Below are 57,247 nucleotides of genomic sequence, written 5' to 3' on the forward strand. Positions count from 1 at the left end.
CCTCGACTGACCGCCGCGTTTTCTCCCGAATTTCGAGACTTACCGACCGGTAGCACCGCTCGTCGCCGACGCGCTTCTCTCGTCGCCTTCGACGCGCTCGACCAGCGCGACCGCCTCGTCGAACAACTCGCTCGCGCGGTCGTCGGTCTCGGCCTCGGCGGTCACCCTGACGAGCGGTTGGGTCCCGCTCGCGCGAACGAGGAGCCACCCGTCTTCGACCTCGACGCGAACCCCGTCGCGGGTGTCCAACTCGTCGTGTCGGTCGGCGAGCGCGTCGGCGACGCCCGCCATCGTCCCGCGCTTGTCGTCGGTCCGGACGCTGGTGCGCTTTGTCGGGTAGGTCGCCACCGTCTCGACCAGTTCCGAGAGCGGCCCCTCCTCGGCGACGAGTTCGGCGAGTCGGCAGGCCGCCAGCGGGCCGTCGGGACAGTGCGCCTCGTCGGGCCATATCCACGCGCCGCTGGGTTCGCCGCCGAAGACGACGCCCTCGTCCCGGAGTCGGTCGGCGACGTAGCCGTCCCCGACTCGCGTCCGGGTGAGCGAGGCACCGACCGATTCGAGCGCGTCGTCCACCGCGAGACTCGTGTTGAGCGGCGCGGCGACTCGCGTTCCCTCCTCGGCGTAACGCCGCCCGAACAGCGCCAACAGCACGTCCCCCGCGACGAACTCGCCGTCTTCCGTGACGGCCATCGTTCGGTCGGCGTCGCCGTCGTGAGCGACGCCGAAGTCGGCGTCTCCTCGGGCGACGATGGCCCGCAAGTCCGCGCAGTGGTCGGCGGTCGGTTCGCTGGGTCGCCCCGAGAGGCGGCCGTCGCGCTCGCCGTTCAGCGTCGTCACCGAACAGCCGAGGTCCCGGAGCGCGTCGGCGGTCAGGACGCCCGGCCCGTTGCCCGCGTCCACGACGACCGACAGGTTCGCGCCGTCGCGGCCCTCCTCGCCGTCGAGACCGTCCCCGTCTCCGAGACCGTCCGCGCCGCCGAGGTCGGTCGCCTCGCGGAGGGCGTCGCGGTGGTTCGCTTCGAGGTCGGGCGCGGCAATCTCGCTCCCCAACTCGCTGGACGACCGAGGAGTGAACCGTCCGTCGCCCACTCGGTCGGCGACGGCGTCGAGTTTCGGCCGGTCGAACGCTCGGGAGGTCACGTCCCACAGTTTCAGCCCGTTGTCCGTCGGCGGGTTGTGGCTCGCGGTCACTTCGACCCCCGCGTCGCAATCGACCTGCCAGACGCTCCGCGCGAGGGTGGGCGTGGCGACGACGCCCGCCCGCACCGCGTCGGCACCGCAGTCCCGGAGGCCCGCGCTCACCGCGTCGGCGAGCAACTGGCCGCTCTCGCGGGCGTCCCTGCCGACGACGACGCGCTCGTAACCCTCGGAGGCCAAGGCCCGGCCCACGTCGAAGGCCAACTGCGCAGTCACTTTTCCGCCGACTTCGCCGCGAACGCCGCTGGTTCCGAACATGGATAGCTCGTCGCGGGCGGGGACACTGAGTATGCGCCGGATAAATCTGTTAGTCGGCCGAGTGCATCGCGCTCCCCGAGTCGTTCACCGTAGTCCCGCGCTCACCGCAGTCTCGCATTCACCGCAGTCGCCGACAGTTTCCGCAAGGCGAGAGGCCGCGGTCTTTCGCCCGGCCGAGGGTCACCGTGTCGAGTTCGTCGGCGTCCGCGTTGCGGTGACATCCGCACCGGGGTTTCCCGTTCGTGAGGTCGTGGTAGGCGTAGGTGTTGGTGCCGTTCCGCGTGAACACCCCGACCACGGTGTCATCTCCTCGCGTGTCCGCGCGAGCGCGTCGGTCGCGCTCGGCCCGGTTCGGCGGGCTCTCGGCCGGTTCGTCGCCGCCGCACCGGTGGTTCCCGGTCCGCGCGAGGTAGCGACCGCAGTCCGGGCACTGTTCGAACTCGTCGGACTCCTCGACGAGTTGCAATATCGGTTTGTCCCCCATACCGACCCGTCGTCGCCCGAGGCTTTCATTATGCGCCTGCTACCGATTGTCCCGCGAGCGAGCCGCGGCGACGGACCGCGTTTCGAAATCGGGACGGCGTTAGCAGGTGTCTAGCCCGCGATTATCGCCCGTATAGGTAGGTGGGTAGGAGCCGTCGTCTCGGACGGAGCGTCTTTCACCGAGCGCTCCCGAGGAGGGACGACCACGCGGCCGGACTCCGGACCATCTCCTCGACGGGCGGAGTCGGGATACCGTCGCGCCCCTGCCACCGGGCGTGACGCGCGAGGTCGGCGACTCTTCACGGGGCGACCTCACCGCCCGTCGATTGGCGTCTCGCCGCGTCGTTCTCTCCGTTTTCCGCGACTCGCGCCCGACAGCGACCGGTCCGAGGAGTAACGTTTATTCCGCCCCGCCACCGTCTGTCGGGAAATGCCCGCCACTCGACGCCGCTTTCTCGCCGGGAGTTCGACCGCCGTCGGTCTCCTCGGCGGTTGCGCTGGTCTCGGCGGCCAGTCGGGGAGAGTCGAGGAGTTGACCATCGAACTCGGAAACGGGACCGACGAGCGCCACGCGTTCCGCTTCGCGGTCGAGACCGCCGAGGGACTCGGCGAGTGGGAGTCGCACGAGGTCCCGCCGGGGACGAAGGAGTCGGTCGTGAGAGACCCGGCCGCGGGCGAATCCCCGGTCGCGGTCCGCGGTACCGTCGATGGAAAGTCGGCGCGGGGGCGACTCCTCGGGGTCGAGAACGCGGACCGCGACCTCTGTCCTCGCCTCCTCTTCGAGTACGGCCGTACCGACGAACCGGTGTTTCTCCAGTACTCTGACGCGGAGTGTGACGAATCGTAGAGACGGAGAAGAAAGAAGCCCGGATGCAGGGCGGCGAGCGCGAGAGCGCGCGGCAGTTCCCGGCGTCGGCCGCGCTACTCGTCGGGGCTGTCGATTATGCTACTCCTCGCGGCGGAACTTCCCCGCGACCCCGGCCGCGACCAGCGCGACGGCCGTCACCGCAGCGATGGCGACGCTCACCCCGAGGGGAACCGGGGAACCGGGGACCATCGCCCCGAGGAGCGCCGCGAGCGCGAGTCCGAAGCCCGCGCCGCCGAGCGCGAGTCCGAAGCCCGCGCCGCCGAGCGCGAGCGGCGACCACGCGTGGTCGTCGGCTCCGGTGTCCTGTGCCCCCTCGTCGCGCTCGGCGTCGGCCGGTTGAGGCTCGGTCGCGTCGTCGTCGCGCATCGAAGGCTCCTCGTCGAGGTAGCGGTCGAAGGCGTCGGTGCGCTCGGTGCGTTCCACGATGCCGCGATTTTGCTGGTACTGGATGATGCCCTCCTCGTCCAGTTTCGGGAGGTGGGACTGGTAGAGCGCGATGTAGACGCGCTGGCGTTCTTGGGACTTGAGCGCCGCGACCGTGGTGTCGTGTTCGACGGCCGCTATCTTCTCGGTGATGTCGGTCATCTTTACCGGCGTGTCGTGTTCCTGTAGGTACTTCAGGACGAGACGACGGCGGCGACACTGGAGAACGTGGAAGATGTCGTCGCGCGTGAGTTCGTCGGTCTCGTCGGTCTCGGTCGCGTCGTCGGCTATCTCGGTCGTGTCGGTCGATTCGACGGGGTCCTTGCTTGCAGACATGGACGGTCTGATTCACCATTACCAGTCGGGGGATTAATACCGGGGAGACCGTTACCACTGTTATGGGGAGTTGGAGCGTTGTTTCGGCCATTTCCCGCCTCTTCCGTATCGTTCACCCACGTATGAACTATGTTCTGTAGTGGTTCAGAGTATTTTATCTACACTTCGTAACCGATGGTTCGGGTCGAAATCAGCCGGGTGGCGCTGTGGTGGTTCGGGCCTCGTCCCCGGCGTCAGTGTCGGTGCGCTCGCTCTCCCGCGTCGTTCGGAGCGAGTGCCGAGGAGCCACGACCTGCGGGACGCTCGGAACCGACAGTCGGTCGAATCGGGGGACCAGACGCACCGAAACAGTCGCTCGAAGCGGTGAAACAGAGTTTCGAGTCCTCGAAACAGTGGGCGACCGAGCCGAAACGGACCTCGGGCGTCTAAATCCACTTTCGGTCGAAAGTAGGCCGCGGCTCTCGACCGCGTTCGACTCGGCCCCCGCGCTCGCGTGCGGTCGTCGGCGAACGGACCGGGGCGAGCAGGACCGTTCGCTGGCCCGGTAGGCGGCGTGGTCGCCCGCCGGATTGCTCGCCGACCGAGCTACCGGCTGTCGGCTCCGACCGAATCGGCCGGGTTGGACTGCCGACCGGCCGGGTTGGACTGCCGACCGGTCGGTCCGGACTGCCGGTCAGCTAGTCCGGGCTACCGGTCAGTTGGTCCGGGCTACCGGTCAGTTGGTCCGGACTACCGACCGGTCGGCGTCGCGGTCCATCCGCCGGGCTTGCCCGACGGCGGAACGTCTCTGGGCATGGCGGGGTCGGGTACCGCGTCCTCCAGACAGATGAGGTTCTCGCGGCCGATTTGGACCTTCGTGAGTTCGTCGTCGTCGGCCATCGCGGAGAGTCGCCTGCTGACCTTCGCCTTCGACCATCCGGTCGCATCCACGATTTCGCTCTGGCGCATCCGGCCGGACTCGGCGCGGAGCATCCGCTGGACGAGTTCCGCGTCCGAGACGAGTTCGACCTCCGCGGCCTCGACCACGTCGGCGGCGGTCCGCTCGTCGGGGTCGATTCGGTCGGCGGCGAGCGTGCCGGAGGCGTCGGCGCTCGCGCTACCGACAGCGTTTCGGGTGCCGTCGCTGTCCCCATACCCGAACTCGGCGGGTCGAGCGGACTCGCCAGTTTCGAGTGACTCGGCGACTTCGACTGCGGACCCGGACGCCCCGGAACCCGTCGGCGATTTCACGCGGTCGTGCAGTTTCGCGCGATTGCACCGCTCCGTGGGACCGCTTCGCTCCGTGGCACCGTCGCGTTTCGCGCGACCGTCGCGCTGGCCCGAACGGTCCGACTGAAAGCGATTCGGCACGGCACGAGCGATGCGGGGACCGAGCGAGGCCCAGTCCCAGCGAGTCAGGAAGACGGTGAGTCCGACACCAGCCCAGAACCCGAGGACGCCCCCGGTAATCCACGCCGGAGAGAGCGAGTCGTGGGGACTGACGCCCAAATCGACCTCGGTCTTGTCACTCAGGAAGTCCCCGTCCGTGTCGGTCGCGAGGGGGTCCGTACCGAGGCGTTCGACCTCGACTTGGTCGTTCAGCCCGTCGCCGTCGGTGTCGGCGACGACCGGATTCGTGCCGACGGTGCGCTCCTCGCCGTCGAGGAGACCGTCGCCGTCGGTGTCGGCGGCGGTCGGGTCGGTGTTACCCTGCAACTCCGCGTCGTCGGCGACGCCGTCGCTGTCGGTGTCGGTCGAAAGCGGGTCGCTGCCCGCTTGGACTTCGGTGTAGTCCGAGAGGCCGTCGCCGTCGGTGTCCACGGCGGTCGGGTCCGTGCCGCGCTCGCGCTCGTCGTCGTCGGGCAGTCTGTCGCCGTCGGTGTCCACCATCGTCGGGTCGGTGCCCGCCTCGACTTCGGTCCGGTCGTCGATGCCGTCGCCGTCGGTGTCCACGGCGGTCGGGTCAGTCGAGTAGGTGGCGACCTCCTCGCCGTCTCCGAGCCCGTCGCCGTCGGTGTCGGCCGCGGTCGGGTCGGTGTTCGACTCGACTTCGGCGGAGTCCGTGAGTCCGTCGCCGTCGCTGTCGGTCGCGCCGACATCGGTCCCGAGGTCGAGTTCGCGCCGGTTGGTCAGTCCGTCGCCGTCGATGTCACCGGACTTCACCGCGAGGCCGACCGTGAAGGTGTCGAGCGTCGCGTTCGTCGTCGCGTTCCGGAGGGCGAGCGTCGCCCGCGTCGCGTCCCCCGAGAAACTCCCGTTGGGCGCGACCGAGACGACGGTGTCGTTCGTGCCGACGACCGTCACGTTCGAGGAGTCGGTGGCGTTCACCGCGAAGCGTTGGCACGTCGCCGCGGTTCGATTCGCGTCGGAGTCCGTAGAGAGACAGAGAGAGTAGACGCCGGACTCCTCGAACGCGAGGTCCGCGGCGAACTGCCGGACGCTCGACCGCCAGACGTAGGGCGTCCCGTTCACCGACGCGAACTGCTCGCCGGATATCGCGACGTTCGTCACGTTGGGTGCCGACGCCGTCGTGGTGATGGGCGTCGTGTCCCGAGAGACGGTGTCTTTCGCCGAGTGGGCGGACACTACCGTTCCGCTCGCCGCCGCGACGTGGGGGAGCAGCCCCACCGAGAGGAGAAGTAGCACGGCACCGACAACTCCTCCTTTGGTAATTTTCTTACTCATGGCTAGTTGTCGTGAGTGTCTCCATCCCACGAGTATATAGCTTACGACCGATTAATCAGACATTCGTCTAACTATATCACCTTATTTAATACCTCTCGAATTTTATGATAGTGGGAGACGAGATTCGACTTTCATCGTGCAAGAGTCAGACGTAGTTCGTTTTGCTTTCATAATGCTACGTACGGGTTTAGGGGCCTGCTAAATTCAGTCTCGTAGTCGTGAGCTTCTGAATACCTAATTTTGGACGTGCGTCTAATTTTATCCCGGTCGGGTAACCGAGGCGATTCTTTCTCTCACGAACCGGACATTAAACGGTTGCTAAGGCCTCAAGCCATCGTTTTGGACTCGGCATCGACACCCGTTTTCCCGGCGTCGGCAAGAGTGGCCGACCGTTGCGCTGGTGCTACAGTATCACTTCTCCGACATCAGTCGCCATCTGTCTGAAAACGGACCCCGACACGTCGAGGAGTGGACGTGACAACCGGCAGGGACTGACGCCGCGCCGACCTCGGCTCAGGCGTTCACCATCGCGTCGAACAGCGCCGGATACTCGCGGAGTTTCGCGCGGCCGACCAGCGCGTAGCAGTACGCCTTCAACTGCTCGCGCCAGTGGGGTCGCTGGTCGAGTCCGCCGAACCCGACCACCGCGACTTGGAGGTCCTCGACCGCGCGCGAAACCTGTCTGGTGAGCAAGGGCGGCGGGTCCGACCCCACGACCGACCGATAGGTGGACCGCGCGCGACGCTTCGCCGCGAGCGTGTGTCCCGAGTCGAAGGTTCGGTCGCCGGGTTCGACGACGAGGTTGTCTACTACGAAGTCGTGGGCGCGACGCTGTGCGAGTCCCGTCGAGAACTCGACGGCGCGATACACCGGCAGGTCCGACGCTTCGTCCACTCCGAACCGGTAGTCGTAGTCGTAGCACCACCGCAGGAGACGCGACCGGGCGAACTCGTAGGGCTGGCTGGGACCGTCGTCCCCGCTCGCCTCGACTTTCGCTTGGAACTCCGACCGGACCTCCTCGCGGGAGGGGAACGAGTCGATGCCCGCACGGAACTCGTCGGCGACGCTCCGGAGGTGGTCGGCGTACGGAGCGGTGGCACCGTCGAGTTTCCCGCCGAGGAGGTCGCGGTATCGCTCGGCGGTCCGGACGTGGAGCCTCGCCTGCAGGAGGTTCGCCGTGATGGCACCGAAGTCGTCGGCGTCGTACTCTCGGGAGTCGGAAGCGTCCTCGCCCGCACCGTCGCTCTCGTCGGCCAACGCGTCGTACTCGTCGTGGAACCGGGCCATCACGAGGTGGCGCTCGACGGCGTAGTACCACGCCAAGTCGCGGCCGGGGGCGACGGTCGGGTACGGCTTCAGGTCGTCGGCGACGCGCCCGCTCCGGTCGCGGAGTCGTCGGCTCCGGTCGGCGAGCGACTGGAGGTCAGTCTTACCAAGCTTGGCGCGCGCGAACCCCAACTCCTCGCCAGCGAACTGGAGGCCGTAGCCCGCGTCGAACAGCGCCTCGTGGTAGTTTCCGTTTCCGAGGGCCTCGCGTGCGTTCTCCAACCACCCGCCAGCACCGGTGAAATGCTCGTCCGTCTCGATTCGCTTCCGGAGTCGTTTCCCTTCCGATACCGTTTCCGCCAAGAGTTCGACTGCTTCGCGGGCGTGGGCCTCTGTCACGGTCGGTTGCCACAGCTCGCGGACTTCGGGCGGCGTCGGATACACCTCGGTCGCCCAGTCGGTCAGCACGTCCGGGAGGGCGGTCGGGGTCGTCGCGCCGACGGCGAGGGTGGTACCGCCAGCGGCTCCGGCGAGACCGCCGAGGAGCCGTCGTCTGGTGAGAGAGAGGTCGGGAACCATCTGAACGGCAGACACGTTCCGACCGACCGGGGAAAAGTCGTCCGATAGCGCCACTGCGACCTCGGGGTCCCGTGACGGCCTGTCGGCGGACGCCCGAGACTGGCCGCAAACCGTCGGTCAGTTCGACCCGGTGATGATGTCGGCGAGTTCGTCGCGGTCGAACAACTGCTCTTCTTCGGGAACGTCGGGGAGTCGGTCGTCGGTCACGTCGCCCGGCCACTCGCCGAACTGGTCGGGGTAGAGTTGCTTGCCGAGCATCTCCGTCTGGAAGAGGTTGATGATCGGCCCCTGATAGGGCGTGCCACCGATGTAGAGGTTATCTTCCTGAACGGCCGTGAGTTCCTGCCCCAGCGGGCTGTCTCGCAACCCCTCGACGGTCGCTTGGGTGGCGTCCTTCCCGTTCCAGTCGCGGTAGTTGACGCCGAAGTGGAAGATGAGTATCTCCGGGTCCGCCTCCAAGAGAGCCTCGTAATCGACTTGTATGCTCGTCTGACCGCCGTACTCCCCGTCGAACGCGTCGAGGATTTCCATGTCGCGGTAGTGTTTCTTGCCGTACGTGTTCTCCAGACCCGTGTCGGGGTCGTAGACGGTGAAGCCACCGTCGGTCTCGGGGTTGTTTCTCGCGTTCAGCACGTCGACCGTCGGTTGCTCGGACTTCGACGGGACCCGCGAGCGCATCTCCTCCATGGCCGTTCGATAGAACTCGTTGAGCGCCGCGGCCCGCTCGGACACCTGAAACAGGTCGCCGTAGCGGCTGACGAACTCCGGGATGGAGTAGTACGGGTACGACTGCCCGTCGGGCCAGTTGGGCCACTCGCCGCCGCGCTTCCGGCGACTCACGTTTCCGAAGAACGGAGCGATGTTGTCGTGAAGCTCCTCGATTTCGGTCTCGTCGCTCCCGTAGTACGAGATGAACCGGTTCGGGTCGGTGGCGAGCAGGTCGGGGTCGAGTTCGTACAGGAACTCCTTTTTCACCGCCCAGTCCTCGGTCAGCACGCGGTCGAGCGAGTCCGGGTCGGGCGCGGAAACGCCGGGAAGCTTGTCGTAGAACCCGGTGAACCAAAACTGGGGACCCTCGGCCGCGACGATTTTGTCGCTCTGGCCGAGCGCGGTCATAACGTCGGCCTCGAAGCCCCAGCCGCCGACGAAGCTCTCCGGGACGGATTCGAGTTCGACCCGTCCGACCGGTTCCATCGTCGCCGTGTCGGTCGACTCCTCGGTCGTGGTCTCGGTCTCAGTCTCGGCTCTCTCCTCGGTCTCGGTCGTCGTTTCGGCGCTCGTCTCCGCCGTAGTCGTCGCCGACTCGGAGTCGCCGCCCGCCGAACAACCGGCCAGCAAACTCCCACCGATAACTGCCCCGCCGTACTTCACGTAGTCCCGCCGCGTCGGTGCCTCACGTTTCTCGTCGTCGCCTGCCATATGTTTTAGGCTAGCCTAAACATTGATAATACTTTTGTTTCTAGACCAGTCAGCCTACAACCCAATTATCAATTCGGGGTGTAGAACGAGAAATTAAACGGGAACTCCACTATCATCGGTCGGTCACGCGATGGTCGGGACAGCAGAATACCGACCACCGACCGACGCGCTCCGCGTTACCCCGAGTGGGTCGATATCGTCACGAATCGGGAAACCGACGCTTCTTCGAGACTGCATCGGTCGATAAATTTGCTATAGCGATTTACAATTTACCATGTAATTGTCCTTTCGGAGGGCGATTCGTTGGTATTTACACAGACTCTCACAGTCAGTACAAACACCGGAAATGTACGTGAGGAGTAAGAAGTTCTCTCCTGTACGGAAATGGCCGATTCAGAACTACCCTTCCCCGAGGTATCCGACTCACGGCCGCGCTACCACCCGTTCGGCAGTGTGCGGTACACCACGTGGCGTATCCCAAACGGTTATACCCTCTCGTCTCGTAGGTCGCCACATGTCGAGTGACCGCGACGAAGGACGATTCACCGAGCGAATCTCGCTAGAAGACGTACTCGGCGTGTTCGACCGCGTGAAGGGCCCCGTCGTCACTTCCAGCGACGTGGCCGACCGACTCGACTGCTCCGGCGAGACCGCGCGCCGGAAACTCCGGGAGTTGGCGGAGACGGGTCGCGTCGAGAGTCGCAAGACCGCGGGGCGCGTCGTCTGGTGGCGCACCGACGCCGAGACGGCCACGACCGAAATCGACCCGGACGACTCGTTCTGGGACGCGGACCCGGTCTCTGGTGACGACGTAGTCGAGGAGTCCGACGTGGACGACCTCCTCTACGGCGAGGTCGATTCCTGATGGTGCAGGGGCCGACGCCGCTGTTCGTGGACACGGGAGCGTTCTTCGCGTGGCGGTACGACCGCGCGACCCGCCACGAGCGCGCCCGCGAGGTGTTCGACGCGATTCGGACCGGCGACCTTCTCTACCGACCGCTGTACACGAGTCGGTCGGTCCTCTCGGAACTGACGACGCTCCTGCTCCGGAAAGCGGGTCACGCCGCGGCACTCGACACGCTGACCACGATTCGAGAGTCGGAGAGTTTCATCGTGCTTCCGGTAGACGAACCCGCGTTCGCCGCCGCGTGCGACGAGTTCGCGCGGTACGACGACCAGCAGATATCGTTCGTGGACCACACGAGTAGCGTCCTCGCCGACGGCCGAGATGTCGAACACGTCTTCGCGTTCGACGACGACTTCCGGACGCTCGGATTCACGCTCGTCCCCCAAGACGTGGACGGACCGTGACTCGCAACATGACGACCGAAACCCCCGACACTACCGACTGGCAGACCGACGACGACGTGTCGTGGACGCTCCTCGCGTCCGACGAACTCGCCGACGCCTACCGCGCGGTCGTCGCACCGGCGCTTCGCGCGGACGGGTTCGACCCCGAAACCGACAAGCCGTCCCACCAGTGGCTCCGCGAGAACGGCTTTCGGTCGCTCGTCTACGCGCTTCGGGAACACCACGACCTGACGTTCGGCGAGTTCTGGCGCGACGAGATAGCCGCGTCCGACCGCGACCGCGACGAGCGCGACTGGGCTACCGACGACGAGCGGACCGTGGAGGCGCTGAACTCCTTCCTCGAATCCCGGACGAACCGCGCCGGACTCGCCGACTCGTCGATTCGGACGCTCCGGTACCGACTGGACCGCTACCTGCGGGCCTACCGCGCGGCAAACGAGACCGACGACCTCGTGACGCCGGTCGCCCGCGATAGCGACGTACCCGCCCGCGAAGCGACCGACGAGTGTTGGGCCGCCTTCGACCGACTCCACGCGCGACTCGACTCGCCGACGACGAAGCGTCGGGTCCTCCTCGCGGTGTCGAACTGGTACGACCACCTCGTCAGACGCCAGTGGGCCGCAGTCAACCCGGCCGACGGTCTCGCCGACGAGTACCGCTGGCGCGACGACGCGAACGACGGCGACGCCGACGAGACGCCCTGTCTCGACGCGAGCCACGTCCGCGCGCTCTTCGAGACCGCCGAGGAGGTTCGCGAGCGCCTCGTCGTGGTCGCGCTCGCCGGGTGGGGTCTCCGACCGAACGAGGTCGCCGCGCTCCACCGCTCGCAGGTCGAGGAGGGCGACGTTCCCTACCTCTCGTTCGCGGAGCGAAAGAACGGCCCCGGCGAGGTGTCGGTGCTGTACGGCAGGGAGGCGCTGGCCGACCGTATCGCCCAACTGCGCGCCCGCGAGTCGTGGTCGGGGTATCTCTTCCCGAGTCCGCACTCGTCGGCCGACCACGTCACGCGCGGGACGGTGTACAACTGGTTCTGCGACCTCGCGGACCGCGCCGGTCTCCCCGACGAGATCGAGGGCGTCTCCGTCTCGCCGAAGCTCTGTCGGCGGTTCTGGTACGACGCCTACACGTCTGTTCTGGAGGCGGTCATGGCTGGCGTCGAGGAGATCGCCAACGAACAGGGGAGTAGCGACCCGCAGGTCGTGATGCAGAACTACCTCTCCGACGAGCGTTCGCGTACCGTCCGCCGGGAGTTCATGCGCGAGCGACTGGCCGACGCGTTCGGTGGCGGATAGTAAATCGTATCTCGATATATAGATTTCCGACTCCCGGACTCGCGAGACCGTCCGTCGCTTGCGCGGTTCGGCACCGTTAATATCATTCGGCGGCCACTGCGAACCGATGGTAGCTGTCGAAGGCGTCGTGGTCGTCGGGCCGGTCACGCTGTTGTGTGTCTACTACGCGTATCGGTTGGCGAACACCGGGCGACTGTACTATCTACTGTCCGGTCTCACCCCCGACCGCTCTCCCGCCCTCGCGGACAGTGAGTCGGTGACTGTCGAGGGTCCCGTCACGGTAGACGACGAGGCACCCGTGAGCGACCGTGCGACCGACGAGGAGACCGGGGAGATAGCGATGTACGTCTGGCGGACGGCGTTCGCGCGGAGCGGCCAGCGGGTAGTCGATTTCAGAAACTGGGAGACGAGACGGTCGAGAGCGACGTTCGCCTCCGGGGTGGAGTCCGGGACCTTCTCGGTCGCCACCGGGAACGGCGACGTGCGAGTGGACCCGAGTTGGCTCCGGGACGTTCACGACGCCACGCAACTGTCGGACGTACGGCCGGTGGGTCTCCTCCCGAGTCGGACGTGGCACGTCTACCTCTGGCGGTCGCCGTACGTCCACTTGACCAGCCATCTCGTCGAGTCGTCTCTCGAACGACTGCGAAGCGTCATCGACGACGACCCGGACGTAGATTTGAGCGACGACTACTTCGCGTCGAAGGTCGTTCCGGAAGGAACCGAACTAACGGTTCACGGCAAACTCTCGACCGAAGACGGGACGCCGACGATGGCGGGGACCGACGACACGCCGTTGTTCGTCTCCGACCGCGGCCTCGACGCGATTCGGGGCGACCTTCGGCGTCGGGCGCGCAACTACGGAGTCTACTTGATACTGGCATCCGGAGCCAACGCGCTGGCCGTACTCGCGTTCCTGTAGACCGAGATTCTCCGTTCCGGTCGGCGCATCGAGAGACGGGTACCGCAACGAAAAGTGTTACAACCGTAGAGCTGTTACAGTCGCCTCGAATGACTAGCGAGCAAGTCGATTGTAGTTGTAAGGTCGGGCGGGTCGCCGAGGAGTACGGCGTGACCGAGATAACCGCCCGACTCGTAGACGACTGGCAGGCGGGAACGAGCGTCCGCGAACTGGCCGACGAGTTGAACGAGAGCGTCGTCCGGTCCGCGCTGACGGCGGCGAACGTCGGACAGGTCGAGTGGAGTCGCACGCCGGTCTACGAGGCGCTTCACACCGACGAACTCAGCGACGCCCAAGAAGTCCAGATTCGCCGCGAGTTGGACCGCGCGGGCGTGGACGTGGACGAGTTGTCGTCGGCGCTGGTGTCCCACCAGACCGTCTATCGCCACTTGAAGAACTGTCTCGACGCCTCGAAAGGCGATACTCGCTCGCCCAAAGAGCGACGAAAAAAGGCGAAAGACACCGTGTACGCACTCCAGCGACGGACCGAGGTCGTAACCGAATCGACCCTCGAAACGCTCGATTCCGCAGACGTGACTGACCTTGGAGATATCGACGTACTGGTGGACCTGCGGGTCGTCTGTAACGACTGCGGTCGCTCGATGAACTTCGAAGACGCGATGAACGAGGGATGTGACTGCGCTGTCGCCTGAGAATGCCGATACCGCCGTCGAAACGAAAAGAGCTATTTATATAGCCCTGAAACAGCGGGTACATGGATACCACAGAGGCTCTTCGCGATACCCTCGATATCGAAGTGAGCAATATCGGCGGTATCGACCGAGCGAACGTCGAACTCTCGGACGGGGTCACTGTCCTCGAAGGCGAGAACGCCACGAACCGAACGTCGTTTCTACAGGCGACGATGGCCGCGATGGGGAGCGACCAGTTCCACCTCAAGGGCGACGCCGACCACGGTCACGTGAAACTCTCGCTCGGCGAGACCGTCGTCGAGCGGGAGTTCAATCGCCGTAACGGCATCGTGGAATCGAGCGGCGACGGACTCCTCGACGACCCGGAACTCGCGAACCTCTTCGCGTTCCTGCTGGAGGACAACGAGGCGCGACGCGCGGTCGCCAACGGCGACGACCTCCGCGAGATAATCACGCGGCCGATAGACACCGACCAAATCGAGGCCGAAATCGAGCGGTTGCAGGCCGAGAAACGCGAGATAGACGAGCAGATAGAGCGCGTCGAGAGCCGCGAACGCGAGTTGGTGGACCTCGAACAGCGAACGACCCGACTGGAGACCGAAATCGAGGAGAAGCGCGACCGACTCGGCACGCTCGAAGCCGAAATCGAGGCGGCCGACGCGGACCTCGAAGAGGAGCGCGCCGAGAAGCAGGAAGTCGAGGAGCGACTGGACGAGTTGAAAGACCGCCGGTCTCGACTCGAAGATGTGCGGTTCGAAATCGAGACCGCCGAGGAGGCCGTCGAATCGCTCCGCGCAGAGCGCGACGCGAAGCGGGACGAGCGCGAGGGCCTCGCGGGCGACCCCGGCGAAGACGTGGACGCGCTCCGTGACCGTCTCGGCGAACTGCGCGACCGGAAGCGACGGGTCGATGCGCAGGTGAGCGAAATCCAGAGCATCGTCCAGTTCAACGAGGACATGCTCGACGGGACCGACAGCGAAGTCGCCGACGTGCTTCGCGACGGCGACGGCCACGACGACGGGGCGCTCACCGACCAACTCCTCGACGGCGAGGAGTCGGTCGTCTGCTGGACCTGCGGGTCCGGCGTGTCGCGCGACGACGTGAAGGACACCCTCGACCGACTGCGGTCGTTTCGGAAGGAGAAACTGAGCGCGCGCCAGTCGATACAGGACGAGATAGACGAAACCGACGAGCGCGTCTCGGAACTCGAACGCGCCGAGCGCGAGCGCGAGCGAGTGAATCGCCGCCTCGCGGAGATAGACGACGAGATAGAGCGCAAGCAAAGCCGAATCGAGGACCTCGAAGCGCGCCGCGACGAGATTCACGGCGAAATCGAGGCGTTGGAGGCGGAAGTCGAAGACGAGGAGGCCTCCGACTACGGCGAGTTGCTCGACCTCCACAAACGGGCCAACGCGGTCGAACTCGAAATCGAGCAGAAAGAGGACGAACTGGCCTCCGTCGAAGACGAGGTCGCGGAGATAGAGTCGCTCCTCGGCGAGCGCGACGAGTACGAGGCCCGCCGCGACGAGATCGCCGACCGACTCGACGAGTTGCGCAACCGCATCGACTCGCTGGAGCGGGGCGCGGTCGAGGAGTTCAACGCCCACGTCGAGGAGGTCCTCGACGTACTCGAATACGAGAACGTCGCTCGCATCTGGATAGAGCGCGTCGAGCGCGAGACGCGACAGGGGCGGCGCAAAGTCGCGGAGAACCACTTCGAACTGCACGTCGTCCGCGAGTCCGAGTCGGGCCGAACCTACGAGGGGACGGTCGATACCTTGAGCGAGAGCGAGCGCGAGGTGGTGGGTCTCGTGTTCGCCCTCGCCGGGTATCTGGTCCACGACCTCCACGAGACGGTGCCGGTGATGCTGTTGGACTCGCTGGAGGCCATCGACTCGGCCCGAATCGCCCGACTGGTCGAGTACTTCGCGGAGTACCCGGCGTTCCTCGTCGTGGCGTTGCTCCCGGCGGACGCCGAAGCCATCGAAGTCGCCCACGACACGGTGACGAAAATCTGACCTCGGCCGTCCGGAATCCCCCGTCGTTCGGGCGTCACTCGGGGGTTCGTCCGCGTCGCTCGTCGGGAATCGCGCCCGACTCCCGGAGCGATTCGATACGCGCATCGTCGTAGCCCAGTTCGCGCAGAATCGGCTCGGTGTCCTCGCCCAGCAGGGGCGGTGCCGCGTCGAATCCCGACTCGGCGTGGTCGAAGTTCAGGGGGTGTTCCACGACCGGAATCTCGCCGACGGCGGGGTGGTCCGCGCTCGTCACGACGTTCCGGGCCTCGACCTGCTCGTTGTGGAGTGCTTCGTCCACGTTGTACACCGGGCCGACCGGGAGACCGTGGTCGTCCGCGAGGAGTTCGATCCACTCGTCGGTCGGGCGCTGGCTGATACTCTCGGAGAGTTCGGCCTCCAGTTCGTCCATGTTCTCCACGCGGTCGGCGTTGGTCTCGAACCGCGGGTCGGCCGCGAGGTCCGGGCGGTCGACGGCCTCGCAGAACTGCCGCCAGAGCTTCTGGTTGAGGCACGCGACGTTGATGTGACCGTCGGCGGTCTCGAAGGTCTGGTACGGCGCGAGGACCGGGTCTTTCGTCCCCATGCGCGTCGACTCCTCGCCGACGAACGCCTTCCCGGCGTGCTTGGTCAACCACGGAAGCACGGCGTCGAGCATCCCGAGTTCGACGCGCTCGCCCTCGCCGGTCCGCTCGCGCCGGTAGAGCGCGCCCAAGATGCCGAACGCCGCCCACATCCCCGTCACGAGGTCGGTCTGCGGGACCCCGACTTTCACCGGGTCGCCGTCCTCCGGCCCGGTCACGCTCATCATGCCCGACATCCCCTGCACCAGCAGGTCGTAGCCGGGCCGGTCGCGCCACGGTCCCGAGTCGCCGAACGCCGAGATGGAGCAGTAGACCAGTTGGTCGTTCTCCTCGCGCAGGTCGTCGTAGCCCACTCCGAGTCGGTCGGCGGTCCCCGGCCGGTAGTTCTCCACGAACACGTCGGCCTCCTCGGCCAGTTCGTAGAGGACCGCGAGTCCCTCGTCGCTCTTGAGGTTCAACTCGACGCTCTTCTTGTCGTAGTTGACCGTCCAGAAGTAGGGCGACTCCCCCCGGTCGGCGGCGGTCCTGCCCGGCCCGTCGTACTCCTCGCTGGCGACGAACGGCGGTCCCGAGTGGCGGTTGTCGTCGCCGACCTCGGGGCGCTCGACCTTGATGACCTCCGCGCCCTGATTGGCGAGCATCAGCGAGCAGAACCCGCCCGTGACGAACGTCGAGAGGTCGAGGACGCGAATCCCGTCGAGGAGGCCGCCGTCGCCGCCCGCGTCATCGGTTGACTGTGTCATGGAAGAGCAATGACGGACGACCCCGATAACGTTTTGCATCGAACCGGTACGACGGAAGGACACGCGTCACAGGAAATATTACAGTAGTACGAGTGTAACAGAATTCGTTTTCGGAGGAGCCGACGCGAACGTCGGAACGGCGCGTATCGGCGGCACGGTCGGGTCGTCGCTTCAGTTGTCACGAAGTCGAATCGACTCGGTGTCACGGTGTCGATACTGTTTCGACGTAGCCACAACCTGAAGAGTTAACGGAAGTAACACGGGTACGGACTCGAATTTTCGACGCTTCGAGGCGATACGGCGGCGTAGACACGAACTGGCCCGAACAATCGTCACCGCCGAGAACGTTTCAGCATAGCCGAAACGACCGCGCTATCGGGACCGTCGAGACGAGGACGCCCCGAGAGAGGCCGTGGGAAAGCTATTTAGGAAGACGACCAGAGGTACCAGACAGTGACACAGAATGGGACGCGAGGCCAAAAACCCCGTCAAAACGACCCAACGGTCCTTAGACGTTATCGAAGCCCTCCAAGAGACGGACGGGGCCAGACTCACCGAACTCGCGGACCGGCTCGACCTCCCCAACAGCACGGTCCACAACCACCTCAGCACGCTGATGGAGCGCGATTACGTCTTCAAGGACGGTGACATCTACCGGGTCAGCCTCCGGTTTCTGGACCTCGGGGAACACGCCCGCAAGCGCCGGAAGATATACGACCTCGCCAAGCCCGAGATTCGGGAACTGGCCGACGAGACCGGCGAAGTCGCCAACCTCCTCGTGGAGGAGAACGGCTGGGGCGTCTTCCTGTGGTCGTCGGAGGGGGAGAACGCCGTCCCGCTGGACATCCACCCCGGCAAGCACGTCCACCTCCACGCCACCGCGGTCGGCAAGTGCATCTTGGCCCACCTCTCGGAGAAGCGCGTGGACGAAATCGTCGCGCGGCGCGGCCTCCCGGCCGAGACCGACCGGACCATCACGGACCGCGGGGCGCTGGCCGACGAGTTGGAGACGGTCCGCAACCGGGGCTACGCCATCGACGACGAGGAGCGCCTGCCCGGCATGCGGTGCATCGGCACGACCGTCAAGAGCGAGTCGGGCAACATCATCGGGGCGATAAGCGTCTCCGGGCCGACGAGCGCGATGGGGATGGACCGACTCACCGACTCGCTGGCCGACCAGTTGCGCGGTGCCGCGAACGTCATCGAACTGAAAGTGGCCTACTCGTGAGATAGCGTTTCAGTCATGTTGAAACGCCCCCAGCCGGAATTTCTCGGCGGGGTCCCACCGAACCTTTATGCGGATTCGGCCACCTCGCCACACCATGTTACGCCTCGACGCCGGACCGGCCAGTCTCGCCACGAAGACGCGGACCGAAATCGCCGACGTTGCGCGCCAGTCCGGGTCCGTACTGGTCGTTCCGGTCGGTAGCATCGAACAGCACGGCCACCACCTCCCGGTGGCGACCGACACCCTGCTGGCCGACGCCGTCGCCGAACGCGGCGCGGAGCGCGTTGCCGACGACCAACCGACGCTGGTCGCGCCGCCGGTCTGGACCGGCTACTCGCCCCACCACCTCTCGCTCGGGGGCACGCTGACGACCGACGCCGACAGACTCGTCGGCCTCCTCGAAGACGTGGCCGACTCGGCCGCGGAACTGGGCTTCGATGCGGTGCTGTTGGTGAACGGCCACGGCGGGAACGGGCCGGTCGTGGACCTCGCGGTGAGTACCATCGGCGAGGAGCATCCCGACCTCGAAGTGACCGGCGTCACCTACTTCGAACTCGCCGCCCCCTTCGCCGACGAGATTCGGGACAGCGACACCGGCGGGATGGCCCACGGCGGCGAGTTCGAGACCTCGCTCGTTCTGCACCTCTACCCCGACCTCGTACGCGAGGACGAGACCGAGGGCACGTATCTGGACGAGCCGTACGATAGAGGAGGTAAGGACCTCCTCGAAGGCGGTCCCGTGAACTCCTACACCGAGTTCGAGGAGTACTCCGAGTCGGGAGCCATCGGCGACCCCGACCTCGCCAGCGCCGAGAAAGGGGAAGAACTGTTCGACCGATTGGGCGACGAACTCGCCGACGTGTTGCGGACCGTCCACGAGCAGGCGACCGAGTAGGCGTCGGCGCGCCAACACGCCAATGCGCCAGCGAGCCGACTCCAGTTTCAGCTATCCTGAACCGTGACGGGGAGTCGGCCCTCGGCCTCGCGCTCGCCGAGGAGAACGTCGGCCGCGACCGCCAGCGACACCGGCGCGTCGTCGTACGTCGTGAGGTAGGTCGAGACCTCGGGGAACGCCCGCAGGTCGTAGGGGTTCCGAATCGAGAGGACGACGAGCGTCGCGTCCGACTCGCGGACCCGCGAGACGGCTTCGGCCTGCGCGTCGTCGGTCGCCGCGTTCCGGGTGCAGACGACGACCGTCTCGTCGGCGGAGGGGTCGAGCGAGTCGGGCGACGAGTCGTCAACCAGTCGGGTCTCTACCGCGAGGTCGGACTCGCGCAGGCGCTCGGCGAACGCGCCCGCGTCGGCGGCGCGCTCCTCGACCTCCGACCCGGCACCGCCGGGGAACTGGACGACGCGAATCGTCTCGTCGCCCGCGAGCGGTAGGTTCTCCTCGCGGTCCCGGACCAGCGTGACCCCGCGCTCGGCGACTTCGCGGGCGAGGCGTCTGCTCTCGGCGTTCGCGGTTTCCCACTCGTCCGCTCCGGATTCCGGCGTCTCCTCGGCTTCTGACGGCCTCTCGGCGTTCGCTGGCTCCTCGCCGACGCCGAACTCGGCTTTCGTCCGGAGGATGCGCCGGACGGAGGCGTCGATACGGGTCTCGGCGATGCGGCCCGACTGGACCGCCGCGACCACCGCGTCGATGGCGGCGCGCTGGGTCTCAGGGGTGTGGGAGACAGTCACGATGTCACAGCCCGCTTCGACCGCCTGCACCGCGCCCTCGGGGGTGCCGACCGAATCGGCGATGGCGTTCATCTCCATGCAGTCGGTCACGACGAGTCCGTCGTAGCCCAACTCCTCGCGGAGGAGTCCCGTGAGAACCGGCTCCGACAGCGTGGCCGGGCGCTCGTCGTCGTCGGTGAACGTCGGGAACGCGACGTGGGTCGTCATTATCGCCCCGATTCCCGACTCGATTGCGGCCCGGAAGGGCGCGAGTTCCACGCGGTCGAGTCGGTCGCGGTCGTGGTCGATGACGGGCAAATCGAGGTGCGAGTCGGTCGCGGTGTCGCCGTGGCCGGGGAAGTGCTTGCCGCAGGCGACGACGCCCTGCGACTCGAAGCCCGACGCGACGGCAGTGCCGAGGTCGCTCACGAGGTCGGCCTCCTCGCCGAACGAGCGCACGCCGATGACGGGGTTGTCGGGGTTGTTGTTCACGTCGAGGACGGGCGCGAGGTTCGCGTTGATGCCCACCGCGCGGAGTTCGCGGGCTTTCGCCGCGGCGGCGCGTCGCGCGAGGTCCGGGTCGCGGGCGGCCCCGAGCGTCATCTGGCCCGGCAGTCGGCCTTCCCACGGGAGCCGTGAGACGACGCCGCCCTCCTCGTCTACGGTTATCAGGAGCGGCGGGCGGTCGTTTTCGGCGGCGGTCTCCTGCAGCGACTCCGAGAGGGCCGCGACCTGCTCGGGGGCGTCGAGGTTCCGCGCGAAGTAGATGACGCCGCCGACCCCCTCGGCGACGAACTCCCGTATCTCCTCGTCCGGCGTCGTGTCGGGGAAGCCGACGACGAACAGTTGCGCGACCTTCTCGCGGAGGTCCCAGTGAGCGGGGTTGGTCCGGGACATGTCAGTACCGCAGGTGGCGCTCGCGCGCGTCGAGGAACGCGGCTCGGTCGTCGTCCCACCGGTCGATGATGCCGTCGGCGATGTCGCGCGCGCCGTTGGCTGAGTCGGCCTCGTCGATGGTCTTGCGGAGGTAGGTGCCGCCCGCGAGTTTGTCGATGAAGAACTCGTCGTCGTAGGACACCCAGTCGCAGTCGTCGTAGGTCGTGAACGCCGAGATGAGCATCGTGAGTCCCACTCGGACCGGCTCGAAGTCGTCGCGGTCGAGGACGTGGACCTGCACGCCCTCGATGTCGTCGCGCTCGTGTTTCGAGAACATCGGCGTGAAGTAGGCGGGGCGGAAGGCGACGCCCGACAGTCCCGCGGCGTTGAGCGAGTCGGCCCACGACTCGGCGTCTATCCACGGCGCGCCGACCAACTCGAACGGTTTCGTGGTTCCCCGGCCCTCCGAGAGGTTCGTCCCCTCGAAGAAGCAGGTGCCGGGGTAGACGGTGGCGGTCCCGAGCGTCGGCATGTTCGGCGAGGGGTAGACCCACGGGAGGTCGGTCGCGTCGTACCAGACGTTCCGGTCCCAGTCGTCCAGTTCCACGACGAGGAGGTCCGCGCCGATGTCGAACTCGTCGTTGAAGTACGTCGCCAGTTCGCCGACGGTCATCCCGTGGACGATGGGCAGGCCGTAGTTGCCGACGAACGACGAGTGGGCGTCGGGGACGCGGTTTCCGGCGGGCGCGACCGGCGCGATGGGGTTCGGGCGGTCCAAGACGACCATCCGCTTTCCGGCCTCGGCGACGCCTTCCAGCGCGTAGGCCAGCGTGTAGATGAGGGTGTAGAACCGACAGCCGATGTCCTGCATGTCGTAGACGACGGTGTCGAGGTCGGCTATCATCTCGGGTCGGAGGTGTTTCTCCTCGCCGTAGAGGCTCTTGACCGGGAGTCCGGTCTTCTCGTCGATGCTGTCTTCGACCTCCACGCCCGCTTGCTCGCTCCCGCGGATGCCGTGTTCGGGACCGAACAACTTCCGGAGGTCGAACTCGTCGCGGTCGGCCAGCAGGTCGATAGTCGTCCGAAGCTCCGAATCGACGCCCGAGGGGTTCGTGATGAGCCCGAGGCGGTCGTCGGCGAGTACGGAGTTCTGCGATTCGAGAACCGATTCGATTCCGAGGCGAACCATACGATAGCAGATATCGGGTCGGGAATATAAATGTGGGTGTCGGTGACAATCGTGCCACCGCGTCGGCGGAGGGCAGACGGTGGACGGGAGTGCCGGGTCGCGCTGGACGACTCGGAACTCGGAGTTCGAGACCCGGAACTCAGAACTCGGGGATGACGTGGTCGGCGAAGGCGTCGATGGTGTCGCGGGGGTCGCCGACCTTGCTGACGACCTGTACGCGGTCCACTCCGGCCGCCTCCAGTTCGGCGAGGTAGTTCACGAAGTCCTGTGGGTCGTCGGTGACGTTGTTCGCGTCGATTAGCTCGTCGTCGGACAACTCGGCGAGTTCGGCGTCGGCGACCTCCTGAATTGCTCTCGGGTCGGGGTTGTCGAGTTCCGTGTCGTCGGGCGTGTGTTCGCCCTGCTCGCGGAGTTGCGCGGCGACCTCCTCGGGGTCGCCGAAGTGGGCGGCCATCTGGGTCGTGACCTGAGCCTCCGCGGGCGACCGTCCGCCGTCTTCGAGGCCCTGCTCGAAGTTCGGCACGAGGAGGTCCGCGATGTGGTCGGGCGAGGCGGCGGTGGTCAGGTTGCCCGCGTACTTGCCCGCGCACTTGGCCGACTGGGGACCCCACGCCGCCCAGTGGACCGGAATTTCGGATTTGGTCTGGGTGTAGAGTTTGATGTCGTCGTACTGGTAGTAGTCGCCGTCGTAGCCGACGTACTCGTCGCTGTTCCAGAGCCGTTCCATCACGTCCAGCGTCTCGATGAGCATCCCGGCCAGCGTCCCCCAGTCGGGCCACTCGCCGTCGTAGAAGTGCGCCTCGTTGAGCGCCTCGCCCGTGCCGACGCCCAACTCGAAGCGACCGGGGAACATGTTGTCGAGCGTGGCGATGGCTTGGGCGAGTACCGGCGGGTGGTACCGAACGGTCGGGCAGGTCACGGCGGTTCCGACCGGCACGTCCGGGACCTCGCTCATCAGCGTGCCGAACCACGGCAGGATGTGGTGGGTGTACGGGCGGTTGTCGAGCCACGGCAGGAAGTGGTCGCCGATCCAGATGCCCTCGAAACCCGACTCTACGGCGTACTTGGCGAGGTCGATGTCCTCGCGCGGGGAGCGAAAGCACCCCGCGACGTTGTAGTGAATCTCCATGCCTACGGGCTACCGATTCGCACCACGCCCATAAACCTTCGCTACGCGAGGGTCGCCGCGAGCCAATCCAGTTGCTCGTCGCCTAACAGCGAGTAGTTGTAGACGTGCAGTTTCTCACAGCGGTCGCGGACCGCACCGACGACCGTCTCGAACTCGCGTTCGGACCCCACGAGGTCGGGGTCGAGACTGACGCCAGCGTCCACCGGGAGCGAGACGGCCTCGCGCACGCCCTCGACGCGGGACCGGGCCTCCTCGGAGTCGCCGACGTAGCAGAGCGCGGTCACGCGGTCGAGGTACGGTTCGAGTCGTTCGAGGTCGATACCGGCGGGCCACCCGTCGCCGGGACCGCGCCCGAGTCCGTCGGCCACGTAGTAGTTGAGCGGCGTGTCGCCGCTCGCGGCCGCGAGGCGGCGCGCCAGTCGCTCGACGACAGTCGCTCGGAAGTCGAAGAGGTCGTCGAGGACGGGGTACTCGTCGCGGAGGGCGGCGAGGTCCACCGTCTCGGCCGGGTCGGCGAGGAGGGCGTCGGCCTCGTCGCGGACGACCCTCCTCGCGCGGTCGAGGTTCACGCGGTGGTCGGACGCCGCGGTGTAACACCCCTCGCAGAAGCACTGGGAGAGCAACACCTCTTGCTCGGCGTCGGTCACGACTTGATTCTTGCTGTGGCCGAAGTCGTCGCCGTGGCCGTGGAACGCGTTGGGAAAGCCGAGCGATTCGAGTTGAATCTCGCCGAGGTCGTAGGCCGCCAGCGAGCGCGCGACGCCAGCGAGGTACTCCCGGACCGCCGCGTAGGACGGACAGAGCGCGTGGTCGTGTGGCGTGCCGAACGCGCTCTCGACGCGGTACTCGGGGTTCCGTGCCCCGAGCCGCGAGTTGTGGTTGCAGACGAACCAGCCGTTGACCGCGACGCCCGCGTCGCTCGCCCGGCCGACGAGTTCGCCGAGCGGGTCAGTTGACCCGGCGGTGTCGTTGACGGGCGGCGAAATCGGCGTGTCGGCGAAGTGGTCCGGATTCGGGTCGAAGTGACAGCCGCCGGGGTGAGACTCGAAGAGACTCCCGGAGCGTCGGGGGTCGAGCGTCCGAATCGAGTGGTAGTGACTCGCAACGTTGACCGCGTCGAATCCTCGGGCGGGGAGGGCGGAGACCGACGCCGTCGCCCGGTCGCCGAGAAAACTCCACGGATACGCCCACGTAACAGCCATACACTGCCTTCCGGAGGGCCGACTAATAAGTTTTGCACCGACGGGGTCGGCGTCGGCCCCGCGTCGCTCCGAGGTTCGAGGAGGTCGCGTGCGTTCGTACTACCTGCAAAAATCACTAACAAATGTTATAAATATATTTAACTTGCTCGAATAGATGTATCGAAGTGGAGAGTTCGGATTCCATGACAGAGCATCCGCGGTCCGATTCGAGTGGCACCGACGAGCGACCGACGACGAGCGCATCGAGGAGAACCTTCCTGAAGGGGACCGGCGCGGTCGCGGCAACGGCGGCGGTCGGCTCCGGGGTGGTCGGAGCCGACACCTCCTCGACGGGGAACCGAATCGTCGGCTACTACCCCGGTTGGGCGAGCGACACGCTCCCGCCCTCGGAGGTACCCTACGACAAACTCACGCACCTCAACTTCGCGTTCCTCGCGCCGCAGTCCGACGGGACGGTCGTCCTGCAACGCTCGTCGGACGACCAGACGCTGACCGAACTCTCGAACTACGACGACGAGAGTACCGTCATGTCGCTGTCAATCAGCGGCGGCTGGTACCCACAGGAGTACTCCGACGTGGCGTCCACGGCCGAGCGCCGCCAGCGGTTCGCCGAGACCGCGGTGGACCACGTCCAGAACTACAACTTCGACGGCATCGACCTCGACTGGGAGTACCCCGACGGGACGACCCGGAGTAGCGACCCGCAGAACTTCGAGTTGCTGGTCGAGGCGGTCCGGAACGAACTCGACGCCCGGATGGGGTCGTGGACCAGTCTGACCATCGCGGGGTCAGCCAGTCCGAGTACGGCCGACGACGCCTACCGCGACGGCGTCTTCGACCACCTCGACTTCGTGAACGTGATGTCCTACGACTTCCACGGCGACTGGAGCAACGACACCAACTTCAACGCGCCGCTCAATTCCCCGCCGGAGGACCCCGACGGCCAACAGGACTGGAACGTCGCCTCGTCGATGGAGTACTGGGCGACTCGCCCGCCCGCGAAGTCCGACCTCGTGATGGGCGTGCCCTTCTACGGGCGGCGCTACACCGGCGTCGCCGGAGGGAACGCGGGCCTGTTCGAGAGCTTCGACTCCTCGTCGGCGGTGGCGTACGACGAAATCGCGGCCACCTACGAACCGGACGCGAACTACGAGTACCACTTCCACCACGACGCCGAGAACCCGTGGCTCTACTCGGCCGCGGACGACGAGTTCCTCGCCTACGACGACCTCGCGTCGATTTCCCGGAAGATGCGCTACGTCACGGCCAACGACTTCGGCGGCGCGATGTGTTGGGAACTCAGCCAAGACACGACGGGGACGCTCGTCACCGAGATGCACGAGGAGATGCACGGCGACCAGTCCCTCGCCGCGCTCGCCCATCGGGACCACGTGGTCACGACGGCGGAGGTCTGGGTGCGAGACGGACCGGGAACGTCGAACGCCCACGTCGGCACCGCGCCGAGCGGAACCACCGGAACCGTCGTGGACGGGCCGGTCGAGAGCGACGGCTACGCGTGGTACGAAGTCGAGTACGACGACGGCGTCGCGGACGGGTGGACCGCGCTCGGCGACGGCTGGCTAGCGAAATGCCGGTTCGACGCGGGCCACCGAGCGGTCACGGGCGTCGATTTGTCGGTCCGGGACGGCGCGGGCACGAGCGCGACCCAACTCGACACCGCACCCGCGGGGACCGGCGGGACGCTCCTCGACGGTCCCGTAGACGCCGACGGCTACACGTGGTGGAAAGTGGACTACGACGGCGGCGTCCAGACCGGGTGGTCGGCACAGGGCACCGACTGGCTCGTGCGGGACTACTGAGGACGCCCCCGTCCAACGACCCGATTCGCGCCCGGCGACCCGCCTGACGACCCGACCCCCGTCGGACGCGAGAATTTATTAGCCCGGCTTCGGTCGGTGTGGGTATGGCAGTCACGGGCGTCGAAGCCATCCCCGTCGAAGTAGACGTACAGCCCAAAGACGAGGGTCTCGGACTCGCACCCTACGTCAGCAACCACGACGAAGTGACCTCGGTCGAGCGGATGCTCGTCCGCGTCGAGACCGACGACGGCGTGACCGGGTGGGGCGAGATGCTGGTCGGCATGAAGTCCGCTCGCGTGACCAAAGCGGTGGTCGAGGACGTTATCGCGCCGGAACTGGTCGGCCGCGAGGTCTCGGAGATTCGGCCCTTCGTCGAGGAGTTCTACTACCCCTACGCGAAGGTGCGGCCGTTCGTCGGCGCGGTCGAGACCGCGCTGTGGGACGCCCTCGGGAAGAAGTTGGGCGCGCCGGTCCACGAGCTGTTGGGTGGGAAGACCCGCGAGGAGATACCTATCGCCCACTGCCTCGGCATCCTGAGTCCCGACGAGTCCCGAGAGTTCGTCCGGCGGGCCTACGACGCCGGGTTCCGGACGCTCAAGACCAAGGCGGGCCACGACTGGCGGACCGACGTGGACCGACTCGTCGCCATGCACGACGAGGTGGACGGCGACATGGAGTTTCGCATCGACCCGAATCAGGGCTGGACGACCGAGGACGCGGTTCGGGTCGCCGCGCGCCTCGAAGACGAGGGGGTCTATCTGCAGTACCTCGAACAGCCGGTTCGAATCGACTCGCCGGGGACCTACAAGCGACTCCGCCAGCGCCTGCGGACCCCCATCGGCGTCAACGAGGACGCCTACTTCCCCTACAACCTCTACCATCTGATAAAGCAGGACGCCATCGACGTGGGCGTCCTCGACCTCGTGCCCGCGGGCGGCATCTTGCGGGTCCGCGAGCAGGCGGCCGCGGCGTCGGCGGCGGGGGTCTCGCTGTCCCACCACTGCGGGTTCGACCTCGGAGTCAAGACCGCGGCGGTGCTTCACACCGTCGCGGCCACGCCCGCCATCAATCTCGCGCCCGACAGCGTGTACTACGCGTGGGACGACTACCTCGTGGAGTCGCCCCTCGACGCGACCACCGGGTCGATTCGAGTCCCCGACGAACCGGGTCTCGGCGTCACGGTGGACGAGACGAAAGTCGAGGAGTACCGGACCGACTGAGGCAGTTCACCCGACCAACGCCGGGGAGAATTCGAGAGAACCGAAGAGAGTCAGTAGTCGCCCGCGCCGACGAGTCCGTGAAATCGCTCGCGGAAGCGAATCAGGCCGGTCTCCTTGCCGTCGTAGACCTGATTCGTCAGCAGGACGGCGAAGCGGTCGTTCGTCGGGTCTATCCACAGCGAGGTGCCCGTGTAGCCGGTGTGGCCGAACGACTCGCCGGACCACGGCAGGCCGGGGTACTGCCCGCGGGCGAGTCGCCACCCGAGGCTGTGGGGTTCGTCCACGTCCGGCGCGTGGTCCTCCGAGAGGCGCGCGACGGTCGCGGGCGAAAGGAGTCGCCGACCGTCGAGTCGGCCGTCGTTCAGGAGCGCGCGGGCGAACCGGGCCACGTCCTCGGCGGTGGCGAACAGTCCGGCGTTGCCGCTCTCGCCGTCCATCGCATTCCCGAGCGGGTCGTGGACCTCGCCGCGGAGCGTCCGGTCGCGGTACTCGTGGTCGTAGGTCGCCGCGACGGGTTCGGTGTCGGTCGGTCCCATGCGCGCGTCGTCCATCCCGACCGGGTCGAAGACGTACTCCCGTGCGAGGTCCGCCAGCGACTCGCCGGTCGCCTGCCGGAGTGCTTCGGCGAGGTGGACGAAGTTCAGGCAACTGTACTCGTATCGCTCGCCCGGTTCCACGTCGCAGAGCGACCGGTCGTAGAGCCCCGAGAGGGTCTCGTCGGGCGTCTCCCACTCGGGATCGAAGGCGTAAGGCTGGAACCCGGAGGTGTGAGTCAGCAGTTCGACCAGTTCTACCGCGGCGCGCTCGGTGCCCGCGAGCGCGCCGATGTGGCGCTCCAGCGAGTCCGAGAGCGCGATTTCCCCGGCCTCGGTCAGCGCGAGCGCGACCGTCGCGGTCACGACGGGCTTGGTCAGCGACGCGCAGTCGAAGACGGTCTCGGTCGTGGCGGGAAGGGCCTCCTCGGGGTCGCGCTCGCCGACGGCGACGGTGCGCTCGGTCCCGGCCGAGTCTCCGACCGCGGCGACCGCACCCGGAAACGCGCCCTCCGCGAGACCGGTCTCCAGCAGTTCGGTCAGCGGGTCGTCGGTCGCCGAGTCGTCGCCCACCGACGGCGGCGAATCGTCCGTTCGTGTCACGATTCGATTGGTTTCGCCGGGAGACCCTTAACTGTTCGCGGGGGCAGCGGGGAAGGGTGGAGGGAAGTGAAGCGGAGCGGTCGCGGGGACGCACCTCCGCCCCGAGGAGAACAGTAATGAGGGACGCGAGAGAGAGTCCGACCGCATGGAAGAAATTAGCACCGACGACGCACCGCCGAGCATCGGTCCGTTCTCGCAGGCGATTCGGGACGGCGACCGCATCTACGTCTCCGGGCAGGGTCCCATCGACCCCGAGACTGAGGAGATAATCGAGGGCGACGTACGCGACCAGACTGCCCGGACGCTCGAAAACGTCGAGGCGGTCCTCGACGCCGCGGGGAAGTCCCTCGACGACGTGGTGAAGGCCACCGTCTTCGTGATGGACATGGACGACTACGACGACATCAACGACGTGTACGGCGAGTACATGTCCGCCCCGTACCCCGCCCGGAGCGCCGTGCAGGTCGAGGATTTGCCCGTGGACATCGACGTGGAGATAGAAGTCGTCGCCTCGGCCTGACTACGGCCGACTGAGTTTGCCGAGCGTCACCGCGCGGTCGGCTCCCGTCGCCCGCGGAACGTTGTTCGCCACGCCGTCGAGCGCGGTGACTCCCAAAAGTGCGAACAGCGCGGCCTCCTTCGCGTCGCTATCGACGCCGAGCGATTCGAGCCGTTCGACCGGACAGTCGGTGCGGTCGTCCAGCATGTCGAGCAGGGTCGGGTTGTTCGCGCCGCCGCCCGAGACGACGATTCGGTCCGGGTAGGGGTCGGCGAACCGGTCGTAGGCGTCGGCGATGGACCGGGCGGTGAGCGCGGTCGCGGACGCGACGATATCGGCGTCGTCGCAGTCGCGGTCGCGCGCGGTCGCCGCGAACTCGCGGGCGTAGTCGTGGCCGAACCGCTCGCGGCCGGTGGTCTTGGGCGGCGCGGCGTCGAAGTACGGGGCGTCCAGAAACTCGCTCACGAGGCCGTCGTCCACCCCGCCGCGGGCCGCCATCCGGCCGTCCTCGTCGTAGGTCGCCGCGCCGTCGGTCAGCAGTTCCACCACCGCGTCGATGACCATGTTCCCCGGCCCGGTGTCGAACGCGACCGCGTCGTCGCGGCCGGGCGCGGGCGGGAGGAGCGTGCAGTTGCCGATGCCCCCGACGTTCTGGAGCGCGCGCGCCTCGTCGTCGCTCGACAGGCACGCGAGGTCGAAGAACGGCGTCAGCGGTGCCCCGTGCCCGCCCGCCGCGATGTCGGCCGTCCGGAAGTCCGAGACCGTCAGAATCCCGGTCCGCCGCGCGAGAACGTCCCCGTCGCCGATTTGGAGCGTCGAGCGCGCGGGGCGGTCGGTCCCCGGAAACTGCTCGGGGTCGGGCGCGTGCCAGACCGTCTGGCCGTGGCTCCCGACGACCGCGACCTCCTCGGGGGCGACGCCCGCCGACGCGCAGGCGTCGAGCGCCGCGTCGGCGAACAGCTCCGCGAGCGCGACGTTCGCGCGACAGACCGCATCGACGGTGCCGGTCTCGTCGTCGCAGAGCGCGACGAGTTCGTCCCGGAGCGCGGACGGGTACGGTTCGGTGCGGAACGACTCGACGGTCACGTCGTAGTTCGTCGGCGGGTCGCCGGTCGGGTCGCGGGCGACGCGACAGCACGCCGCGTCCACGCCGTCGAGCGACGTGCCGGACATGAGGCCGACCGCGTACCGCGGTTCGCGGTCGGCGCGAGCGTCCGCGGAGTCAGTCGCAGTCACGGCGCACTCCTCCCGGAAATCGGTTCGCAGGTGAACTGTCTTCGCATGGCCGTAGGTGTTCGTTCGGCCGTCTTGGGTGTTTCCCCGAGCGGTCGCCTCCGGGCGACCGCTCCCGAACGACCACCACACAGTGACTACCTGTCTCTCGGAGGGACGGTTGCTTTACCTAAGGACAACACCTATAGGAACATATATAGGTACCAGTAGTTTTATGTCAAAAAGCCCTGAGTACGAATTGTGCATGGTTAACAGCAGCCATAACAGCAGTGAGAGCAGTAGTCCTCACAGGTTCTCTCGCCGACAGTTACTGGCGTACGCCTCCGGCGCGGCCTCGGTCGGACTCGCCGGGTGTAGCGGCAGTGACCCGGACGACAGCAGCGTGCTGACGACCACGGAAGGCGACACCCAAACCACGTCCGGAACGGACGGCGGCGACTCCACGAGCGAGGAGTCCTCCGGCGGAACCCCCGTCACGACCGAGATAACGGTGCGCAAGCCCGTGAGTTGGACGCCGAGCGACGCCAACGTCAACCCCTTCTCGACCCAGAGCGACTTCGAGTACTGGGCGGAGTACATGTGGTGGGAGTCGCTGGTCTACCCGAACGCGACGGGCGAGCCGATGTGGTGGCTGGCCGACGACATCCGCCTCGAAGGCGGCGGTTGTAACGTGGTCATCGACCTCAAGGAGGACTACACGTGGTGGGACGGGACGCCGGTCACGGCCGACGACGTGTACACGGCCCAGATGATAAGCACCTACCAAGAGTACGGCGGTCCCGACCAGACCGACAACGAGTGGGTGGTCGAAGACGACTACACGATTCGCAACGAACTCGCCGGTCCCGCGAACCCCGACATCGAGAAGTCCGAGTACTTCGGCCTCGTCGCCAAGCAGGACTACTTCCAGTCGTGGCTCGACAAGTTCGAGGACGCGAGCGGCGAGGACGCGGTCAACAGCGTGGCTCAGAACCTCAACGAACACAAGATAACGCTGGAAGATCTCCGGAAGGAAGGACTCGGTTGCGGGATGTGGCAACCCACGCAGTTCGACCCGACCGAGGTCACCCACAAGAAGTACGAAGACCACCCGCGGGCCGACTGGACGAACCTCGACACGTTCCACTGGGCGCTGGTCGCGGACAACCAGAAGTCGATTCAGGCGCTCCAGTCCGGGCGCTTCGACCTCGGCGACAAGATGATAACGCAGGTCGAGCAGAACGACGACCTCGACGTGTTCAGCCAGTTCTCCATCGGCGGCGTCCCGAAACTCGCCATCAACTTCGAGAACAAGCACCTCGCGCGCCGCCCGGTCCGACGCGCGATGGCGTACCTCGTGGACCACGAGGAGATAGTCCAAGTCATCAAGGGGTCGCACGGACAGGACTACAACGTCCACCGCGGCAACATGGGGATGTCCTCGACGCTCGCCGACCAGTGGCTCTCGGACGGATTCCGGGACAAACTCATCGACTACGGCTTGAAGTCGAAACCGGAGAAGGCCGCGCAGGTCATGCGGGACGCCGGGTACAGCAAGAACGGCAATCGGTGGGTCGGTCCCGACGGCGACAAAGTGGAGGGACTCCAGTACCTCACGCCGCCGTGGCCCATCTACGAGACGGTGGGCAAGTACCTCAGCCCGAAACTCAAGGAGTTCGGCTTCGGGAACAAACTCATCGTCCCGTCGGGCAGTAGCTTCTGGAAGACGTGGACCGAGACGCACAAGTTCGACATGTGCAACTGGTACACCTACGCCTCCCACCCGGCCTACGCGTTCGGGACCTCGGGCGTCGCCGCGCTCGGGAAGTACAGTCCCCACAAGAAAAGTAGCGGGGAACCACCCGAAGGCTGTACCGTGGACCGGGCGACGCCGGAACTCAAGCAGGACCACAGCGCGAAGCTCAACCACCCGCTTCGGCCGAAGTTCCCGAAGAAAGTCGGCAAGAAGAAGCTCGGTGGCGCGAGCGGCCAGACGCTCTACCCGTTCAAGTGGAGTAGCATCATGACCCAGACCCAAGAGGAGCAGGAGGTCCGGGACCTCACCGAGAAGTTCGTCTGGTTCCACAACTATCAGGTGCCCCACATCGGCTTCTACGAGGAGACCAAGACCTACTGGGGCAAGACGGACAAATACGACTTCCCGAAGCCCGACGAGGTGGACGGCCATCCGCAGGCGGAGGCGACCATGAACGAACACACGACCACGGCGATGGAGTTCTTCGTCAAGGGGCACATCAACGCGAAGACGGAGTAATCGCGCCTCGACGCCCCGCGGTTGCGCCGGTGGCTTTTCTTTTTTCGCTGTCGTTCGCGGACCGACCGTCGTCACGTCGAGCGACGAGCGGCGGTCATCGACGGTGACACTGCCAGAGGAGCGCCGCGGTGAACCCGCCGATGACGAGGACGCCGAGGACGTTGAGGGCCGAGACGACGCGGGTCGCCGTGCCGGGCGGCGAGAAGACGAAGAAGACGACCGACAGCAGTCCGGCCAGCGTCTCCAGCGCGAGCATGAGCGCGAGTTTGTCGGCGTTCGCGCAGATGTAGTCGAAGATTCCGGGAGCCTGACTCATGTGCTGTGCTGTGTCACCTCACGCCCGAAGATTAAGTGTTGTGACTGTCGCCCTCGACGGGCGCGACGAACTGGCCGCCGCAGTCGGGACACTCCCGGAAGGGGCGCTCGAACTCCTCGCCGCAGTTGATACAGCGATAGAGGTCGCGCTCCTCGTCGGCCGAGTTCCCCAACAGGTCGCGGATGCGGTCGAGTACCATACGCTCACGGTCGGACGGCGGGCAAGTGAACCTTTCCCAAAAAGTGCGTCGAGGGAGTCTGTGCGTCGGGGAAGTCTGTGCGCCGGACGAGTCTACTCGTCGTCCCCGCTCTCCCCCGGCGGAACTTCGCCGTTCACCTCGAAGTCGGCGGTCGCCAACTCGCCTTCGCCGACTCGGACCTTCCGGACCCGCGGTCCCGCGACCTCGCCGGGCGCGAGTTGGACGTGGTACCGGCCGGGGTCGGCGGCCACGACGCCGAACCAGCCGTTGCCGGTGGTGGTCGTCTCGCGGACGATTTCGCCCTTCGCGCGGAGTTGCACCGTGACGCCCTCGATTGGCTCGCCGTCGCGGTCCGTGACCACGCCAGCGACGTGGGCCTCGCGTCGCTTCCACGGCATGTCGGGCACCTCGGCGGCGTCGGCGAACGCCGGGGACTCGTCGCTCTCGGGCGGCGACTCGGTGAGCGCGTCCGCCAACTCGTCGCGGCCCTCCTCGGGCGTCGCGTCGCCCGACAGCACCGCGTCGGAGGGGTTCGCGTAGGAGTAGCCGACCCACCCGGCGGTGTCGTTGCCCTCGTCACCGGCCGAGAGGGCGGCCCGAATCAGGTCGAGGTTGTCGCCGAGGTCGTTGAGGTAGAGCGCCGACCCGACCGCCACGTCGCGGTCGTACTGGTGGTTCGCCGCGAAGTCGGCCCAGTCGCGGAACATCTGCGAGTCGCCGCCCCGCTTGTAGTTCATCGGCTGATTCACGTCGAGGATACCCTCCTCCATCCACGAGGGCCAGTCCTGTAGCACTTGGAAGTACGCGCCGGTCGCCTCGAACCCGCCGTCGCGGGCCTGCGGTCCCTTCCACCACGTGATGGTGTCGGCGCTGACCCGCACCGACGGGTCGGCGTCGAAACACTCCAGATAGATGCGCCGGACGAGGTTCGTCACCTGCTGTCGTCGCCACGCTTCCCACTCGTCGTCGGTGTGGTCGGGCGTGTCGTCGCGGCCGGTCTCCTCGCGGAAGCGTTCGAGCGCGACCTCGTTGTAGCCCCAGACCTGATACAGCGCCTCGGCGGGCGTTGGGTACCGAATGTAATCGAGGTTGATGCCGTCCACGTCGTAGTTCTCCACGATGCTCCGAGCGGTCCGCGCGAGGTAGTCGGCCGCGCCGGGGTGGCCGGGGTCGAAGTAGTATTTGTCGTCCTGCTGGACCGCGCCGTCCTCGCGGACGCTGACCCACGGGTCGTCGCTGTCCGGGCCGTGGCGGTTGAAGACGTGTTCCTCGGACTCGGGCGGCTCGGCGTCGTTCCACATCTGGTTGACGACCATCCACGCGTCCACCTCGATGCCCGCGGCGTGGGCTTCTTCCACGAGTGTCTCCAGCGGGTCGAACCCGTCGGCGATGTCGGCCTCGGTTCGGGGCGGGAGCGCCTCGTCGCCGAAGAAGTCCGCGCGCCGGACGACCTCCGCGACGATGACGTTGAGGTTGGCGGCCTTCGCTTCGGCGACGAGATTCGACACCTGCTCGGGCGTGTAGAGGCCGTCGTTGAAGGCATCGACCCAGTAACCGCGGAACTCCTCTGTCGATTCGTTGGCGTCGGCGTTCGCGTCGGCATCGTCGTTCGCCTCGGCCGTGGCGATTGCATTCGGTGCGACCGCGAGCGCCGCGGTACCCGCGCCGACACCCTTCACGAAGTCGCGTCGGTTCGCCGTCACGCCGACCACCGACCCGCGGTCCGCCCGGTGATGGGTCCGGTTGGCCGAGATTCGGTGTGACGGGGTTCGGCGTGGCGGGGTTCGGTGTGGCAGAGTTCGGCGTGACGGATTCCGGAATCGGAGCGTCGGCGAGTCGATACTGGCGGCTTCTCGTTGCTTGCTAACATCCAAAGCGATATTTTCGCTCTTTCTTGATAAAGATTCCCAAGGTTTAAATCCGGAATCGAACGTCGGTCCCCGACGACCGACTTCCGCCGACGAGAGCGCGCCGCTCGACCACCCACGGTAACATAGGCCATAGTTTTATAACCGGCGACCAATCATTGACACGATAGCATGTCGTATTACCTCAAGCGGATAGGGCAATCAGTGGTGGTCTTCTTCGTCACGGTCACCGCGACGTTCGCCCTCTACCGCATGCTACCCTTCGGCCCGGTCGAGATGATGCGGGTCAACCTGATGAACCAACTCGTCCAGCAGGGGAGTCCGACCCCACAGCAGGTCGAGAAGATAAACCGGATGGTCGAAGCGTACACGGGCATCAACCCCGACAAGCCGTGGTACGTCGCGTACTACGAATATCTCCACGATATCGTCCTCTATCAGGACTTCGGGGTCTCCATCGTCAAGCGCGAACCCGTCTTCGACATCCTCTTCGAGGCGATGCCGTGGTCGCTGTTCATCAGCATCTACGGTCTCGCGCTCGGGACGACGGTCAGCCTACTCCTCGGGGCGGCGATGGCCTACACCGAGGGGAGCCGCTTCGACACCGGCATGACCATCTTCTCCATCCTCAACACGACGATTCCCTACTATATCGTCGCCATCGTCGCACTCATCGTCTTCTCGTTCAATTTGGGGTGGTTCCCCAGCGGGGGCCGCATGACCCAAGGCACCACGCCGGGGTTCAACTACCCCTTCATCGCGGGCATCGTGGAACACGCCGCGCTCCCGATTCTCTCGTCGTTCGTCGCTGGCTTCGGGGGCGCGCTGGCGTTCCGAGGTAACTGCATCCGTGAGATGGGGAAAGGCTACATCCGCCTCGCGCGACTCCGGGGCATCAGTCAGGGCCGCATCGCGATTCGCTACGTGGGCCGCAACGCGCTCCTACCGGTCTACACCAGCATCATGATGGGCATCGCCAGCCTGTTCGGGAGCAGTATCATCCTCGAAACCATCTTCAACTACCCCGCGATGGGGTTCGTCACCTTCGAGGCGCTGATGGACCGCGACTACCCGCTCATCATGGGGTCGTTCGTCTTCTTCACGAGTCTGACCCTGCTGGGCATCCTCGTCGCCGACCTGACCTACGGTATCATCGACCCGCGCGTCAAGGGAGGTGCCGAACGTGAGAGCTACTGACGACGACACCCCGAGCGACGACACGCCGACGCGAGACGACGATTCTGGACGCGATGTGCGGACCGACGGCGGTCTGGACGACGGGGGCGATGCACGAACCGACGGCGGCACGGGCGACGAGACCGTCTTCACCCGAACCTCGGACGTGCCGACGCTCACGAGACGCGAGAAGGCCCGCCGAACCTTCGACCGGCGAATCTACGCGCCGCTGGCGGTCCTCGTCCGCGACTGGCGCGCGGTCGTCGGCGGGACCATACTCGTGACCTTCCTTCTGACCGGCCTCGTCGCGTGGGTCTCGGCCTCGAACTGGTGGCTCCTCGAAAGCGTCGTGTTGGTCGAACAGCCCTCCGTCATGGAAGGCCCCATCTTCACGCCGCCGTTCCAGTCGATGGCGTACCCCCTCGGGACCGGCGTGATGGGCAAATCCATCTTCGAACAGCTCGTCCACGCCGCACCCGCGATGATACAGATGATTCTGGCGGGGGCGCTCCTCTCGGTGACTATCGGCACGCTCATCGGGACCGTCGCGGGCTACCGCGGCGGTGCCATCGACAAGGTGCTAATGTCGCTAACCGACGTGGTGCTGACGATTCCCGGTATCGCGCTCATCATCGTCCTCGCGGCCATCTGGGAGCCGCGCAGTCCGCTCATCGTCGGCCTCCTGCTCGGCATCGACAACTGGCCGCGGCTCGCGCGGACCATCCGGTCGGAAGTGCTGTCGGTCCGCGAGGAGTCCTTCACCGAGGCCTCCCGCATCATGGGTCTCTCGCAGTTCACCATCCTCCGACGGGACATCATCTCGAACCTGATGCCGTACATCTCCATCAACTTCGCCAACGGCGCGCGGACCATCATCTTCGAGTCGGTCGCGCTGTACTTCCTCGGCATCCTGCCGTTCACCACGCTCAACTGGGGCGTGATGATGAACGAGGCGTACAACGGGGCGGACCTGACGAACCCCTCACAGCTCCACTGGCTGTTCGCACCGATGCTGACCATCGCGGTCGTTTCGCTCGGATTCATCCTGTTCGCGCAGGGGCTGGACCGCATCTTTAACGTCCGTCTCCGGGCGCGACACGAGAGTACGACCGCGGACGCCGAATCACAATGACGATGCCACGACAGCTTCCACGACCGACAACCGAGTCGAACCGCACCCGACCCGGCCGAGACGACCGGGGCAACCGGCGCGACCGAACCGGCCGACAGAACCGAATCGGCCGCCGCGACCGGCCGACCGGCCGAGCCGACTGCCATAGATATAAGTTCCCCACGGGAAAGGGTGACACATGGCGATGAACGACGACGCCAAGCAGGGCTACCGAGTCGAGGACGACCACGGGCCGCTGGTCCGACTGTCGCTGGCGGTCCGGAGTTCGTTCCTCGCGTTCGTGGCGACGCTCGGGGTGGTGTTCCTCCTGTTGGCGTTGCTCCTCTCCGAACACGTCCCCGTACTCACGCACGGCGTCCTCTCGGGGATGCTCGCGGTGTTGAGCGCGAGTGCGTTCCTCTACGCCGCGTTCGGCCACCTCGCGCTCCGGCTCATCGGGTACCGCTGACGCAGACGACAACGACGACTACAATCATGGCTTCACGAATCCAGACGAACGCGGCCGAGGAGGACCCCGACGAGGAGGTCGTCCTCGAAGTCCGCGACGCGAACGTATCGTTCGACATGAGTCGAGGCGAGTCCCGCGTCCTGCGGGACGTGGACCTACAGGTCCGGCGGGGCGAGACGATCGGTATCGTCGGCGAGTCGGGGTCGGGCAAGTCGATGCTCGCGTCGGCGATGCTCGACGCCGTCGTGGACCCCGGCCAGTTGAGCGGGGAGGTCATCTTCCACCCCGACGAGGGCGACCCGGTGGACGTGCTGTCGCTGTCCGAGCGCGAACAGACCGAACTGCGCTGGAACGAGATTTCGTTCGTCATTCAGGCGGCCCAGAGCGCGTTCAACCCGACGATGACCGTCGGCGCGCACTTCGAGGAGACACTGCGCGCCCACGACCGGGACGTGACCGAAGGGATGGAGAGCGCGACCGAGTTGCTGGAAGACCTCTATCTGCCCGCCGACCAAGTGCTTCGCTCCCATCCCCACGAACTCTCGGGCGGGCAGAAACAGCGCGCGCTCATCGCGCTGAGTCTCATCCTCGAACCGAGCGTGCTGGTGATGGACGAGCCGACCGCCGCGCTCGACCTGCTGATGCAGCGGTCCATCATCAGCCTCCTCGCCGACTTGAAGGAGAAGTACGACCTGACGCTGGTATTCGTCACCCACGACCTGCCGCTGGTCGCGGACATCGCCGACCGCCTCGCGGTGATGTACGCCTTCGAACTCGCGGAGGTCGGCCCGACCGACGCCGTGGTCGAGGACCCCGCCCACCCCTACACGCGGGCGCTCCTGAAGGCCGTGCCGAACGTCTCCGACGAGGAGATAGAGGTCGCGGGCATCTCGGGAGCGAGTCCCGACCCGGTGAACGTCCCGGAGGGGTGTTCGTACCACCCGCGGTGTCCGCTGGCCGACGACGAGTGTCGGCGCAACGACCCCGACTTCGAGTCGGCGGGCGAGGACCACGAAGTGACCTGTTTCCACTGGGAGGACGCCGCCGACGAGATTCCCCTCGACACGGGAGGGAACGATGAGTGAAGACGACCGAGCGACCGCGGGCGACCGCGCAACGGCGACCGAGAACCGAGACCCCGTGGTCAGCCTCGACGACGTGGAGGTCCACTTCACGAAGGAGCGACTCCTCGGACTCGCGGGGTCCGAGACGGTCCGGGCAGTAGACAGCGTCTCCTTCGACGTGTACGAGAACGACGTGGTGGCGCTGGTCGGCGAGTCGGGATGCGGCAAGACCACGCTCGGCAAGACCGCCATCGGCGTCCAGCGACCGACCGGCGGCACCCTGCGCTACCGCGGACAGGACGTGTGGGCGACGAAGGACGACGGCCCGCCGGAGGGCGGCTACACCCACGACGAGATTCGCCGCGCGCTCCAGATAATCCACCAAGACCCCGGTAGCTCGCTGAACCCTAACTACACCGTCAGGTCGGCGCTGGCCGCGCCGCTGAAGCAGTGGCGCTCGGACATGAGCGAGGCCGACCGGCAGGCCCGCATCTACGGCCTGCTGGAGTACGTCGGGATGACGCCGCCGAGCGACTACGCCGAGCGGTACCCCCACCAGCTCTCGGGCGGCGAGCAACAGCGGGTGGCGCTCCTCCGGGCGCTGTTGATGAACCCGGACGTGATTCTGGCCGACGAAGCTGTGTCGGCGCTGGACGTGTCCCTGCGCGTCGAGATGATGGACCTCTTTCTCGAACTCCAAGACGAGTTCGACACCTCCTACGTCTTCATCTCCCACAACCTCGCCAACGCGAAGTACCTCACCCAGAAGGCGGGCGGACGCATCGGCATCATGTATCTGGGTGAACTCGTGGAGATAGGCACGCCCGAGCAGATAATTCACAACCCTCAGCACCCCTACACGAAGGTTCTGCTCTGGGCGACCGCCGACGTACACAGCCACGGCGAGGTCGAGGAGCCCCCGGTTCGGTCGCTCGACATCCCGGACCCGGCGGACCCGCCCTCGGGCTGTCGGTTCCACACGCGCTGTCCGGAGGCCCGCGAGGCCTGCAAGCGCACCAGTCCGGAACTGGCCGACGACGGCGACGGGCGGCGCACCGCCTGTTTCCGCACCGACGAGGACCACGAGTACTGGGACAGCGACCCGCTCGAAGACGAGGAAGACGACGTGCAGATGAACGCGCTCTCGGACTGAGAGCGGTCGATTCACTTCCGATTGCTACTGTTCTCCCGCGACGAGACTCCGTAGTTCGGTCAGCCGGTCGATTTCGTACGTCGGCTCCTCGGGGAGGCTGTATCCGTCGCGGTGCGGGCGGCGGACGAACGCCGAGTCGAGACCCGCCTCGCTGGCCGCGAGTACGTCCGCGGCGCTGTCGCCGACGTAGAGCGCCGAGCGCGTGCCGAGGTCGTCCAGCGCGCGTTCGAGGTAGTGGGTCTCGGGCTTCATCCGCCGGAACCCCTCGACGGTGGGGTCGCGGCCGTAGACCGCCCCGAAGTGGTCGCCGAGGTCGAACTCTTCGACCATGAACGCGATGGTCTCGTGCTGGTTGTTCGAGACGATGCCGAGGTCGTGGCCTTTCGCGAGCGCCGGAAGGACCGAACAGTCGTCGTAGAGGTCGCGCTCGCCCCGCTCCATCATCCCCTGTTGGAGCTTCGAGACGCGACGCTCGCGCTCGGGCCAGAACTCCTCGAAGGCGACGCCGTGGCGCTCGCAAACCGCCCGCATCTCCGGGACCGCGGCGGTGCCGAAGAAGGCGTCTCGCTCCTCGGGAGTCGGGTCGGCGTCGAACGCGCGGAACGTCTCGGCGACGGCTTCGCCGTACACGTCGGGGTGGTCGGCGTGCCGACGCAGGAGGACGCCGTCCACGTCGAACACGACGGAATCGTACATAGAGGAGGGCAGTCCGCCGGGCGACAAGAATGTACTGGTCGGGGCGGTGGAGACACTGGTCGAGCGGGTCGAGACGGTGGGCGGGGCGTTGCGGGGGTAGTTTTAAGCGGGCCGCCTCCGGACTTGCATCCGATTCGAGCATGCGAGCAATCGTTACCGACGGCGACGGCGAGGTCTGGGAGGAGCGACGCGAGCGACCCGAACCGGCCCCCGGCGAGGCGCTGGTCAGGATTCGAGCGGTCGGCATCTGTGGGAGCGACCTCGGTCTCGTGGAAGGGGAGGGACCGCCGTGGACCGACTACCCGCTGGTTCCGGGTCACGAGGTCTGCGCCGAGGTCGTGGAGTTGGGCGAGGAGGTCTCGGACCTCTCGGTGGGCGACCGCGTGGCGCTCCACGGGTTCGTCTACTGCGGGACCTGCACGCCCTGCCGGGAGGGCCGCTACTACCAGTGCGACGACCTGAAGGAGGTCGGGTTCACCATCGACGGCGGCTACCGGGAGTACGCCGCGCTCCCCGCCTACACGCTGACGCCGATTCCCGACGCCATCTCCGACGAGGAGGCGTGCCAGATAGACTCGGCGGCCTGCACGCTCCACGCGATGAAGCGCGTCGAGACCGACGTGACCGACACCGCCGCGGTCCTCGGGCCGGGGTCGCTCGGCCTCTACGGCGTCCAGTTGCTCCGCGCGCGCGGCGTCGAGGACGTGATTCTGACAGGCACTCGGGACGAACGACTCGAAGTCGGGGCGGACCTCGGCGCGAACCGCACGGTCAACGTCCGCGAGGAGGACCCCGTGGCCGCCGTCGAGGAGTACACCGACGGCGAGGGCGTCGATATCTGTGTCGAGGCGGCGGGCGCTGGCGACGTGGTGGACACCTGCCTCCAGATAGCGAAAAAGCGCGGGAGCGTCGTCCTGACGGGCGTGTTCGGCGAGCGCAAGGAGATAGACCCCAACCACATCGTCTCGAAGGAGTTGGAAGTCGTCGGGGGCGTCACCGCCTCCCACGCGGTCGAAGACGTGATAGAACTGTTCCGGCGGGGCGACCTCACCACCGAGGGCGTCGTGACCCACGAGTTCCCGCTGGCCGACTACGATGACGCGCTCGACGCCGTGCGGGAACGCCGCGACGGCGTCATCAAGGCGGTTCTGCGGCCCTGATTCGGACGCGTAGTTCGCCACCGGGAGTCGGATTTCGCGGCAATCCTTTTCTATCGTGCGTCTGAAGTTACCCTCATGACAGGTGCTTCGGGGTCGCCGAGACGGACGTTCGAGTGGATAGACGACGCGATTCCCCGCTACGAGTCGTTCTTCACGGTCGAGGAACACCGCGAACGCGGCCGGGCGCTCGCGGCCGACCGCGACCATGTCGAGTACGAGGAGTGCGGCGAGAGCGCGGGCGGCGAGACGCTGTGGGCGGTCACCGTCGGCGAGGGGAGTCGAAGCGCGCTCCTGTTCGGTGCGCCCCATCCGAACGAACCCATCGGGTCGATGACCATCGACTTTCTCCTTCACGAACTCGCAACGAACGACGAGTTGCGAGCGTCGCTCGACTACGAGTTCGTCTGCGTGCCGGTCGCCGACCCGGACGGCGTGCGACTGAACGAAGGCTGGTTCGACGGCCCGTTCACGCTCTCGAACTACGCGCTGAACTTCTACCGGACGCCACCGGACGAGCAGGTCGAGGCGACCTTCCCAGTCGAACGCGAGGACTACTCCTACGACGACCCGACGCCGAAGACGCGGATGCTCGCCGACTTCATCGAGACGCATCGCCCCGAGTTCATCTACAGCTTCCACAACGCGGCGTTCGGCGGCTGTTACTACTACCTCACCGAACCTCTCGAACCGCTCCACGACGCGCTCGCGTCGCTCCCCGAGGAGTACGGCGTGCCGCTCCATCGGGGCGAAGCGGAGAAGTTCGACGCGGAGCAGTACGACAACGCTATCTACCAGCTCTGGACCTTCGCGGACATGTACGAGGACACACGGGACGGCGACGAGGACTCCGAAGACGCGCTCATCGGCGGCAACGCCTACGATTACGCCAGCCGGTTCGAAGACGACGTATTGGAGTTCGTCGTGGAATTGCCGTACTTTCACGACCCGCGGATCGGGGACCGGACGGAACTCGACCGCACCCGCGAGGAGGTCATCCGCGAGGGAGTCCGGCACCGACAGACGCTCGCCGAGGAGATGCGGCGAGGTGTCGAGGCCGTCGCCGAGTACCTCCCGGACACGCCGATGGCGCGGGAAGCGGAGGGTGCCGTCTACCACTTCGAAGACGAGTACGAGGCGAAGTTGGAGTGGGCCGAGTCGGCCGCCGAGACCGACGAGTCGGCGACCGTCGCACAGCAGATAGACGAGCGGTTCCTCAAGCAGTACCACCTGCTGACCTATCTCGGCATGCTGTTGCGGTCCATCGACCACGCCGCGATGAGCGCCGACGAGGAGGCCCGCGAGACGCTGGTCGAGACGAAGGCCGCGCTCGAAGACGCCTTCCACGAGCGAATCGGCGAGATGCGCGACCACCTCGATTACGAGACGATTCCGATATGGAAACTCGTCGCGATTCAAGCCCGTGCGGGACTCCTCTGTCTGGACTACAGACAGAATCGAACCGACACGTAATCCGAGAGCCAAACTATAGATTGTTTAAAGATAGAATAATACGTCTATAAGTAATCTATAAGAGTCTTTCGTGCGGACGCGAAGTCGAACCGCGACGGCCGCTACAGGTTCGCCCGGATGCGCTCAACCGCGTAGTCGGCTTCCTCGTCGGTGAGACACATCGGGTTCACGGTGAACGTCGATTCGTGGAGGCCGTCGGCACCGACGTAGACGCGAGGCTCCTCGCGCCGGAGCGCGGCCACGAGGTCGGCCGCGGCGGCGTCCGCGTCGCTCAGGTCCGCCACCACCTCGGGCGCGACGGCGGTCTTCTCAGCGCCGGTAATCGAGCAGGCGACGCCCTCCGACTCCGCGAGTCGGTCGGCGACGCGCTCGGCGCGCTCGCGCCACTCCGCGACCAGCGCGTCGTGGTCCTCTTCGAGGAACAGTTCGAGGGCTTTGATGAGGCCCGCTAACTCCTCTTTGCCGACCTTCATCGGGCGGCCGATGCCCTGCCGGGGCACGCCGTCGAGGTCGCTCACGTCCACCAGCGACTCGGGCGGTTCGTACGCCTCGCTGGCCGCGTGCATGTCGAGGTGCTGGAGCGCCGCCGACTTCACGAGGTCCGACCGGCCAGCGAGAATCCCCGTCGATTGGGGGCCGCGAATCGCCTTCCCGCCGCTGAACACCACGAGGTCCGCGCCCAAATCCACGAAGCGTTCGAGGTTCGAGGCGGGCGGCAGTTCAGCGGCGGCGTCCACGATGACGGGCACGTCGTGGTCGTGAGCGATGTCGACTACCGTTTCGAGGGGCGGTTGCGTGTAGGGCTTCTGGACGTAGGCGACGGCGGCGGTCTCCTCGGAGATGGCGTCGGCGTACTCCCACGGTTCGACGTTCGTCGCGCCGGTCCCGAGGTGGTAGTCGTTCGTGCCCACGTCCACGATGTCGGCCCCGGCGGCCCGGAGCGCGTGGTCGTAGCCGGTGCGGTGGGTGCGGGCCATCACGATTTCGTCCGCCACGCCCTCGGTGTCGGGCAGTCGCGCCATCGTTCCGGGGTCGTCGCCCGCGATGGCCGCCGCCGCGCCGAGGGTCATCGCCGCCGCCGCCCCGCTGGCGACGTAGCCCGCGTCGGCCCCGGTCGCGTCGGCCACGAGGTCGCTCGCCCGCGCTTGCAGGTCCGAGATGCGCGCGAAGCCGGTCGCGGCGTCGGCCATCGCCTCGACGGCCTCCTCGCGGATGAGACTGCCGCCGATACGGGTCTTCGTCCCGGCGGCATTGATAACCGCTGGCACGCCTAGCTCGTCGTAGATGTCGGGTGTCTCCGGCATAGTTCGATGCGCTCCCGGCGGCTACTAATCGGTTGCGGTGGGACCCCGGGGGAAGAGAGAGGAGAAAGAGGAGACCGAGGCGCTACTCGTCGGGGAGCGCGTCGAGGTAGGCGTTCCACACTGCGTCGTGGTCGTCGGTCCCGATGGACGAGATGACCCGACAGGCGTCCCAACCCCACATGAAGACGCTGTCTGCGCCGCCCTCGACCGCGATTCGGGTCGCGCGCCGGACCTGCTCGGGTGCGCCCTCGTCGGGGAGCGCGAACCCCTGAATCCAAATCTGGCTTTCGAGGTCGTACTCGTCGGCCAGCGAGACCACGCGCTCGGTGTACTCGCGGACGAACGGTTCTAACTCCTCGTCGAAGGCCGCCCAGTAGGGGTCGGTAGCTAGCACGTCGAGGTGGTCGCTCTCGGCCAGCGTCGTCCAGTCGGTCAGTCCGTGTTCGGCGCTGTCGCCGGGCAGGAGACAGACCGCGTTCTCGGCCCCCTTCTCGCGGACGAGCGCCATCATCTCTTCGAGGAACGAGCGGAGCGACGCCTCTCGGAACTCGGCGACGCGCTCGGTCTCGGTCTCGGGCATCGACTCACCGTACTCGTCCTCGAAGCGCTCCCGGCAGGCCCCACACCGACAGGTCCACGCCGAGTCGGGGACCTCCTCGTCGTGCCACTCGGGCGCGAACCAGTGGGGTTCGTCCCAGAACACCACGTCCGCGCCGAGGTCCACCGCGTCGCGGGTCCACTCGCGCACGAACTCCCGAAACGTCGGGTCGTTGAAACAGGCCGCCGGGACGCGCTCGCCGGTCGAGAGCCGCTGGCGGGAATCGGGATTGTGACCGATAAACTCAGAGAGGGCTTCGCCGCCGAAGACCCGGCCGACGCCCCACGGGTTGACGTAGACGCGCTGGTCGCGCTCGTGGCTCGCCGCCACGAGATCGGCCATCGTCTCGGCGTAGTACCGCTGGTCGCGCTCGCTGAAGGTGTGCAACACCGCGTCGAGACCGCGGTCGGCGAACCGGTCCAAGTCCCGTTCGGCGTGTCGCGGGTCGCGGACGCCGAAGTAGCTGGTTCCTTTTTCCATTACAGATACTCCCGCGCGGACTCGTGGAGTGGGTCGAAGCCCTCCGCGAATCGCGCGCCGGTGCGCTTGCCGAGGACGCGGGCCTCCGCGCGGACGCCCTCCATCAGATGCTCGAACTCCGCGTCGATGCCGCCGTGTTCCTGCAGGAACTCGACCTGCGACTCGTGGCAGTCGATGGCCTCCTCTTTCTGGTCCTGATACCCGGTCACGTCCACGAAGACCGACGGCTCGAACTCGGCGGTCGGCTTGCCGAAGAAGTAGACGTTGTCGGGGTCGTGGGGCGGATGCTCCGTCTCCACGAGCGGGAGCGAGGCCATGTAGTAGGCGTCGGTGACGAGCCGCGAGGAGGCCCGGTGGTCCGGGTGCATGTCCTCGCGGTAGTGGGTCAGGATTACGTCGGGTTCGTACTCCCGAATCACGTCCACGAGCGCGAGGCGGTGGTCGAGCGAGTAGGTGACCCGGCCGTCCCGGAAGTCGAGGAAGGCCGCCTCGGCCCCGAGCGTCCGGGCGGAGGCGCGGGCCTCCTCTTCCCGGACGGCCGCGACTTCCGCTTCGGTCGCGTCGAGACCGCCGTACTCCCCGCGCGTCAGGTGGACGATTGCTACGTCGTCTCCTCGGTCGGCGTGCTTGGCCAGCGTCCCGCCGCAGAAGATGTCCGCGTCGTCGGGATGTGCGACTATGGCTAACACTCTCATGCAGTATCGACGTTCTGACCCGGCCCGTATAAAATTGCGGTGCGGTCGCGTACAGAACGGTCGTATCCGAACATCGCCGACAGCCGAAATCCGGTTCGATCGAGTCGAGGCAGTTCGAGGAGCGAACAGGTCGTGGAGCATTCCGTCAGGGGGCCGTCGTTCGTCTCCGCCGAGGGTATTCACCTCGGGGAGCGGTAGCGATTTGTAGCCTTCGAACGGCGAGTAGCCTTGTAGCGATAATACAATATAAATAGAGGTGAATCTGTTACTTGACGCCGTGTTGTTCGGGCGACAGGGTACTGACAGCGTAGCAATTATCTTATATACCCACACACAAACGTGGTTTCTCGAACGTAACGTTTCCCGTTTTCAAACACATATTCCACCACTTGTATCGGATAAAAGTAGAATTCAGTTCAAATCGGCCAACTATCGACTCGTCAGATAGTAGATTCAAATCCCCAATATACGTGCCAGATATTCCTACAATTAAGAGTTGGCAGTCGGAGAGTTGGTCGCAATTATATTGAACTTATCTTACAATACTATTACCGGCGGCGACCCTACTGAGTTCTCGATAATCCACCGGTCAAGGAGATGCCGAACCAAACAGTGCCTCTCTCCTCGAATAGTTCCGGTTCAGTTTGTTTTCGGAGCGTAGCTTCGTGTCTTCACGATTGCTTCGATACCGCTAGAGGTCGTTCACGTTTCGCAAGAATCCGGTCGATAAATCACTGCTACTATCCCGGCCCGAAAGCCGCGATATCGGCTCCGACGGTCGCGAGTGCGTCGGCGGGGTTCGGGTCGCTGTCGGCCAGATGCGTGTAACGGTGTTCCGGGATGCGCGAAAGTGCCGTCGTGACGGCGTCGCTGTACGTCTCGACGCCCGGTTCCGTCGGGTCATCGCCGCCCCAGACATCCCGGATTACCGTCATCGAATCGATGCGCACTTCCAGCCTGCGCGGCTCGTAGCGAGCCAACAGTTCGGAGAGTCCGAGTTGGAGGGCGACGTACTCGGCGGTGTTGTTCCCCGTCCGGGAGCCGACGGGTCGGCCGAGACGGGCGAGTTCCTCCTCCGAACCGTCCATAATGACAGCGCCCGCTCCTGCGGGACCGGGGTTGCCGCGTGAACTGCCGTCGACGTAGAGGACGAACGTGTCGCTCGTCGGCTCGGTGACGGGTGGCCGAGCGAGTCCCGACGCCAGCAGGTCTTCGAGCGCGCGACGCAACTCGTCCGAGGAGGTCGCGGGGTCGAACAGGCCGCCGTAGCCGGAGACGGCGTCGTCGATAGCGTCGGTGGCGGCCGCCATCTCGTATCCGACGCCCGCGAGGACCTCGTCGACGAGCGTGGCGAGCGGCGTGAGACGTTCGGCCGGGAGGCGGCCGTCGGTCACACCACGTCCCCCTTCGGGCCTCGATTCCGGTTTCGCGTTCCCTCCTCTCCGGACGATTTCACGGGCGTGTCGTACCACTGCATATCGGTCCTTGGAGGTCGAGCGGGATAATCGCTTCAGGTAGGACCAGCGTTCGGTCATCGAGGGCTTGGTGGGGTCGCCGGAAATCATAGTAACGAACGGGAGTAACGTATTAGTATCTGCTTGTATAAGCACTAGCTGAAATGGCACAGGAAACCACAGACGTTCCAGGCGACAGCACGGAGTCCGACGCGGACCCGTGTTGTGCGGGACCACCCGAGGTGGACTCGGACGCGCTGGTGGCGGACCTCCAGTTGCTCTCGGCGATGGGGAACGACACGCGGTACGAACTCCTCCGGCGGATAGCGAACGCCGAGGGCGGCGTCTGCGTCTGCGACCTCCAAGGGGCGGTCGGCGTGAGCCAGAGCGCGGTGAGCCAAGCCCTCTCTCGGCTCTACTCGGCCGGACTCGTCTCGCGGCGCAAGGAGGGGTCGTGGCGGTACTACGACACCACCGACGCGTCCGACGCACTACTCTCGACGCTCGACGACTTGCGGGGTGACGATGAGTGAGAACGCGGAGTCGGGAACTCCCGTCTCCGAACGGGACCCCGACGAGACCCGCCGACTCGTCCGCGAGCGGTACGCGGACATCGCGTCCAGTAGCGGCGACGAGTCGTGCTGTAGCGACGTGGGCGGCGATGGAAGTGGCGAGGGCGGCGATAGAGGCGGCGACGAGTCGTGCTGTAGCGATTCGTCCGCCGGGACCGGAAGCGAGCAGTTGGGTTACGCCGAGGAGGACCTCGAAGCGGTCGCCGAGGGCGCGGACCTCGGACTCGGCTGTGGCAACCCGAAGGCGTTCGCGGACATGAGTCCGGGCGAGACCGTGCTGGACTTGGGGTCGGGGGCCGGGTTCGACTGCTTCCTCGCCGCGCGGGAGGTCGGCGACGACGGCCGCGTCGTCGGCGTGGACATGACTCCCGAGATGGTCTCGAAGGCCCGCGAGAACGTCTCGAAGAACGACGCCTCGAACGTCGAGTTCCGACTCGGCGAGATTTCCCACCTCCCGGTCGCGGACGAGACGGTCGATGTCGTCATTTCGAACTGCGTCGTCAACCTCGCACCCGAGAAGCGGCAGGTGTTCGCCGAGGCGTACCGTGCGCTCCGGCCCGGCGGCCGACTCGCCATCTCCGATGTCGTCCAGACCGCGCCGTTTCCCGAGGAGGTGCGGATGGACCCCGACTCGCTGACGGCGTGCGTCGCCGGTGCCTCGACGGTGGACGCGCTCGAAGCGACGCTCGACGACGTGGGCTTCGAGGCGGTCGAAATCGAGCCGAAGTCCGAAAGCACCGAGTTCATCCGCGAGTGGGACGCCGAGCGCGACCTGAGCGAGTATCTGGTCTCGGCCACTATCGAGGCGCGCAAGCCCGCGGTCCGCGAGTAACTCTGAACGACAAGTCAGGGACAATCCGAGTGACGCTCGGCCGTGGCCGAGGCTCCGAGGTTGGGAAAAGTGGGGGGTGGGGAGAGTTCGCCGGACGAAAACGAATGGTTGAGCGACCGGCGAACGTGCGTCGAAAGGCATCGCCGCCTTATAGGTCTTCTGTACGCTCCGACCGACCGCTCCGATTTCCGGGACGACCGACGGTCGCTGTCGGTCTCCTCAGCGTTCGTGGACTCGCATCGGCATCCCGTCGCGGGGGTGCATCGTCAGCGTCGGCCACAGTTCGGGTTCGGCATCGCGGGCGTATTCGAGGCGGTACTGCTGGGCGGTGCGCGCGAGAATCAGCTTCGCCTCCAGTTTGGCGAGGTGCTTGCCGATGCAGTGGCGCGGGCCGCCGCCGAACGGGAAGTAGGCGAACCGCGGTCGGTCCGCGTCGCGGCTCCAGCGGTCGGGGTCGAACGCGTCGGGGTCGTCCCAGTAGCGTTCCGAACGATGCATCGCCCACTGGGAGAGCATGATGGCGCTCTCCTCGGGGACGCGATAGCCGCCCAGTTCGACCGGTTCCTTCGCCTCGCGGAACATCGTGTAGACCGGCGGGTAGAGCCGCATCGCCTCGTCGACCACCTGCTCGACGTAGTCCAAGTTTCCCACGTCCTCCATCGTCGGCGCGTCGCCGCCGAGAACGTCGTCTATCTCGTCGTGGACGCGCCGCTCGGCCTCGGGATGCTGGGAGAGGAGATACCACGTGTAGGTCAACGTCAGCGCGGTCGTGTCGTGGCCCGCCAACAGCATCGTCATCACCTCGTCGCGTATCTCGCGGTCGGTCTGCTCGCCGCGGTCCTGCGCGCGGAGCAGAATCGACAGCAGGTCGTCGGGTCCCTCGTCGGTCTCGGGGTCGCCGTGGGTGCCGCGGCGCTCGGTCACGATGTCGTCGATGACGCTCTCCATCGTCCCCACGGCGTTCCGGTACTCGCTGTCGCCCGGCATCGGGAGCCACTGGGGCGCGGCGAACCGAACCGGGTCGGGTTCGAAACGCGCGCCGAGCGGAAGCAGCGCCTCACGGATGGTTTGGACGCGCTCGTCGTTCAGGTCGGTGCCCAACATCAGGTCCACGATGACCGCGAGGGTCACCTGCGTCATGTCCTGTTCTACGTCTACCTCCTCGCCGTCGGCCCAGTCGGCCAGCAGGTCGTCGTTGTGTTCGACTATCTGGTCGGCGAACCCCATCAGTCGCCGCATGTCGAACGCGGGATTAGCGAGTTGGCGCTGTTTGCGCCACTGCTGGCCCTCGCTGAGGAGCAGGCCCTTCCCGAGCAAATCGCCGAGCGCGTCGTTCTGGAAGTCCGGCTTGCGGTACTTCTCGGCCTCCGAGACCAACACGCGCTCTACGTCCATCGGGTCGGTCAACAGGTAGGTGTCCAGCGGCCCGAGGTCGAACTGAACCACGTCGCCGTACGCCTGTTCGAGCGCCGAGAGAAACCGGAACGGGTCGCGGGCGTACCGCCGACTACTGCCGAACAACGGTTCTCCTCGCGGGCCGGGCGGTGACGAACTCATCAGTACTGTGTTGGGCTCTAACAGGATGAATGCAACGGTGAGTGTCGGCCTGTTCCGCGAGTGTTCAAATTGACGAAGCCTTAGCCATATAGGTTTGTGAGTCTATACGTGTTATCTAAGTCTATATCTCGTTCACTAATCGTATCAAAAATTTCTATTTCCAATATTTTATGTGTTTGTTCGATAGTATATTGACCCATAGAATGAGCGAACTCACCCGGCGGGAGTGGTTGCGGTTGTCGGGAGTCACGGCGACTTCCGCGTTCGGCACCTCAACAGTCGCGGGCAGAATGTCGAACGAGGCTACCGCGACCACGTCAACGGCCGACTGGCAGTCGTTCCACAACGGTCCGACTAATACCGGACACGCGAGAAACACCACCGGCCCCGGAAGCGGTGCCAGCCCGACGAAGGAGTACCACACCGCGGGAGGATACGAAGCGCCACCGATTATCGCCGACGGAATCATCTACGCTGCGAACAGGTACGGCGATCTCCTCGCGGTCGATACCACCGACGGAACACGAAACTGGAAGTTCGCGACCGGCGAGCAAATTCTGGCGTCACCGACGCTTCGCGATGGCACAATCTACGTGGGGGGTACGAACGAGAAACTGTACGCGATCGACGCGACGGACGGTAGCGAGGAGTGGACGTACAGAACTGATGGGCAGGATGTCTCGGCTCCCACGGTCGCGGGCGGGTCCGTGTTCTTCGGAAGCTACGACCGGAACGTCTACTCCGTGGATGCCGTAGATGGAACCGAGAACTGGCGGTTCGAGACGAGCGGGGTCCTCACGACCAGATCGCGGATATCCAACGCGCCAGCAGTTGCCGACGGTACAGTCTATGTCGGCAACTTAGACAGGAGATTGTACGCGCTGGACGCAGCCGACGGCTCCAAGCGCTGGGAAGTAGCAAAAAGTGGGTACGTGTGGGCACCGGCTGTCGTCGACGACACGGTGTATGCAGGTACGTCCGGTGGGAAAATCTATGCGTTCGACGCTAGCAGTGGTAAGCAACGCTGGTCGTTCGGCGGTCCACAACGGATGACGGCACCAGCGGTTGCCGACGGTACCGTGTACGTCGGTCGGTACGAGGGGGCTCATCAAGGCGAATACGACGTTCGTCTGTACGCGCTCGATGCTGCCGACGGGAGCGAGCTGTGGCAGTTCACGACGGACGGGAAGATCGTACACTCACCGGTCGTCGCGGATGGTCGCGTGTACGTTTCCATCGACGACCCACCGAAGCTTCAAGTTGTAGATGCGGCCAGCGGGACCGAACTGGACGAGTATCCGGCCGGAGAGAGTACCGAATTCGGGTCGCTCGAACAGTTCACGGCCCCAATCGTTTCCGAGGGTACGCTCTACGTGGGTAGCGAAGACGGGAATCTTTGGGCAGTCGGTGACAGAGCGTCGTCGGGGAGTCCGCCGACTCCGGCGTTCGACCGTTCACCAAAATCGCCGGAAGTCGATCAGTCGGTTACGTTCGACGCGTCTGCGTCGAGCGACCCCGACGGTACGATTGCGACCTACGAATGGGACTTCGACGGCGACGGCTCCTTCGAGGTCCGAGGAGAGACGACCAGCCATACGTTCGAGAGTACGGGCGAATACGCCGTCACCCTACGCGTCACCGACGGTACCGGGAGGTCAGCAACGACAGAAACGATGGTCACCGTCTCGAAGTCCCCGTTCCAGCAGGTCAAGGAGTCCCACCTCTCGAAGGCCGAGGAGTTAGACGCGGCGGCGCTCACCGACATGGACGCCGTCGAGCAAGCCCGGACCGCCAACGACGAGTACACGACCGCGGTCGAGAACGGCGACATCTCCGAAGAGACCGCGATAGACGCGCTACAGCGGATTATCAGCGGTCTCGACACGACGCTCACGACGATCAGGAACATCGGCGGGAGACCGGAGTTCACCGGCGACGACCAGTACGACCTAACCCAGCAGATGGCCGTCCCCACCATCAACACGGGTATCGACCTCGCGCTGGGCGCGTTCACTATACTGAAGAAGTTGTCAGACGGTGCGAGCTTCTTCACGACGAGCGTCCTGAAGACGGCGAAGTCGCAGGTAGACGACGCCATCAAGTCGCTAACCAGCGGGATGTTCGGAAACGCAGTTGACGCCATCGGCATGATACGAGGGAGTGCCCCGACCATCGTCCAAGAGATACTGAAGGGCGTCGCACAGGCCGAGGTCGTGAGCATGGTCGAGGAGAAGGTGTCGGCGATTGCGGACACGGTCGCGGACGGCCTCCAAACGTACGCCGAGCAGGACATGTTGTCGCTCCTGCCGGGGGTCACGCAACCGTTCGTCGACGAACCCGCCGCGCTCGACGCTGGCGTCGGGTTCCTCTACGACTTCCTGTCGGCCGAGCGCCTCCGAGAGGACGGGCTGGCCGGGTCAACCAACGTCGCGTTACAGGAGGCCCGGAACGCCCAGTCGTCCATCGAGACCGAGGTGAAAGACACCGACAGCGTGATACAGGACGCCAAAGAGTGGAGTCAGGACCACAGTCTCGTCGGCTCGATAATCGAGTTCGTCCGAGCGCCGAGTCTGGAAGACGTACTCGACTCCGTAATCGGAGCTATCCTGACACTGACCGGAGGTGTGGCGAACGCCTTCGCGACGGGTGCCGGATTCGGTGCCCTCATCAAAATCAACGTGACACATCACATCGGCCTCGTCGAAAATATACGAGGTGAACCCTTATGAGCGGTCGGCGGACGGACGTACCCTCGTTGTTTCGGTCCTACCGGGAAGCACTGGAGTCCGAGGACCTGCCGCGGGCGGTCGAAGCGGCGGTCAGCATGGAAGAGACGGAGGCGGAGCCGACGGCGCTGGTCGAGGATTTCGTCGCGGCAGTCCGGAACGACGAGTTGGGACTCGCGCGTACCCTGCTCCAACAGATCGGTAGCGCCTACGAGCGGTTGGAGACGGCCGAACAGGCACAGATACAGCGTGCGATTACCGCGGTCGAGGAGGGGTCGCTGTCGGCGTCGAAAGAGCAGCAACTGTTGAAGTTGACGCGGACTGCGACGCAGGCGAGCCTCACTCGGTCGGCGTTCCTCAACCAGTCCATCGCGCGAATCGAGTCCGAGAAGCTGGACGAAACGACCGTCGTGGACACGGCGAAACAGGCCAAAAACGTCGAGCAGGAACTCTCGACGGCGAAAGATACGACGGGCGGTATCGCGGACGGAATCAGCGTCTCCCCGACGCCGACGGTCCTGACCAACGGCGGTCCCGAGACCGTCGCGCGGGGCGAGTCGGCGGCACTGACCGTGACCGTCGGGAACGTGGGAAACGACGAGACCGACGCGCTCTCGTTGGAAGCCGACGCGGAGAGCGGGCTCTCGGTCCGTGACGAGAGCGTCTCGATACGCCCACTCTCCTCGGACGCCCGCGAGGAGGTCGCGGTCTCGGTGGTCGGAGACACGGCCGGAGAGCGAACCGTCACGCTCGACCTCAAGCGCGGCGACTCGACCGTCGAATCGGTCACGCAGACGATAACGGTGCTGAACGAGGCGAAGTCCGTTCGGGAGGCGGTCGTCGGCGGCGACAGGACGGTCCCGAACGAGACGGAGATACAGCAGTCCATCGCCTACTGGACCGAGGACGAAGTGATTCCCGGCACCGGCGGGAAGTCGATAACCACCGAGAAGCTACAGGAGTTCATCACGGAATGGGTCGAATCGAAGGGAGGGAGCAGTTGATGTCGCGTTCGGCCCCCGGACGCGAGGTGGCCGCACTCGGGATAGCGCTTGTGGTATCGTCGGTTCTCCTCGGAGGGTCGGCGGTGGCCGCGACCAGTGGGACAGTCGAGGGGAGCGCCGTGGCCAACGAGAACGTCGCGAACACCGAAGCCGAACTCGCGTTGAATATGAGTGGCCACGCCGAGGAAGTCGAGGAGGGATACGAGGTCCGACTCGAAGTCACGGTGCGGAACGAAGGCAACGGGACCAGTCCGGCACCCGTCTTCGACCTCGGACGCCTTCCCGACGGGTGGGCGGTCGCGTCTTGGTCGGGCTCTGGAGCTACGTATCGGGAATCGACGAACGAGTGGCTCTGGACGGAAGTCGAATCCGAAGCCTCACGAGACCTGAGTATCACGATGACGGCGGATTCACGCACCGACTCGGCCACGATATCCGGGGAAGTGACCGACGGATACGACCACCGGGCGACCGACGACATCCGAATCGAGACGGGGCGGGCCTCCTCGGGGGCCGGTGGTGGCGCTGGCGGCCAGAGTATCAGCGAAACTACGTCCACGAGCGAGCCGACCGAGACGGTCGAAGCAACCACGACCGTGGAAACGACCGCGACGACCGATGTGACGGGTTCTCGAACACCGACTTCGACGGTAGTCCCGACCACGTCTCGAACGCCGACGACGGCGACTCGGACGAATTGGACAGCCACGTCTCGAACGCCCTCGGACACGGCGATACCCGGATTCGGCCTCATAGGTGCCGTCGTTGCCATCGTTGGGCTATCGGTCGCTTCAGCGAGCAAGGCTGAAGAGTAGTCGGTCGGAGAAGGAATTTCTTTGCTCCGGGGATGAACAAGTCGCTGTGAAGTTCGAACTGGGTGCGGACGCCGCCGGAGCGGCGTTCGCGGTGGTGCGAGCCAGCGACAGGCGAGCATGGCTCGAAAGTGTTCCAGAGGCACTGTGGTCTCCGCGGCAGTCTAACTTGTCCGGAGACTCGGTGGTCGATACGTATCTATAGAATAAATATTTCAGCCAGTAATCTGAGATAGATACCTTAGAGATAAATCTTAGATAGACATCGTAGACAGCTTAGTTAGAAGTATTATTTACCGTCTATAGCGAGGCGGGAAGCGACAATCCGCGGGCCGAATCGGTTCCTACGAGTAAGGTACGCGGTCGTCCGAATCCATCTCGGTTCGGGAGCTTCCAAAAGCATCCCAGACAATTATCTTAGATATTTATCTTAGGCTCTTATCTTAGACGTTTATCTTATGTGAGTAGATGTTAAGATATGGTCGCAGAGCGGAGTTATCAGTCAAACGCACGAGTCAACCGGAGATGTAAGTCAAACACTGGCCCCAGATAGAAATCAAAGAACAGCGTCTTAGACTTGTATCTTAGATTTATGTCTTAGACAAGTATCTTAGCCACCTAACTTACGTCTCTAACTTAGAAAAGTAACACAGATAACAGTCATACGTGTCTTTCTTAGCAACCTTGTCTGACGAACTTTCATATCGGAGAAGGACACAGGCGTAGGTATGCTGTCGTACACCGTCTACAGCGAGGCTGGCGGCGTCGGAAAGTCCACACTCGCCGCGAACCTCGCCGTCGCACACGCTCGCGCCGGTTTAGACGTTCTCGTGGTTCCGCTCGACCCGCAGGACGGCGACCTCAGCCGACTCCTCGGCGTGGACGACGAGCGCGCCGACGCTGACGTGGACAGCCTCGTTCGCCACATCATCGAGAGTCCGAAAGGTCCCTTCGAGGAACTCGTTCGAACCACGGAGGGCGTCGATGTCGTTCCGGAACACAACAACCTCTCGGACCTGCCGGGCCACCTCGACCGCGAGCAGTCGAAGGCCGAACAGCTCGGGGACGCGTACAACATCTACGCGCAACTCCATCGCGTGCTAGACGAGGGCGAGGTCGGGAGCGAGTACGACGTTCTCATCTGTGACCCACCCGCTACCGAATCCGACCACCTCTACAACGCCATCTACGCGACGCGGAACCTCGTCATCCCCGTCGAGCCGTCGGCGAAGGGTCGGGCGTCGGTCGAAGGACTCCAGAACCTCGCGACGAACTTCGCCGAGCAGTTGGGCATTGACGTGGGCGTCTTGGCCGCCGTACCGAACGGCGTGAAGAACACGAGCGACCAGCGAGAGATGTTACGGGACATCGAGTTCACGACGCCCGAGACCATCGGCGACCGAACGTCGCTGATGGAAGGCTGCTGGAAACAGCAGTGTTCGGCATTCGAGTACGTCCGCGAGCATCGTGACCGGCGGCGCGACTACGAGGTCGAGACGCTGGCGCAACTGGACCGAATCGCGCGCCACTTGGAGTCGCAGGTCGGCGTGGACGCACCGCACCCGCCCGAGCCGGGCGCACTGAAACGCGAGGAGCCAGCATGAACGGGTTCAAAGACGGCGCGTCGGCGGACAGTCCGTTCGGCGATACGACGGCGGAAGACGAAGCCGGGGACGACGGTGGGGAAGTGTCGTCGGAGGCTGAGGAACCGGACGGTGAGACGCGGACCGAAGAGAACGAGCCGGACGCCGAAGAGAACGAGCCGGATGCCAAGGAGAACGAGCCGGATGCCGAGGAGAACGGCCGTCTTACCGAGGAGAGCGACCCGAACGCCGAGAGAAGTGAGACGGATGACGGAGCGGATTCAACGGAGATAGCGGCGACAGCGAGGGAGTCAGCGACGGCGGTTGAAGAATCGGCGGCGGGCGAAGAACCAGTCACGACCGAAGAGTCAGCCACGACCGAGCCGAGGGAGACGACGACCTCGGTGGAGGCGAGTAGCACAGGAGAAACAGTAACTTCGGAGGAGCCAGT

General features: G+C 65.7%; 51 protein-coding genes (2 of these 51 only partly in view). 28 read left to right on the forward strand and 23 right to left on the reverse strand.

Annotated features, from left to right (window positions below):
- Window positions 1-10 carry the 3' end of a hypothetical protein gene (locus EPL00_RS23005; RefSeq protein WP_135855379.1) on the forward strand. The gene continues 272 nt to the left of window position 1, outside the view, so 10 of the gene's 282 nt are visible here — the last part of the coding sequence; its start codon lies beyond the left edge, outside the window; its stop codon occupies window positions 8-10.
- Between the two features lie 29 nt (window positions 11-39).
- Here EPL00_RS23005 and EPL00_RS23010 read toward each other — a convergent pair whose 3' ends face one another.
- Window positions 40-1,455 carry a phosphopentomutase/phosphoglucosamine mutase gene (locus tag EPL00_RS23010; RefSeq protein WP_135855378.1) on the reverse strand — a complete coding sequence of 472 codons (1,416 nt, stop codon included), beginning with the start codon at window positions 1,453-1,455 and terminating at the stop codon, window positions 40-42.
- 118 nt (window positions 1,456-1,573) lie between these two features.
- On the reverse strand, window positions 1,574-1,939 hold the full coding sequence (locus tag EPL00_RS23015) for a hypothetical protein (RefSeq protein WP_135855377.1): 366 nt from the start codon (window positions 1,937-1,939) through the stop codon (window positions 1,574-1,576).
- 429 nt (window positions 1,940-2,368) lie between these two features.
- Here EPL00_RS23015 and EPL00_RS23020 point away from each other — a divergent pair, with 429 nt between their 5' ends.
- A complete protein-coding gene (locus EPL00_RS23020) occupies window positions 2,369-2,785 on the forward strand; it encodes a hypothetical protein (RefSeq protein WP_135855376.1) in 417 nt (138 codons plus the stop codon).
- Window positions 2,786-2,884: 99 nt separating this feature from the next.
- Here EPL00_RS23020 and EPL00_RS23025 read toward each other — a convergent pair whose 3' ends face one another.
- The 5 genes from EPL00_RS23025 to EPL00_RS23045 all read right to left on the reverse strand — a co-directional run bounded on the left by EPL00_RS23025 (window position 2,885) and on the right by EPL00_RS23045 (window position 9,493).
- Window positions 2,885-3,565: a DUF7344 domain-containing protein gene (locus EPL00_RS23025; RefSeq protein WP_135855375.1), complete on the reverse strand. Its 681-nt coding sequence runs from the start codon at window positions 3,563-3,565 to the stop codon at window positions 2,885-2,887.
- Between the two features lie 190 nt (window positions 3,566-3,755).
- The gene (locus EPL00_RS23030; RefSeq protein ID WP_162224323.1) at window positions 3,756-3,908 is read right to left on the reverse strand and encodes a hypothetical protein; all 153 of its coding nucleotides are present in this window, start codon (window positions 3,906-3,908) and stop codon (window positions 3,756-3,758) included.
- Window positions 3,909-4,294: 386 nt separating this feature from the next.
- Window positions 4,295-6,229, reverse strand: a complete 1,935-nt coding sequence (locus EPL00_RS23035; protein ID WP_135855374.1) for a helix-turn-helix transcriptional regulator — start codon at window positions 6,227-6,229, stop codon at window positions 4,295-4,297.
- A gap of 513 nt (window positions 6,230-6,742) precedes the next feature.
- Complete coding sequence (locus EPL00_RS23040; protein ID WP_202932761.1) at window positions 6,743-8,089, reverse strand: hypothetical protein; 1,347 nt, start codon at window positions 8,087-8,089, stop codon at window positions 6,743-6,745.
- Window positions 8,090-8,191: 102 nt separating this feature from the next.
- Entirely contained in the window at window positions 8,192-9,493 is a 1,302-nt protein-coding gene (locus EPL00_RS23045) for an ABC transporter substrate-binding protein (RefSeq protein WP_238398300.1), read from the reverse strand.
- A 514-nt stretch (window positions 9,494-10,007) separates the two neighbouring features.
- Here EPL00_RS23045 and EPL00_RS23050 point away from each other — a divergent pair.
- From EPL00_RS23050 to EPL00_RS23075, 6 genes are all read left to right on the forward strand, one after another.
- Window positions 10,008-10,358 carry a helix-turn-helix domain-containing protein gene (locus EPL00_RS23050; RefSeq protein WP_135855371.1) on the forward strand — a complete coding sequence of 117 codons (351 nt, stop codon included), beginning with the start codon at window positions 10,008-10,010 and terminating at the stop codon, window positions 10,356-10,358.
- The gene (locus tag EPL00_RS23055) at window positions 10,358-10,804 is read left to right on the forward strand and encodes a type II toxin-antitoxin system VapC family toxin (RefSeq protein ID WP_202932762.1); all 447 of its coding nucleotides are present in this window, start codon (window positions 10,358-10,360) and stop codon (window positions 10,802-10,804) included. The genes EPL00_RS23050 and EPL00_RS23055 overlap by 1 nt, the downstream gene beginning before the upstream one ends.
- A gap of 8 nt (window positions 10,805-10,812) precedes the next feature.
- Window positions 10,813-12,096, forward strand: a complete 1,284-nt coding sequence (locus EPL00_RS23060; protein WP_135855369.1) for a tyrosine-type recombinase/integrase — start codon at window positions 10,813-10,815, stop codon at window positions 12,094-12,096.
- Between the two features lie 106 nt (window positions 12,097-12,202).
- Complete coding sequence (locus EPL00_RS23065) at window positions 12,203-13,018, forward strand: hypothetical protein (RefSeq protein ID WP_135855368.1); 816 nt, start codon at window positions 12,203-12,205, stop codon at window positions 13,016-13,018.
- A gap of 89 nt (window positions 13,019-13,107) precedes the next feature.
- On the forward strand, window positions 13,108-13,710 hold the full coding sequence (rdfA, locus tag EPL00_RS23070; RefSeq protein ID WP_135855367.1) for a rod-determining factor RdfA: 603 nt from the start codon (window positions 13,108-13,110) through the stop codon (window positions 13,708-13,710).
- A 62-nt stretch (window positions 13,711-13,772) separates the two neighbouring features.
- Window positions 13,773-15,728: an archaea-specific SMC-related protein gene (locus EPL00_RS23075; RefSeq protein WP_135855366.1), complete on the forward strand. Its 1,956-nt coding sequence runs from the start codon at window positions 13,773-13,775 to the stop codon at window positions 15,726-15,728.
- Between the two features lie 34 nt (window positions 15,729-15,762).
- On the opposite strand, the gene EPL00_RS23080 is transcribed toward EPL00_RS23075, so the two are convergent.
- Window positions 15,763-17,052: a CaiB/BaiF CoA transferase family protein gene (locus EPL00_RS23080; protein WP_135855365.1), complete on the reverse strand. Its 1,290-nt coding sequence runs from the start codon at window positions 17,050-17,052 to the stop codon at window positions 15,763-15,765.
- A 463-nt stretch (window positions 17,053-17,515) separates the two neighbouring features.
- Between EPL00_RS23080 and EPL00_RS23085 the strand changes: the two genes are divergently transcribed.
- Both EPL00_RS23085 and EPL00_RS23090 read left to right on the forward strand, forming a co-directional pair.
- Window positions 17,516-18,280, forward strand: coding sequence for an IclR family transcriptional regulator (locus EPL00_RS23085; protein WP_135855364.1), 765 nt, complete (start codon window positions 17,516-17,518; stop codon window positions 18,278-18,280).
- Between the two features lie 94 nt (window positions 18,281-18,374).
- Entirely contained in the window at window positions 18,375-19,175 is an 801-nt protein-coding gene (locus tag EPL00_RS23090) for a creatininase family protein (protein WP_135855363.1), read from the forward strand.
- A gap of 47 nt (window positions 19,176-19,222) precedes the next feature.
- Here EPL00_RS23090 and nagZ read toward each other — a convergent pair whose 3' ends face one another.
- The 4 genes from nagZ to EPL00_RS23110 form a co-directional block, all read right to left on the reverse strand.
- The gene (gene nagZ / locus EPL00_RS23095) at window positions 19,223-20,836 is read right to left on the reverse strand and encodes a beta-N-acetylhexosaminidase (protein WP_135855362.1); all 1,614 of its coding nucleotides are present in this window, start codon (window positions 20,834-20,836) and stop codon (window positions 19,223-19,225) included.
- Window position 20,837: 1 nt separating this feature from the next.
- On the reverse strand, window positions 20,838-22,004 hold the full coding sequence (locus tag EPL00_RS23100; protein ID WP_135855361.1) for an exo-beta-N-acetylmuramidase NamZ family protein: 1,167 nt from the start codon (window positions 22,002-22,004) through the stop codon (window positions 20,838-20,840).
- 139 nt (window positions 22,005-22,143) lie between these two features.
- Entirely contained in the window at window positions 22,144-23,133 is a 990-nt protein-coding gene (locus EPL00_RS23105) for an LLM class flavin-dependent oxidoreductase (protein ID WP_135855360.1), read from the reverse strand.
- A 41-nt stretch (window positions 23,134-23,174) separates the two neighbouring features.
- A complete protein-coding gene (locus tag EPL00_RS23110) occupies window positions 23,175-24,335 on the reverse strand; it encodes a hypothetical protein (RefSeq protein ID WP_135855359.1) in 1,161 nt (386 codons plus the stop codon).
- A gap of 182 nt (window positions 24,336-24,517) precedes the next feature.
- On the opposite strand from EPL00_RS23110, the gene EPL00_RS23115 reads away from it, so the two are divergent.
- Both EPL00_RS23115 and EPL00_RS23120 read left to right on the forward strand, forming a co-directional pair.
- A complete protein-coding gene (locus EPL00_RS23115; RefSeq protein ID WP_135855358.1) occupies window positions 24,518-26,155 on the forward strand; it encodes a glycosyl hydrolase family 18 protein in 1,638 nt (545 codons plus the stop codon).
- A 104-nt stretch (window positions 26,156-26,259) separates the two neighbouring features.
- Window positions 26,260-27,375 carry a mandelate racemase/muconate lactonizing enzyme family protein gene (locus EPL00_RS23120; RefSeq protein WP_135855357.1) on the forward strand — a complete coding sequence of 372 codons (1,116 nt, stop codon included), beginning with the start codon at window positions 26,260-26,262 and terminating at the stop codon, window positions 27,373-27,375.
- Window positions 27,376-27,425: 50 nt separating this feature from the next.
- On the opposite strand, the gene EPL00_RS23125 is transcribed toward EPL00_RS23120, so the two are convergent.
- Window positions 27,426-28,511 (reverse strand): serine hydrolase domain-containing protein, encoded by a 1,086-nt coding sequence (locus tag EPL00_RS23125; RefSeq protein ID WP_238398301.1) that lies wholly within the window; start codon window positions 28,509-28,511, stop codon window positions 27,426-27,428.
- 145 nt (window positions 28,512-28,656) lie between these two features.
- On the opposite strand from EPL00_RS23125, the gene EPL00_RS23130 reads away from it, so the two are divergent.
- Window positions 28,657-29,031, forward strand: a complete 375-nt coding sequence (locus tag EPL00_RS23130; protein WP_135855356.1) for a Rid family detoxifying hydrolase — start codon at window positions 28,657-28,659, stop codon at window positions 29,029-29,031.
- Here EPL00_RS23130 and EPL00_RS23135 read toward each other — a convergent pair whose 3' ends face one another.
- A complete protein-coding gene (locus EPL00_RS23135; protein ID WP_238398302.1) occupies window positions 29,032-30,246 on the reverse strand; it encodes an anhydro-N-acetylmuramic acid kinase in 1,215 nt (404 codons plus the stop codon).
- 241 nt (window positions 30,247-30,487) lie between these two features.
- On the opposite strand from EPL00_RS23135, the gene EPL00_RS23140 reads away from it, so the two are divergent.
- Entirely contained in the window at window positions 30,488-32,497 is a 2,010-nt protein-coding gene (locus EPL00_RS23140; RefSeq protein WP_135855355.1) for an ABC transporter substrate-binding protein, read from the forward strand.
- 94 nt (window positions 32,498-32,591) lie between these two features.
- Here the strand turns inward: EPL00_RS23140 and EPL00_RS23145 are convergent, their stop codons facing one another.
- From EPL00_RS23145 to EPL00_RS23150, 3 genes are all read right to left on the reverse strand, one after another.
- On the reverse strand, window positions 32,592-32,813 hold the full coding sequence (locus EPL00_RS23145; RefSeq protein ID WP_135855354.1) for a hypothetical protein: 222 nt from the start codon (window positions 32,811-32,813) through the stop codon (window positions 32,592-32,594).
- Window positions 32,814-32,844: 31 nt separating this feature from the next.
- Window positions 32,845-33,012, reverse strand: a complete 168-nt coding sequence (locus EPL00_RS23730) for a hypothetical protein (RefSeq protein WP_202932763.1) — start codon at window positions 33,010-33,012, stop codon at window positions 32,845-32,847.
- 92 nt (window positions 33,013-33,104) lie between these two features.
- A complete protein-coding gene (locus EPL00_RS23150) occupies window positions 33,105-34,715 on the reverse strand; it encodes a family 10 glycosylhydrolase (RefSeq protein WP_162224324.1) in 1,611 nt (536 codons plus the stop codon).
- A gap of 336 nt (window positions 34,716-35,051) precedes the next feature.
- Here EPL00_RS23150 and EPL00_RS23155 point away from each other — a divergent pair, with 336 nt between their 5' ends.
- The 5 genes from EPL00_RS23155 (at window position 35,052) to EPL00_RS23175 (ending at window position 39,853) form a co-directional block, all read left to right on the forward strand.
- Window positions 35,052-36,077, forward strand: coding sequence for an ABC transporter permease (locus EPL00_RS23155; protein WP_135855352.1), 1,026 nt, complete (start codon window positions 35,052-35,054; stop codon window positions 36,075-36,077).
- Window positions 36,064-37,188, forward strand: a complete 1,125-nt coding sequence (locus EPL00_RS23160; RefSeq protein ID WP_238398303.1) for an ABC transporter permease — start codon at window positions 36,064-36,066, stop codon at window positions 37,186-37,188. The genes EPL00_RS23155 and EPL00_RS23160 overlap by 14 nt, the downstream gene beginning before the upstream one ends.
- A 178-nt stretch (window positions 37,189-37,366) precedes the next feature.
- Window positions 37,367-37,636: a hypothetical protein gene (locus tag EPL00_RS23165; protein ID WP_238398304.1), complete on the forward strand. Its 270-nt coding sequence runs from the start codon at window positions 37,367-37,369 to the stop codon at window positions 37,634-37,636.
- A 26-nt stretch (window positions 37,637-37,662) separates the two neighbouring features.
- Window positions 37,663-38,721, forward strand: a complete 1,059-nt coding sequence (locus EPL00_RS23170; RefSeq protein ID WP_135855350.1) for an ABC transporter ATP-binding protein — start codon at window positions 37,663-37,665, stop codon at window positions 38,719-38,721.
- Complete coding sequence (locus tag EPL00_RS23175) at window positions 38,714-39,853, forward strand: ABC transporter ATP-binding protein (RefSeq protein WP_135855349.1); 1,140 nt, start codon at window positions 38,714-38,716, stop codon at window positions 39,851-39,853. Before EPL00_RS23170 ends, EPL00_RS23175 begins: the two co-directional genes overlap by 8 nt.
- Window positions 39,854-39,877: 24 nt before the next feature.
- Here EPL00_RS23175 and EPL00_RS23180 read toward each other — a convergent pair whose 3' ends face one another.
- Window positions 39,878-40,549, reverse strand: a complete 672-nt coding sequence (locus tag EPL00_RS23180; protein ID WP_135855348.1) for an HAD family hydrolase — start codon at window positions 40,547-40,549, stop codon at window positions 39,878-39,880.
- A gap of 140 nt (window positions 40,550-40,689) precedes the next feature.
- Between EPL00_RS23180 and EPL00_RS23185 the strand changes: the two genes are divergently transcribed.
- Together EPL00_RS23185 and EPL00_RS23190 are read left to right on the forward strand one after the other, a co-directional pair.
- Window positions 40,690-41,709, forward strand: coding sequence for a zinc-dependent alcohol dehydrogenase (locus EPL00_RS23185; protein WP_135855347.1), 1,020 nt, complete (start codon window positions 40,690-40,692; stop codon window positions 41,707-41,709).
- A gap of 75 nt (window positions 41,710-41,784) precedes the next feature.
- Window positions 41,785-43,179, forward strand: a complete 1,395-nt coding sequence (locus EPL00_RS23190) for a M14 family zinc carboxypeptidase (RefSeq protein WP_135855346.1) — start codon at window positions 41,785-41,787, stop codon at window positions 43,177-43,179.
- Between the two features lie 101 nt (window positions 43,180-43,280).
- Here the strand turns inward: EPL00_RS23190 and EPL00_RS23195 are convergent, their stop codons facing one another.
- The 4 genes from EPL00_RS23195 to EPL00_RS23210 all read right to left on the reverse strand — a co-directional run bounded on the left by EPL00_RS23195 (window position 43,281) and on the right by EPL00_RS23210 (window position 47,650).
- On the reverse strand, window positions 43,281-44,483 hold the full coding sequence (locus tag EPL00_RS23195) for an aminotransferase class V-fold PLP-dependent enzyme (RefSeq protein WP_135855345.1): 1,203 nt from the start codon (window positions 44,481-44,483) through the stop codon (window positions 43,281-43,283).
- 82 nt (window positions 44,484-44,565) lie between these two features.
- Window positions 44,566-45,561, reverse strand: a complete 996-nt coding sequence (locus tag EPL00_RS23200) for a beta/alpha barrel domain-containing protein (RefSeq protein WP_135855344.1) — start codon at window positions 45,559-45,561, stop codon at window positions 44,566-44,568.
- Window positions 45,561-46,256 (reverse strand): PIG-L deacetylase family protein, encoded by a 696-nt coding sequence (locus EPL00_RS23205; protein ID WP_135855343.1) that lies wholly within the window; start codon window positions 46,254-46,256, stop codon window positions 45,561-45,563. The genes EPL00_RS23200 and EPL00_RS23205 overlap by 1 nt, the downstream gene beginning before the upstream one ends.
- Window positions 46,257-46,996: 740 nt before the next feature.
- The gene (locus tag EPL00_RS23210; protein ID WP_135855342.1) at window positions 46,997-47,650 is read right to left on the reverse strand and encodes a ribonuclease HI family protein; all 654 of its coding nucleotides are present in this window, start codon (window positions 47,648-47,650) and stop codon (window positions 46,997-46,999) included.
- Between the two features lie 224 nt (window positions 47,651-47,874).
- Between EPL00_RS23210 and EPL00_RS23215 the strand changes: the two genes are divergently transcribed.
- Both EPL00_RS23215 and EPL00_RS23220 read left to right on the forward strand, forming a co-directional pair.
- Window positions 47,875-48,243 carry an ArsR/SmtB family transcription factor gene (locus EPL00_RS23215; RefSeq protein WP_135855341.1) on the forward strand — a complete coding sequence of 123 codons (369 nt, stop codon included), beginning with the start codon at window positions 47,875-47,877 and terminating at the stop codon, window positions 48,241-48,243.
- Entirely contained in the window at window positions 48,236-49,114 is an 879-nt protein-coding gene (locus EPL00_RS23220) for an arsenite methyltransferase (RefSeq protein ID WP_135855340.1), read from the forward strand. The genes EPL00_RS23215 and EPL00_RS23220 overlap by 8 nt, the downstream gene beginning before the upstream one ends.
- Before the next feature lie 219 nt (window positions 49,115-49,333).
- On the opposite strand, the gene EPL00_RS23225 is transcribed toward EPL00_RS23220, so the two are convergent.
- The gene (locus EPL00_RS23225; RefSeq protein ID WP_135855339.1) at window positions 49,334-50,671 is read right to left on the reverse strand and encodes a cytochrome P450; all 1,338 of its coding nucleotides are present in this window, start codon (window positions 50,669-50,671) and stop codon (window positions 49,334-49,336) included.
- A 203-nt stretch (window positions 50,672-50,874) separates the two neighbouring features.
- Between EPL00_RS23225 and EPL00_RS23230 the strand changes: the two genes are divergently transcribed.
- The 5 genes from EPL00_RS23230 to EPL00_RS23735 form a co-directional block, all read left to right on the forward strand.
- Entirely contained in the window at window positions 50,875-53,400 is a 2,526-nt protein-coding gene (locus EPL00_RS23230) for an outer membrane protein assembly factor BamB family protein (RefSeq protein ID WP_162224325.1), read from the forward strand.
- Window positions 53,397-54,401: a COG1361 family protein gene (locus EPL00_RS23235; RefSeq protein ID WP_135855337.1), complete on the forward strand. Its 1,005-nt coding sequence runs from the start codon at window positions 53,397-53,399 to the stop codon at window positions 54,399-54,401. The genes EPL00_RS23230 and EPL00_RS23235 overlap by 4 nt, the downstream gene beginning before the upstream one ends.
- Before the next feature lie 83 nt (window positions 54,402-54,484).
- Complete coding sequence (locus EPL00_RS23240; protein WP_135855336.1) at window positions 54,485-55,216, forward strand: DUF11 domain-containing protein; 732 nt, start codon at window positions 54,485-54,487, stop codon at window positions 55,214-55,216.
- 725 nt (window positions 55,217-55,941) lie between these two features.
- Window positions 55,942-56,817, forward strand: a complete 876-nt coding sequence (locus EPL00_RS23245) for a ParA family protein (RefSeq protein ID WP_135855335.1) — start codon at window positions 55,942-55,944, stop codon at window positions 56,815-56,817.
- Window positions 56,814-57,247 carry the 5' portion of a hypothetical protein gene (locus EPL00_RS23735; protein ID WP_202932764.1) on the forward strand. Its footprint extends 346 nt past the window's final position, so 434 of the gene's 780 nt are visible here — the first part of the coding sequence; it begins with the start codon at window positions 56,814-56,816; its stop codon lies beyond the right edge, outside the window. Before EPL00_RS23245 ends, EPL00_RS23735 begins: the two co-directional genes overlap by 4 nt.

Source organism: Halorussus salinus (assembly GCF_004765815.2).
Taxonomy (GTDB): Archaea; Halobacteriota; Halobacteria; order Halobacteriales; family Haladaptataceae; genus Halorussus; species Halorussus salinus.

Excerpts from the sequence above, each read along its gene's own strand:
- EPL00_RS23010 (WP_135855378.1), bottom strand. The coding sequence starts at position 1,455 with ATGTTCGGAACCAGCGGCGTTCGCGGCGAAGTCGGCGGAAAAGTGACT.
- EPL00_RS23015 (WP_135855377.1), bottom strand. The coding sequence starts at position 1,939 with ATGGGGGACAAACCGATATTGCAACTCGTCGAGGAGTCCGACGAGTTC.
- EPL00_RS23020 (WP_135855376.1), top strand. The coding sequence starts at position 2,369 with ATGCCCGCCACTCGACGCCGCTTTCTCGCCGGGAGTTCGACCGCCGTC.
- EPL00_RS23025 (WP_135855375.1), bottom strand. The coding sequence starts at position 3,565 with ATGTCTGCAAGCAAGGACCCCGTCGAATCGACCGACACGACCGAGATA.
- EPL00_RS23035 (WP_135855374.1), bottom strand. The coding sequence starts at position 6,229 with ATGAGTAAGAAAATTACCAAAGGAGGAGTTGTCGGTGCCGTGCTACTT.
- EPL00_RS23045 (WP_238398300.1), bottom strand. The coding sequence starts at position 9,493 with ATGGCAGGCGACGACGAGAAACGTGAGGCACCGACGCGGCGGGACTAC.
- EPL00_RS23050 (WP_135855371.1), top strand. The coding sequence starts at position 10,008 with ATGTCGAGTGACCGCGACGAAGGACGATTCACCGAGCGAATCTCGCTA.
- EPL00_RS23055 (WP_202932762.1), top strand. The coding sequence starts at position 10,358 with ATGGTGCAGGGGCCGACGCCGCTGTTCGTGGACACGGGAGCGTTCTTC.
- EPL00_RS23060 (WP_135855369.1), top strand. The coding sequence starts at position 10,813 with ATGACGACCGAAACCCCCGACACTACCGACTGGCAGACCGACGACGAC.
- EPL00_RS23065 (WP_135855368.1), top strand. The coding sequence starts at position 12,203 with ATGGTAGCTGTCGAAGGCGTCGTGGTCGTCGGGCCGGTCACGCTGTTG.
- rdfA (WP_135855367.1), top strand. The coding sequence starts at position 13,108 with ATGACTAGCGAGCAAGTCGATTGTAGTTGTAAGGTCGGGCGGGTCGCC.
- EPL00_RS23075 (WP_135855366.1), top strand. The coding sequence starts at position 13,773 with ATGGATACCACAGAGGCTCTTCGCGATACCCTCGATATCGAAGTGAGC.
- EPL00_RS23080 (WP_135855365.1), bottom strand. The coding sequence starts at position 17,052 with ATGACACAGTCAACCGATGACGCGGGCGGCGACGGCGGCCTCCTCGAC.
- EPL00_RS23085 (WP_135855364.1), top strand. The coding sequence starts at position 17,516 with ATGGGACGCGAGGCCAAAAACCCCGTCAAAACGACCCAACGGTCCTTA.
- EPL00_RS23090 (WP_135855363.1), top strand. The coding sequence starts at position 18,375 with ATGTTACGCCTCGACGCCGGACCGGCCAGTCTCGCCACGAAGACGCGG.
- nagZ (WP_135855362.1), bottom strand. The coding sequence starts at position 20,836 with ATGTCCCGGACCAACCCCGCTCACTGGGACCTCCGCGAGAAGGTCGCG.
- EPL00_RS23100 (WP_135855361.1), bottom strand. The coding sequence starts at position 22,004 with ATGGTTCGCCTCGGAATCGAATCGGTTCTCGAATCGCAGAACTCCGTA.
- EPL00_RS23105 (WP_135855360.1), bottom strand. The coding sequence starts at position 23,133 with ATGGAGATTCACTACAACGTCGCGGGGTGCTTTCGCTCCCCGCGCGAG.
- EPL00_RS23110 (WP_135855359.1), bottom strand. The coding sequence starts at position 24,335 with ATGGCTGTTACGTGGGCGTATCCGTGGAGTTTTCTCGGCGACCGGGCG.
- EPL00_RS23115 (WP_135855358.1), top strand. The coding sequence starts at position 24,518 with ATGACAGAGCATCCGCGGTCCGATTCGAGTGGCACCGACGAGCGACCG.
- EPL00_RS23120 (WP_135855357.1), top strand. The coding sequence starts at position 26,260 with ATGGCAGTCACGGGCGTCGAAGCCATCCCCGTCGAAGTAGACGTACAG.
- EPL00_RS23130 (WP_135855356.1), top strand. The coding sequence starts at position 28,657 with ATGGAAGAAATTAGCACCGACGACGCACCGCCGAGCATCGGTCCGTTC.
- EPL00_RS23140 (WP_135855355.1), top strand. The coding sequence starts at position 30,488 with ATGGTTAACAGCAGCCATAACAGCAGTGAGAGCAGTAGTCCTCACAGG.
- EPL00_RS23145 (WP_135855354.1), bottom strand. The coding sequence starts at position 32,813 with ATGAGTCAGGCTCCCGGAATCTTCGACTACATCTGCGCGAACGCCGAC.
- EPL00_RS23730 (WP_202932763.1), bottom strand. The coding sequence starts at position 33,012 with ATGGTACTCGACCGCATCCGCGACCTGTTGGGGAACTCGGCCGACGAG.
- EPL00_RS23155 (WP_135855352.1), top strand. The coding sequence starts at position 35,052 with ATGTCGTATTACCTCAAGCGGATAGGGCAATCAGTGGTGGTCTTCTTC.
- EPL00_RS23165 (WP_238398304.1), top strand. The coding sequence starts at position 37,367 with ATGGCGATGAACGACGACGCCAAGCAGGGCTACCGAGTCGAGGACGAC.
- EPL00_RS23170 (WP_135855350.1), top strand. The coding sequence starts at position 37,663 with ATGGCTTCACGAATCCAGACGAACGCGGCCGAGGAGGACCCCGACGAG.
- EPL00_RS23175 (WP_135855349.1), top strand. The coding sequence starts at position 38,714 with ATGAGTGAAGACGACCGAGCGACCGCGGGCGACCGCGCAACGGCGACC.
- EPL00_RS23180 (WP_135855348.1), bottom strand. The coding sequence starts at position 40,549 with ATGTACGATTCCGTCGTGTTCGACGTGGACGGCGTCCTCCTGCGTCGG.
- EPL00_RS23185 (WP_135855347.1), top strand. The coding sequence starts at position 40,690 with ATGCGAGCAATCGTTACCGACGGCGACGGCGAGGTCTGGGAGGAGCGA.
- EPL00_RS23190 (WP_135855346.1), top strand. The coding sequence starts at position 41,785 with ATGACAGGTGCTTCGGGGTCGCCGAGACGGACGTTCGAGTGGATAGAC.
- EPL00_RS23195 (WP_135855345.1), bottom strand. The coding sequence starts at position 44,483 with ATGCCGGAGACACCCGACATCTACGACGAGCTAGGCGTGCCAGCGGTT.
- EPL00_RS23200 (WP_135855344.1), bottom strand. The coding sequence starts at position 45,561 with ATGGAAAAAGGAACCAGCTACTTCGGCGTCCGCGACCCGCGACACGCC.
- EPL00_RS23205 (WP_135855343.1), bottom strand. The coding sequence starts at position 46,256 with ATGAGAGTGTTAGCCATAGTCGCACATCCCGACGACGCGGACATCTTC.
- EPL00_RS23215 (WP_135855341.1), top strand. The coding sequence starts at position 47,875 with ATGGCACAGGAAACCACAGACGTTCCAGGCGACAGCACGGAGTCCGAC.
- EPL00_RS23220 (WP_135855340.1), top strand. The coding sequence starts at position 48,236 with ATGAGTGAGAACGCGGAGTCGGGAACTCCCGTCTCCGAACGGGACCCC.
- EPL00_RS23225 (WP_135855339.1), bottom strand. The coding sequence starts at position 50,671 with ATGAGTTCGTCACCGCCCGGCCCGCGAGGAGAACCGTTGTTCGGCAGT.
- EPL00_RS23230 (WP_162224325.1), top strand. The coding sequence starts at position 50,875 with ATGAGCGAACTCACCCGGCGGGAGTGGTTGCGGTTGTCGGGAGTCACG.
- EPL00_RS23235 (WP_135855337.1), top strand. The coding sequence starts at position 53,397 with ATGAGCGGTCGGCGGACGGACGTACCCTCGTTGTTTCGGTCCTACCGG.
- EPL00_RS23245 (WP_135855335.1), top strand. The coding sequence starts at position 55,942 with ATGCTGTCGTACACCGTCTACAGCGAGGCTGGCGGCGTCGGAAAGTCC.